The organism is Pseudomonas sp. GM102 (assembly GCF_000282555.1).
GTDB lineage: Bacteria > Pseudomonadota > Gammaproteobacteria > Pseudomonadales > Pseudomonadaceae > Aquipseudomonas.
Window position 1 is genome coordinate 57,672 of the sequence record NZ_AKJB01000020.1, and the last position, 45,715, is coordinate 103,386.

The 45,715-nt window shown below is 60.0% G+C and carries 42 protein-coding genes and 2 pseudogenes (1 of these 44 running past the window's edge); 23 read left to right on the top strand and 21 right to left on the bottom strand.

All coding sequences use genetic code 11. The annotated features are described in order from the left end of the window. Window positions 1-591 carry the 5' end (the start) of an EAL domain-containing protein gene (locus PMI18_RS23755; protein WP_007896528.1) on the bottom strand. The gene continues 2,283 nt to the left of window position 1, outside the view, so 591 of the gene's 2,874 nt are visible here — the first part of the coding sequence; its start codon is at window positions 589-591; the stop codon falls past the left edge of the window. 259 nt (window positions 592-850) lie between these two features. Here PMI18_RS23755 and uvrD point away from each other — a divergent pair, with 259 nt between their 5' ends. The 3 genes from uvrD to PMI18_RS23740 all read left to right on the top strand — a co-directional run bounded on the left by uvrD (window position 851) and on the right by PMI18_RS23740 (window position 4,731). After that, entirely contained in the window at window positions 851-3,034 is a 2,184-nt protein-coding gene (uvrD, locus tag PMI18_RS23750; RefSeq protein WP_007896529.1) for a DNA helicase II, read from the top strand. Between the two features lie 277 nt (window positions 3,035-3,311). Next, window positions 3,312-4,187 (top strand): Tim44 domain-containing protein, encoded by an 876-nt coding sequence (locus tag PMI18_RS23745; protein WP_007896530.1) that lies wholly within the window; start codon window positions 3,312-3,314, stop codon window positions 4,185-4,187. 136 nt (window positions 4,188-4,323) lie between these two features. After that, complete coding sequence (locus PMI18_RS23740; RefSeq protein WP_007896531.1) at window positions 4,324-4,731, top strand: SMI1/KNR4 family protein; 408 nt, start codon at window positions 4,324-4,326, stop codon at window positions 4,729-4,731. Between the two features lie 22 nt (window positions 4,732-4,753). Here the strand turns inward: PMI18_RS23740 and PMI18_RS23735 are convergent, their stop codons facing one another. After that, window positions 4,754-6,517: a cation:proton antiporter gene (locus tag PMI18_RS23735; protein WP_007896532.1), complete on the bottom strand. Its 1,764-nt coding sequence runs from the start codon at window positions 6,515-6,517 to the stop codon at window positions 4,754-4,756. Window positions 6,518-6,713: 196 nt separating this feature from the next. Between PMI18_RS23735 and PMI18_RS23730 the strand changes: the two genes are divergently transcribed. Next, window positions 6,714-7,196: an acyl-CoA thioesterase gene (locus PMI18_RS23730; RefSeq protein WP_007896533.1), complete on the top strand. Its 483-nt coding sequence runs from the start codon at window positions 6,714-6,716 to the stop codon at window positions 7,194-7,196. Window positions 7,197-7,290: 94 nt separating this feature from the next. Here the strand turns inward: PMI18_RS23730 and pdxY are convergent, their stop codons facing one another. Next, entirely contained in the window at window positions 7,291-8,163 is an 873-nt protein-coding gene (gene pdxY, locus PMI18_RS23725; RefSeq protein WP_007896534.1) for a pyridoxal kinase PdxY, read from the bottom strand. A 120-nt stretch (window positions 8,164-8,283) separates the two neighbouring features. On the opposite strand from pdxY, the gene PMI18_RS23720 reads away from it, so the two are divergent. Further along, window positions 8,284-8,697: a DUF3301 domain-containing protein gene (locus PMI18_RS23720; RefSeq protein WP_007896535.1), complete on the top strand. Its 414-nt coding sequence runs from the start codon at window positions 8,284-8,286 to the stop codon at window positions 8,695-8,697. Between the two features lie 111 nt (window positions 8,698-8,808). Here PMI18_RS23720 and PMI18_RS23715 read toward each other — a convergent pair whose 3' ends face one another. After that, window positions 8,809-9,771 (bottom strand): CobW family GTP-binding protein, encoded by a 963-nt coding sequence (locus tag PMI18_RS23715; RefSeq protein ID WP_007896540.1) that lies wholly within the window; start codon window positions 9,769-9,771, stop codon window positions 8,809-8,811. Between the two features lie 27 nt (window positions 9,772-9,798). On the opposite strand from PMI18_RS23715, the gene PMI18_RS23710 reads away from it, so the two are divergent. Continuing rightward, entirely contained in the window at window positions 9,799-10,155 is a 357-nt protein-coding gene (locus PMI18_RS23710) for a hypothetical protein (protein WP_007896541.1), read from the top strand. A gap of 4 nt (window positions 10,156-10,159) precedes the next feature. Here the strand turns inward: PMI18_RS23710 and PMI18_RS23705 are convergent, their stop codons facing one another. The 3 genes from PMI18_RS23705 to dksA are packed head-to-tail and all read right to left on the bottom strand — an operon-like array spanning window position 10,160 to window position 12,451. Next, window positions 10,160-10,810, bottom strand: coding sequence for a DUF1826 domain-containing protein (locus PMI18_RS23705; protein WP_007896542.1), 651 nt, complete (start codon window positions 10,808-10,810; stop codon window positions 10,160-10,162). After that, complete coding sequence (gene zigA, locus PMI18_RS23700) at window positions 10,810-12,018, bottom strand: zinc metallochaperone GTPase ZigA (protein ID WP_007896543.1); 1,209 nt, start codon at window positions 12,016-12,018, stop codon at window positions 10,810-10,812. The genes PMI18_RS23705 and zigA overlap by 1 nt, the downstream gene beginning before the upstream one ends. Before the next feature lie 28 nt (window positions 12,019-12,046). Beyond that, window positions 12,047-12,451 carry an RNA polymerase-binding protein DksA gene (gene dksA, locus PMI18_RS23695; protein WP_007896547.1) on the bottom strand — a complete coding sequence of 135 codons (405 nt, stop codon included), beginning with the start codon at window positions 12,449-12,451 and terminating at the stop codon, window positions 12,047-12,049. Between the two features lie 127 nt (window positions 12,452-12,578). Between dksA and PMI18_RS23690 the strand changes: the two genes are divergently transcribed. Further along, window positions 12,579-12,956 (top strand): hypothetical protein, encoded by a 378-nt coding sequence (locus tag PMI18_RS23690; RefSeq protein ID WP_007896548.1) that lies wholly within the window; start codon window positions 12,579-12,581, stop codon window positions 12,954-12,956. Here PMI18_RS23690 and PMI18_RS23685 read toward each other — a convergent pair. Then, window positions 12,953-14,161: an N-acetylmuramoyl-L-alanine amidase gene (locus PMI18_RS23685; protein WP_007896550.1), complete on the bottom strand. Its 1,209-nt coding sequence runs from the start codon at window positions 14,159-14,161 to the stop codon at window positions 12,953-12,955. The genes PMI18_RS23690 and PMI18_RS23685 overlap by 4 nt on opposite strands. Before the next feature lie 86 nt (window positions 14,162-14,247). On the opposite strand from PMI18_RS23685, the gene folE2 reads away from it, so the two are divergent. The 7 genes from folE2 to PMI18_RS23650 are packed head-to-tail and all read left to right on the top strand — an operon-like array spanning window position 14,248 to window position 20,396. Continuing rightward, window positions 14,248-15,144 (top strand): GTP cyclohydrolase FolE2, encoded by an 897-nt coding sequence (gene folE2, locus PMI18_RS23680; protein ID WP_007896552.1) that lies wholly within the window; start codon window positions 14,248-14,250, stop codon window positions 15,142-15,144. Continuing rightward, window positions 15,141-15,809: a metal ABC transporter ATP-binding protein gene (locus PMI18_RS23675; protein ID WP_007896553.1), complete on the top strand. Its 669-nt coding sequence runs from the start codon at window positions 15,141-15,143 to the stop codon at window positions 15,807-15,809. Before folE2 ends, PMI18_RS23675 begins: the two co-directional genes overlap by 4 nt. Next, entirely contained in the window at window positions 15,809-16,675 is an 867-nt protein-coding gene (locus PMI18_RS23670; RefSeq protein ID WP_007896554.1) for a metal ABC transporter permease, read from the top strand. The genes PMI18_RS23675 and PMI18_RS23670 overlap by 1 nt, the downstream gene beginning before the upstream one ends. 11 nt (window positions 16,676-16,686) lie before the next feature. After that, window positions 16,687-17,562, top strand: a complete 876-nt coding sequence (locus PMI18_RS23665) for a metal ABC transporter substrate-binding protein (RefSeq protein ID WP_007896560.1) — start codon at window positions 16,687-16,689, stop codon at window positions 17,560-17,562. Then, window positions 17,559-18,119, top strand: a complete 561-nt coding sequence (locus PMI18_RS23660; protein WP_007896561.1) for a gamma carbonic anhydrase family protein — start codon at window positions 17,559-17,561, stop codon at window positions 18,117-18,119. Before PMI18_RS23665 ends, PMI18_RS23660 begins: the two co-directional genes overlap by 4 nt. A gap of 2 nt (window positions 18,120-18,121) precedes the next feature. Further along, window positions 18,122-19,459: a dihydroorotase gene (locus PMI18_RS23655; RefSeq protein WP_007896562.1), complete on the top strand. Its 1,338-nt coding sequence runs from the start codon at window positions 18,122-18,124 to the stop codon at window positions 19,457-19,459. Between the two features lie 34 nt (window positions 19,460-19,493). Beyond that, on the top strand, window positions 19,494-20,396 hold the full coding sequence (locus PMI18_RS23650; RefSeq protein WP_007896563.1) for a His/Gly/Thr/Pro-type tRNA ligase C-terminal domain-containing protein: 903 nt from the start codon (window positions 19,494-19,496) through the stop codon (window positions 20,394-20,396). Between the two features lie 106 nt (window positions 20,397-20,502). Here PMI18_RS23650 and PMI18_RS23645 read toward each other — a convergent pair whose 3' ends face one another. Next, window positions 20,503-21,024, bottom strand: a complete 522-nt coding sequence (locus tag PMI18_RS23645; protein ID WP_007896564.1) for a DUF3617 domain-containing protein — start codon at window positions 21,022-21,024, stop codon at window positions 20,503-20,505. Between the two features lie 131 nt (window positions 21,025-21,155). Between PMI18_RS23645 and cls the strand changes: the two genes are divergently transcribed. Continuing rightward, window positions 21,156-22,595 carry a cardiolipin synthase gene (gene cls, locus PMI18_RS23640; RefSeq protein ID WP_007896565.1) on the top strand — a complete coding sequence of 480 codons (1,440 nt, stop codon included), beginning with the start codon at window positions 21,156-21,158 and terminating at the stop codon, window positions 22,593-22,595. On the opposite strand, the gene cfaB is transcribed toward cls, so the two are convergent. The 5 genes from cfaB to hflK (PMI18_RS23615) all read right to left on the bottom strand — a co-directional run bounded on the left by cfaB (window position 22,592) and on the right by hflK (PMI18_RS23615) (window position 29,954). Further along, window positions 22,592-23,779 (bottom strand): C17 cyclopropane fatty acid synthase CfaB, encoded by a 1,188-nt coding sequence (gene cfaB / locus PMI18_RS23635; protein WP_007896566.1) that lies wholly within the window; start codon window positions 23,777-23,779, stop codon window positions 22,592-22,594. The two genes, cls and cfaB, sit on opposite strands and share 4 nt — an antisense overlap. A gap of 199 nt (window positions 23,780-23,978) precedes the next feature. Further along, on the bottom strand, window positions 23,979-25,889 hold the full coding sequence (locus PMI18_RS23630; protein ID WP_007896567.1) for a cation-translocating P-type ATPase: 1,911 nt from the start codon (window positions 25,887-25,889) through the stop codon (window positions 23,979-23,981). Then, on the bottom strand, window positions 25,886-26,947 hold the full coding sequence (gene hflK, locus PMI18_RS23625; RefSeq protein WP_007896568.1) for a protease modulator HflK: 1,062 nt from the start codon (window positions 26,945-26,947) through the stop codon (window positions 25,886-25,888). Before hflK (PMI18_RS23625) ends, PMI18_RS23630 begins: the two co-directional genes overlap by 4 nt. Further along, the gene (gene hflC, locus PMI18_RS23620; RefSeq protein ID WP_081499819.1) at window positions 26,944-27,993 is read right to left on the bottom strand and encodes a protease modulator HflC; all 1,050 of its coding nucleotides are present in this window, start codon (window positions 27,991-27,993) and stop codon (window positions 26,944-26,946) included. Before hflC ends, hflK (PMI18_RS23625) begins: the two co-directional genes overlap by 4 nt. Then, window positions 27,990-29,954, bottom strand: coding sequence for a protease modulator HflK (gene hflK, locus PMI18_RS23615; RefSeq protein WP_033035950.1), 1,965 nt, complete (start codon window positions 29,952-29,954; stop codon window positions 27,990-27,992). The genes hflC and hflK (PMI18_RS23615) overlap by 4 nt, the downstream gene beginning before the upstream one ends. Window positions 29,955-30,162: 208 nt before the next feature. Here hflK (PMI18_RS23615) and lpdA point away from each other — a divergent pair, with 208 nt between their 5' ends. Then, the gene (lpdA, locus tag PMI18_RS23610) at window positions 30,163-31,563 is read left to right on the top strand and encodes a dihydrolipoyl dehydrogenase (protein WP_007896572.1); all 1,401 of its coding nucleotides are present in this window, start codon (window positions 30,163-30,165) and stop codon (window positions 31,561-31,563) included. Window positions 31,564-31,679: 116 nt separating this feature from the next. Here the strand turns inward: lpdA and PMI18_RS23605 are convergent, their stop codons facing one another. Further along, a complete protein-coding gene (locus PMI18_RS23605) occupies window positions 31,680-32,153 on the bottom strand; it encodes an Lrp/AsnC family transcriptional regulator (RefSeq protein WP_007896573.1) in 474 nt (157 codons plus the stop codon). A gap of 145 nt (window positions 32,154-32,298) precedes the next feature. Here PMI18_RS23605 and PMI18_RS23600 point away from each other — a divergent pair, with 145 nt between their 5' ends. Further along, a complete protein-coding gene (locus PMI18_RS23600; protein ID WP_007896574.1) occupies window positions 32,299-32,928 on the top strand; it encodes a LysE family translocator in 630 nt (209 codons plus the stop codon). Here the strand turns inward: PMI18_RS23600 and PMI18_RS23595 are convergent, their stop codons facing one another. From PMI18_RS23595 to PMI18_RS23575, 6 genes and pseudogenes are all read right to left on the bottom strand, one after another. Beyond that, window positions 32,929-35,064, bottom strand: a complete 2,136-nt coding sequence (locus PMI18_RS23595) for a hypothetical protein (protein ID WP_007896575.1) — start codon at window positions 35,062-35,064, stop codon at window positions 32,929-32,931. Beyond that, a complete protein-coding gene (locus PMI18_RS23590; protein WP_007896576.1) occupies window positions 35,051-36,244 on the bottom strand; it encodes a DUF3142 domain-containing protein in 1,194 nt (397 codons plus the stop codon). Before PMI18_RS23590 ends, PMI18_RS23595 begins: the two co-directional genes overlap by 14 nt. Window positions 36,245-36,548: 304 nt before the next feature. Further along, window positions 36,549-36,665: pseudogene (locus PMI18_RS31710) on the bottom strand (DUF6124 family protein); the annotation flags it as partial. A gap of 418 nt (window positions 36,666-37,083) precedes the next feature. Next, window positions 37,084-38,037: pseudogene (locus PMI18_RS23585) on the bottom strand (pyridoxamine 5'-phosphate oxidase family protein); the annotation flags it as partial. A gap of 19 nt (window positions 38,038-38,056) precedes the next feature. Then, complete coding sequence (locus tag PMI18_RS23580; RefSeq protein ID WP_007896580.1) at window positions 38,057-38,728, bottom strand: glutathione S-transferase family protein; 672 nt, start codon at window positions 38,726-38,728, stop codon at window positions 38,057-38,059. A 131-nt stretch (window positions 38,729-38,859) separates the two neighbouring features. Further along, entirely contained in the window at window positions 38,860-39,762 is a 903-nt protein-coding gene (locus PMI18_RS23575) for a LysR family transcriptional regulator (RefSeq protein WP_007896583.1), read from the bottom strand. A 159-nt stretch (window positions 39,763-39,921) separates the two neighbouring features. Between PMI18_RS23575 and PMI18_RS23570 the strand changes: the two genes are divergently transcribed. From PMI18_RS23570 to PMI18_RS23545, 6 genes are read left to right on the top strand one after another with little or no spacing between them, the layout of a single operon-like run. Continuing rightward, window positions 39,922-40,545 carry a CDP-alcohol phosphatidyltransferase family protein gene (locus tag PMI18_RS23570; protein ID WP_007896586.1) on the top strand — a complete coding sequence of 208 codons (624 nt, stop codon included), beginning with the start codon at window positions 39,922-39,924 and terminating at the stop codon, window positions 40,543-40,545. Window positions 40,546-40,585: 40 nt separating this feature from the next. Continuing rightward, complete coding sequence (locus tag PMI18_RS23565) at window positions 40,586-42,343, top strand: bifunctional alpha/beta hydrolase/class I SAM-dependent methyltransferase (protein ID WP_007896588.1); 1,758 nt, start codon at window positions 40,586-40,588, stop codon at window positions 42,341-42,343. After that, entirely contained in the window at window positions 42,340-43,650 is a 1,311-nt protein-coding gene (locus PMI18_RS23560) for a phosphatase PAP2/dual specificity phosphatase family protein (protein ID WP_007896590.1), read from the top strand. Before PMI18_RS23565 ends, PMI18_RS23560 begins: the two co-directional genes overlap by 4 nt. Then, window positions 43,640-44,095, top strand: coding sequence for a hypothetical protein (locus PMI18_RS23555; RefSeq protein WP_007896591.1), 456 nt, complete (start codon window positions 43,640-43,642; stop codon window positions 44,093-44,095). The genes PMI18_RS23560 and PMI18_RS23555 overlap by 11 nt, the downstream gene beginning before the upstream one ends. An 11-nt stretch (window positions 44,096-44,106) precedes the next feature. Next, entirely contained in the window at window positions 44,107-44,727 is a 621-nt protein-coding gene (locus PMI18_RS23550; RefSeq protein WP_007896593.1) for a lysophospholipid acyltransferase family protein, read from the top strand. 1 nt (window position 44,728) lies between these two features. Then, window positions 44,729-45,661: a phosphatidate cytidylyltransferase gene (locus tag PMI18_RS23545; RefSeq protein WP_007896595.1), complete on the top strand. Its 933-nt coding sequence runs from the start codon at window positions 44,729-44,731 to the stop codon at window positions 45,659-45,661. Window positions 45,662-45,715: the final 54 nt, after the last annotated feature.

The window sequence follows — 45,715 nt, forward strand, 5'->3', positions numbered from 1 at the left end:
CTGCCAGGCGACCACGCTCAACGAACCCAGCAAAATCAGCCCAAACCAGCCCCAGCCCTGTTCCTGCTCATCCCCGCCCCAGAACAGATAGCCGATGGCCGGCAACAGACAGGGCAAGGTAAAGGACAGAAAAGCCGGCAGGCTGACCGCATAAGCGACGCTGGCCGAGAGCGCCGCGGCGCCGATCAGGCCGAATACCCAGGCTTGCTGCATGAAATTGTCAGCAGGCACCAACGCGATGCCGGCACCGGCCAAGGTCAGGCCAGTCATCGCAGAGCCGAGCATGAACATGCGACGCCAGACCGGATGGGCCTGACGGTTGGGAATCGCCGAATCGAAGGCCGCGACCTGAATCACCCGCAATGCCACCAGCGACAATAGCCAGATCAGCCAGACGCTGACCACGAAGTAACGCTGCGGGCTCCAGAGTAGCCCGGCGCACACCAGACCGTTGATCAGCATGAACAGCGTAGGCAACAGCGAGCCCTGGTACAGCAGACGCGTGCGTTCGACCGCCATTTCCATGGCGTACTGTTTGCGGATAACCCGGGGCTCCACAGAGGGGCCCGACAGGTCGGAGCTGAGGGTCATAGGCAATGTTCTTGTTCTTATTAGTGAGCATGCGAGCCCGAGTTGTGCACGGAGCATACACAAGCAAATGCCCGGACCAAACTGCCTCAGGTCATAAAACAGACAAAAATATCGGCTACCCGCATAGACTCCAAAAGCAGCCAGACGAGCCCCGCCAACGCTTGCAGCCGGTGACCGACCGGTCGTCATCGGTGCTTCTTTCATCGGCTAATGCAAAGCTCGGTTTGCCCGGTGTGACGGCGCACCCTAGAATGCCCCGATGCGCGATGATCTCTCCCTTCTGCTGAACTCCCTCAACGATGCCCAACGTCAGGCCGTAGCTGCCTCCGTGGGTCGTCAGTTGGTCCTGGCCGGTGCTGGTTCCGGTAAAACCCGAGTGCTGGTGCACCGTATCGCCTGGCTGATCCAGGTCGAAAACGCTTCGCCCCACTCCATTCTGTCGGTGACCTTCACCAACAAGGCCGCTGCCGAGATGCGTCATCGCATTGAGCAGCTGATGGGTATCAACCCGGCCGGTATGTGGGTTGGCACCTTCCACGGCCTGGCGCACCGCTTGCTGCGGGCGCACTGGCAGGAAGCCGGCCTGAGCCAGACTTTCCAGATTCTCGACAGCGACGACCAGCAACGGCTGGTCAAGCGGGTAATCCGCGAGCTGGGTCTGGACGAGCAACGCTGGCCGGTCCGGCAGGCCCAGTGGTTCATCAACGGGCAGAAAGACGAAGGTCTGCGTCCGCAACATATTCAAGCCAGCGGCGATCTGTTCCTGGCGACCATGCGCAGCATTTATGAAGCCTACGAGGCCGCGTGCCTGCGCGCTGGCGTCATCGACTTCTCTGAACTGCTGTTGCGCGCCCTCGATCTGTGGCGCGATCACCCGGGCCTGCTCGCCCATTATCAGAAGCGCTTCCGGCACATTCTGGTGGACGAATTCCAGGACACCAACGCCGTGCAGTACGCCTGGTTGCGTCTGCTGGCCAAGGGTGGCGACAGCCTGATGGTGGTCGGCGATGACGATCAGTCGATCTATGGCTGGCGTGGCGCGAAAATCGAGAACATTTATCAGTATTCCGACGACTTCCCCGATGCCCAGATTATTCGTCTGGAGCAAAACTACCGCTCCACAGCCGGGATCCTCAAAGCCGCGAACGCCCTGATCGCCAACAATACCGGGCGGATGGGCAAAGAGCTGTGGACCGATGGCGGCGAAGGCGAAGCAATCAATCTGTACGCGGCGTTCAACGAACACGATGAAGCACGCTACGTGGTTGAAACCATCGAAGGCGCGCTGAAAACTGGCTTGGCTCGCAGCGATATCGCGATTTTGTACCGCTCCAACGCCCAATCGCGCGTTTTGGAAGAAGCCTTGCTGCGCGAACGCATTCCATACCGCATTTATGGCGGTCAGCGCTTCTTCGAACGGGCTGAAATCAAGAACGCCATGGCATACATGCGTTTGCTGGAAGGCCGTGGCAACGATGCGGCCCTTGAGCGCGTGATCAACGTTCCGGCCCGTGGCATTGGCGAAAAAACCGTCGAAGCGATCCGCGATCATGCGCGCCATAGCGACGTGTCAATGTGGGAAGCCATGCGTCAGCTGGTGGCCAACAAAGGCCTGACCGGTCGCGCTGCCGGTGCCCTTGGGGCATTTATGGAGCTGATCGAGGAGCTCGCCGCCAAGTGCATGGAGATGCCGCTGCACTTGATGACCCAAACCGTGATCGAGCAGTCGGGGCTGATTGCCTACCACCAGGCGGAGAAAGGCGAGAAAGGCCAGGCCCGGGTAGAAAACCTTGAGGAACTGGTCAGCGCCGCGCGCAACTTCGAAAACCCGGAAGAGGATGAAGAGCAGTCGCCATTGGCGGCGTTCCTCGGTCACGCCTCGCTGGAGGCCGGAGATACCCAGGCCGACGAACACGAAGACAGCATTCAGCTGATGACCCTGCACAGCGCCAAGGGCCTGGAATTCCCTTACGTATTCCTGGTGGGCATGGAAGAAGGCCTGTTTCCGCACAAGATGAGCCTGGAAGAACCCGGCCGTCTTGAAGAGGAGCGCCGCCTGGCCTACGTCGGTATCACCCGGGCGATGCAGAATCTGGTGCTGACCTATGCTGAAACCCGACGCCTGTACGGCAGCGAGACCTACAACAAGGTGTCGCGTTTCGTACGTGAAGTGCCGAAAGGCCTGATCCAGGAAGTGCGGCTGTCCAACAGCGTCAGCCGTCCGTTCGGCGGTGGCCAGCAGCAGAGCTCCAGCAGTCTGTTCGGCGGCAGCGAGATCCCGGACACCGGGTTCAGCCTCGGCCAGACTGTGCGGCACTCGGTGTTCGGCGATGGTGTGATCCTGAATTTCGAAGGCGCCGGCGCTCAGGCGCGGGTGCAGGTGAACTTCAGCGAAGGCAGCAAGTGGTTGATGCTGGGTTACGCCAAGCTGGAAGCCGTTTAAAAGCTGAAAAGATCGCAGCCTTCGGCAGCTCCTACATGGGAATGTGCACACCCTGTAGGAGCTGCCGAAGGCTGCGATCTTTTTCCAAGGCCGACCAGACATCCTTCCTACAGAACTTATCCACTCGTCCTACAAACCAAAATTAACAAGTCTTATTGCGTGACCGGAAGCTGAACACTACCTGTCAGGCAAAAGCCCGAAACACTCTGCCGCTAGCCAGCAACACTTCAGCTGTGCAACATGGCGCGCGTGCCTTCCACAAATGGGAATTCCCTTTATGAAACGTTTTCTTAGCATCGCCATGGCGTTGTGCATTGGCCTGACGATGAGCCTCGACGCCAATGCCGCCAAGCGCTTTGGTGGCGGCAAGAGCTCCGGCGCTGCGCCGACTCACCAGACCAGCCAAATGGCTCCTTCTTCTGCTGCAGGCGGCGCTGCTGCCACTGCGGGCGCGGCCGGTGCTGCTGGCGCCGCCGCCAAGGCCGGCGGTGCTTCGCGCTGGCTCGGCCCTCTGGCCGGTATCGCCGCCGGTGGCCTGCTGGCCTCCATGTTCATGGGCGACGGCTTCCAGGGCATGCAGATCTTTGACATCCTGATCATGGCGGTCATCGCCTTCCTGGTCTTCCGCTTCATCGCCGCCCGTCGTCGCAAGCAGCAGGAGCATATGGCTCCAGCCGGCGCGCCGATGCAGCGTGAAGTGTTCGAACAGAAACCAACAGCCATGGGTTCGATCTTCGGCGGCTCGGCAGCACCGGTTGCCGCTCGTCCGGTGATCAACGCACCGGCCTGGTTCAATGAACACAACTTCATTGAAGCGGCCCGCAACCACTTCCAGTCCCTGCAGCAACACTGGGACGCCAACGAAATGGACAAGATCGCCGAGTTCGTGACTCCGCAACTGCTGGAGTTCCTCAAGCGCGAACGTGCCGATCTGGGCGACGGCTTCCAGTCGACCTACATCGATAACCTCCAGGTACAACTGGATGGCGTTGATGACCGTGCGGACAAGACTATCGCCACCCTGACCTTCAGCGGTGTGTCGAAGTCCTCGCGCTTTGATCAGGGCGAAGTGTTCAGCGAAAGCTGGAACATGGAACGTGCGCAGGGCGAAAACCAGCCTTGGCTGGTGGCCGGTATCCGCCAGAACGGCTGATCACTTCCCGCGTTTCACCTGTCGTAATAAAACCCCGGCCTCGGCCGGGGTTTTCTATTTCGCGGTTGCATCTATAGCGAGCTACTGTATAAACCGCCCCAACTAAACCGCGCCATCAAGCAAGAGGATCCCGGACGTGGAAGAAATCATCGAACAACTGCGTGAAGCCAACGAACCGGTACCGGTCCCCTTGGAGTTGCCCGACGAAGATCAGATTGTGGAAATCGAAGAGCAACTGTTCATCGATATCCCATTCGTCTTCAGAGAATTTTTGCTGACCGTCAGCGACGTGGTCTATGGCAGCCTGGAGCCAGTGACCGTCACCGATCCGCAGTCCCACACCTACCTGCCAGATGTTGCCGCCAACGCCTGGGACGCTGGCGTTGATCGCAGCCTGATTCCGATCTGCCAGGACGGCGATAACTACTACTGCGTTGAAGAAGACGGCACCGTGGTGCTGTGGTTGGCCGAAGAAGAGTTGCTCGCCGAAGAAACCTGGGAATCGGTATGGCACTGGGCGCGGGACGTCTGGCTGGAAAGCTGATTTACCCTGATGCATCGCGTGTTCAATGCCCGGACGATTCCTTGTGATTGTCCAGCGTTTCCAGCAAAGCCACCTGCATCCGCGTATGCACGCGGATGAACCAGCGCCAGAGCAGCGCCGCCACCGCGGCCGCGACGATGACGATCAGCACCAGCAACTTGTTGGTCGGCAGAATACTGGCCGACAAGGCTGCCAGCAGCAGGAAAATCACACACAACGAGAGTATCGGGATCACTTCAGCGATCACCCGACGCACTCGTTGTGTGTGGCGACCGGCCATTTCCGGCTTCACACCCATCTCTGCCAGCAGCATCGACAGCGCCTTGAGCTTGCGATAGGCGGCGATCAGGAACGGCAGTGACAACAGCAACGCCCCGCCCCAGATCAACGCTTTCTGCCAGCTCGGGTCGCTGACCCAGGCTTGCAGGTAAACGGACATGCGCTCGGCGAAGAACGCGCCCGAGAGAAAGATCGCAATCACCAACGCCAGATTGACCCCTACCTGCAACAGAATCCGCCGAATCATCGACGCCAACAGTGCGCCCTCACCCTGAGGCTGAATGCTGCGCAGCCATTCACCATACATCCCCAGCACACGGCCCAGACGCTGCGGCATCACCGCAGCAAGCTTGATCGACAGCGGATCGGCTGCGCGAATCAGATACGGCGTCAACAGCGTGGTGATCACCGAAACGGCCACCGCCACCGGGTAGAGAAAGTTGCTGGTGACCTGCAGCGTCATGCCCAACGCTGCGATGATGAAGGAGAATTCGCCAATCTGTGAAAGCCCCATCCCCACTCGCAGGGAGGTGCGTCCGTCATTGCCGGCGATAAAAGCACCGAGGCCGCAGGAAAGCATCTTGCCCAGCACCACAGCCACGGTAATCACCGCGATCGGCCAGGCGTATTGCAGCAGGATCATCGGGTCGAGCATCAGGCCGATGGCGACGAAGAAGATGGCACTAAACAGGTCGCGAACCGGCTCGATCAACTGCTCGATCTTCAGCAGTTGTCGCGATTCAGCCATGATCGCGCCAATCAGGAACGCGCCGAGGACCATGCTGTATTCAAGTTTGACCACCAACAGGCAGAAGCCGAAACACAGGCCCAGTACGGTGATCAGCAGCATCTCGTTGCTGTCGAATTTCGCCACATAGGCCAGCAGTCGGGGCACCAGCAGAATGCCAATAACCAGTGCGACAATCATGAACAGTGAAAGCTTGCCGACCGTGGAAAACACTTCTCCGGAACTGACGGTTCCACTGACCGCGATGCTCGACAGCAACGCGATGATGCCAATGCCGAGGATGTCTTCGACGATCAGCACGCCGAAGATCAGCTGTGCAAAACGCTCGTTCTTCATCTTCAGGTCGTTGAGCGCCTTGACGATGATGGTGGTCGAGGAAATCGCCAGGATCGCGCCGAGGAACAGCGAATCCATGGTATTCCAGTCGAACCAGCGGCCGATTTCATAGCCGATCCAGATCATCAGGACGATTTCCAGGAACGCTGCGATGAACGCCGTGGCACCGACCTTGAACAGCTTGCGCAGGCTGAACTCCAGCCCCAGGCAGAACATCAGGAAAATCACCCCGAGTTCGGCGAGGGTCTTGATGGTTGCTTCATCGTGGATCAGGCTGAACGGCGGCGTGTGCGGGCCGATGATGAAGCCGGCGACGATATAGCCGAGCACCACCGGTTGTTTGAAACGATGAAAGAGCACGGTCACCACACCCGCGATCAACATGATCACTGCCAGATCCTGAATGAAACTGATGGCATGCATGGCGTAGGCTCCTTGGAGTGGCCTTTCGAAGGGTAACACCGCGACTTCTGGCAGAAAGGCGGTGCAATATATGGAAACAGATCGATCCGGGAGTGACGGCGACCATCCGCCCGGCGTCCCGATAACTGTTGGTTTGAAAAACCAAGCACCCGCAGAGGTGTAACCCCGAATCCTGCCTTGAACCCGTGAGTACGTTATGGAACCCGGAAACGCCCAGCTGTCGATGACGGTATTGATGACCCCCGACATGGCCAATTTTTCTGGCAATGTCCACGGTGGCACCCTGCTCAAATACCTCGATGAAGTGGCCTACGCCTGCGCCAGCCGCTATGCCGGCCGCTATGTGGTGACCCTGTCGGTGGATCAGGTGATCTTCCGCGAGCCGATTCACGTCGGCGAACTGGTGACCTTTCTGGCGTCGGTCAACTACACCGGCAACACCTCGATGGAGGTGGGCATCAAGGTCGTAACCGAGAACATCCGCGAGCGCTCGGTGCGTCACACCAACAGCTGTTTCTTCACCATGGTCGCGGTGGATGACCAGCGCAAACCGGCCGCGGTCCCGCCGCTGCAACCGCAGAACAGTGAAGACAAGCGTCGGTACATGCAGGCGCAGCAGCGTCGGCAGATTCGTCAGGAACTGGAAAAGCGTTATCAGGACATCAAGGGCGACGCCTGAGGTGTTTGGTCTTTAGATCGCTTTCGCGGGCAAGCCTCGCTCCTACGGGTAATGCGCCATCCCTGTGTAGGAGCGAGGCTTGCCCGCGAAGCTTTTAAAGGCTGATCGCCGTCGCTTCGAACCGCACCCGCGGATGGGCGATCCGGTCCTGCGCCCGCACCAGTTCCAGCTCGTAGCTGGCGCAAGCCTGGGTTTCCAGCATCACTTCATGCACCGCCGCCGCGGTGAATTCGAAGGCACTCACCAGACTGTCACCCAGCAGCACGCGTGCCAGGAACAGCCCGGCAGTCAGATCGCCAACGCCCACCGGCTGACGCGGAAACGCCAGCAGCGGCCGACGCAGGTGCCAGCTGCCTTCGGCGGTCACCAGCAACATCTCGAAGCCATCCGCCAATTTGCCGGGATAGTCCAGATGCTTGACCAGCACCGCCTTCGGACCGCGCGCCAACAGCGCTCGCGCCATGGCCAGGCAATCGAACAGTGACTGCGCCTTGCGCCCCGAGAAGCTGTTCAGCTCCAACTGGTTCGGGCACATGAAGTCGGCCACCGCTGCCGCCTCTTCCAGCAGAAAATCGCTGACCTCGGCTGGAACGGTGCAGCCCTTCTCCGGATGGCCCATCACCGGGTCGCAGAGGTATACCGCTTTGGGATTGATCGATTTGATTCGTTCCACGCCCGCGAGAATCGCCCGGCCCTGGGCTGCGCTACCGAGGTAACCGGACAACACGGCATCGCAATTGCCCAGCTCGCCAATCGCGGCGATCCCTTCCACCAATTCCGGAATCTGATGCGGGGCCAGCACTTCACCCGCCCACTGGCCATATTGCGTGTGGTTGGAGAACTGCACGGTATTGAGCGGCCAGACGTTCACCCCGACCCGCTGCATCGGGAAAACCGCGGCGCTGTTGCCAGCGTGGCCGAACACCACGTGGGACTGGATGGCGAGCAGATGGGGCGTACGCTTCATTCGGTGAGTTTTCCGTCAAACGATTGAAATTCGAGCCGCGCAGTATGCGACTAAACGCAGCCTGTACGACAGACCGGCGACGCAGTTAAGCTGGCACTATCTTGTTGGAGCACCCTGTTGATGCTGACCCTCGGAAATATCTTCGTGCTGATGCTGCTCGCCACCGGTGGCGCGTGGTTGTGGCACAACCACGGCTTGCGCGAACGTGCGCTGGAGCGGGTGATGCAGCATTGCGCCAAGCTGCGGATCGAGCTGCTGGACGGCAACGTAGCCTTGAAGAAGATCGCTTTCATTAAAGACGCCAACGGCCGTCGGCGCCTGGCCCGTGTGTATAACTTCGAATTCACCGTGACCGGCGAAACCCGCCACACCGGCACCATCACCCAGTTCGGCGCCCACAGCGCACAGATCGAGCTCGCGCCCTACCCGATGCCGTTCGACGACACTCCGCCGGTGGTCGATATCGCGAAGCCCAGAGCCGAGGTGATTGAACTGAGCCAGTGGCGGCAAGAACACACCAAGTGGCGGCCATGAGTCGGATGCCAGTCAGTTAAAACCGCTCCCACAAGGTTCACACTGTACCTGTGGGAGCGGGCTTGCCCGCGATGAGGCCTTCAAAAACGGCACAAAAACTCGCTAATTTGCCTAAGTGCGGCACCCCGCCAAACCTTCCTGCAGTTCTGGGACAGCCTGCTGCTCACTGAAAATCAGCTCAATACGCGAATCCCGACGCCATTCGCTGGACTGCCATTCCAGTAACGAGTTATCCAGCGCATTCGCCGACACCCAACCCTCGGCGCTGTGGATAACCAGCTTCGCCCGCCGCCATTCAAGGCGCTCAAGCCATTTCCCGATCAGTACGGCATCGAATATCTGACTCGGATGCCACCGCCATCCAACACTCCAGCCGCCCTCTTGCGCCTGACTCAAGCAAATCGGCAGCGTGGGGTCGGTCCAGATGGTCGGCATCTGCGCCAATCCCTTGGGCATGACAAAGTTATCCACACCCCCGACAGCCTGAGCCCCGAGCCCCGGTAACTCACTCAATGGCAAGACGGCTTGCTGCGTCCAGTACAAAGGACGCGTCGGCAACTGTGCGGCAATTCGCTGGCGATCACTATCGTCGAGGCCTTCTGCCTTGTTGAGCAACAGCAACCCGGCACTGTCCAAGGCTTGCAGTTGCGCCGCAGGCAGCGGTTTTCCGGCCGCGAGCGCCCGGGCGTCCAGCACCAGCACGCACGGCTGCACCGCCAGGACACCTTGCCACGGCGCCTCACTCAATTGCCGGAGTAACTGCGCCGGATGTCCCAGCCCGGAGGGTTCGATGAACAGTCGATCCGGTCGTGCCTTACGCAGCAACCGCCCGAGGCCGATCTGAAACGGTGCACCATTGACGCAACACAAACAGCCCCCGGCCACTTCCCCCAGTGCGATACCATCGGCATCCTGGGTCAATAGCGCGGCATCCAGACCGATCTGGCCGAACTCGTTGATCAACACCGCCCAGCGCTCACCCACGGGCCGTTGCGCCAGCAGGTGCTTGATCAGGCTGGTCTTGCCGGCACCTAGTGGGCCGGCAATGACGTGGGTGGGAATGTTCTGCAACATGGTCGAGGTTTTCTGAGGAGGTAAAGAATGCGGTTGATGAGATGGTCGTTGCTTCTGGCGCTCACATCGGGCGAAGCGTTGGCTCAGGCCTGCGTGGTGCACAGCACGGCTGAGCGGCTCGACGTGAAGGTCTGCCAGCAAAACCGCAACATCCCGGAAAAACTGTTCGCCGACGGATTCTGCCAGCCGAATCTACCCGGGCAGAAAGTCGAGGTGCAGTACGTCGACCAATGCCCTGCCGGCGCGTTCGGGGTGTGCAGCAACGCTCAAGTCGCCAATATGCCTTACCGGCAGGATATTCACTATTACGGCGTGGCCACCGATGCGGCATATTTGAAGCCGTTTTGCGAAACCCAGAGCCAAGGAACCTGGCTCAAACCTTGAGCCGTTAACTCAGCCAGTCTAGGGTCAGAATCAAACGACGCTCGCCCGGCGCCGGTTGCGGCGAACGGTGGATCAAACCGAAGCCTTCGTTGCCGTGCCACTTCTCCCCTTTAAGCAGCGCCACTTCGCCGCTGGTGATCTGCTGTATCAGCGACTCATCCGGCGGTTCGGCCTCAGGTTTGCCTAATTGCCGGCGATCGATTGCCCCTTCTTTCAGCCACTGGCTGCCGATACCTGCGTAGGTGGTGATCAACCGCACCGGCACATGATCGACGTGGAAACGCGGGCACATGGCTGTATCCAGAACCCGCAGGCGCAGGCCGATACGCTGGGCGCCCAACAAGCAGGCGAAGGCGCTGACCAGCCAGGAAACATCGGCGATAAAGCCTTCGTAGCCTTCCAGATCGCTGAAGCCTGAGGCTAAACCGTGGAGATTGGGTTCAGCGTCATCGCCGGGCATTTCCAGGGACAGCGACTCGGCCAGCGGCTCGTTCAGGGACAATAACAAGCGACCGAAATCGGCAATGTGCGCCGGGAGTTGGCGTTGCCAGAGGGCGAGGTTCACGCCGTCGTCCAGAATTCCGGTCAGCGCTTTTGGCGTATCACCTTGAACCTGGCGAATGACCGGTCGCAGCTTCAGGCTGGGCGCCAACATCAGGCGGCCGCCTCTTCGTGCCAAGGACCGAACGGATCGGGCAGTAACTGCCAGCCCTCGACACCCAAGGCCATTTCATCGTCCGTCAGCAGGCAGTTATCGAGTTCGACGGTGAGTTGCGCGAAGTCGATGTTCTGGCCGATAAACACCAGTTCCTGGCGGCAATCACCGGTGGCCGCCATCCAGTTTTCCATGATCCCGGCGGTGCTTTCTTCGTCTTGCGGCCACTGGTTTTTCGGCACGAAACGCCACCAGCGCCCGGCAAAACCGTGGCGCATCAAACCGCCGGCCTGGGACCAGCTACCAGCGTCCCTGTGTTTGCTGGCCAGCCAAAAAAAGCCTTTGGAACGCAACAGTTTGCCGTTCACCCACGGGCGGTCGATGAAGCTGAAGAAACGCTGTGGATGAAACGGTCGCCGCGCCCGATAGGCCGTGGAGGCGATACCGTATTCCTCGGTTTCCGGCACGTGTTCACCGCGCAATTCCTGCAACCATCCCGGCGCCTGAGCGGCTTTTTCGAAGTCGAAGCGCCCGGTGTTGAGGATTTTCTTGAGCGGCACTTCGCCCATGACCATCGGAATGATTTCCGCCTGGGAATTGAGCCGTTCAAGGATCGCGATCAACTCTTGGCGCTCGTTACTGCCGATCAAATCGATCTTGCTGATCAGGATCACGTCGGCGAATTCGATCTGCTCGATCAACAGGTCAGTGATCGAACGTTCGTCCTCCTCGCCCAGGGTTTCGCCACGGGAAGCGAGGCTTTCGGCGGCTTGATAGTCGAGCAGGAAGTTCATGCCGTCGACCACGGTAACCATGGTGTCTAGCCGCGCGATGTCCGCCAGGCTCTGCCCTTCTTCATCGCGAAACGTGAAGGTTTCCGCTACGGGCAAAGGCTCGGAAATGCCCGTGGACTCGATCAGCAGGTAATCGAAACGACCGTCTCTGGCGAGTTTGCTGACTTCTTCGAGCAAATCTTCCCTCAAGGTGCAGCAGATGCAGCCGTTACTCATTTCCACGAGTTTTTCTTCGGCACGATTCAGGCTGACATCGCGCTGAACTTCGCTGCCATCAATGTTGATCTCACTCATGTCATTGACGATCACCGCGACACGCAAATTTTCGCGATTACGTAGTACGTAATTAAGCAGTGTACTTTTTCCGGCACCGAGAAAGCCCGACAGGACGGTCACGGGGAGACGATTGGGCATCAGGTATTCCTCATCAGGATGTGGCCGGTCAAATCGCCCGTTGATGGCGTTCGCGCAGCTCTTCACGTTCTTTGGCTTCAATACACAGAGTGGCGGTGGGTCGCAGCAGCAGGCGTTTGAGGCCGATCGGCTCACCGGTTTCGCGACACCAGCCGTACTCACCGCGAGCCAGGTGCTCGAGGGCTTCGTCGATCTTGTCCAGGAGCTTCTTTTCCCGCTCCAGCAAGCGCAGTTGCCACTGGCGCTGTTCTTCGGCGCTGCCGATGTCGGCGGGATCGCTGTGGGGTTCCTGCTCGCGCAACGCGTCGAACTCGCCGCTAATGCGCTCCTGCAGCTCGCTGCGCTGAGCCAGCAACAGGTCGCGAAAGAAACCTTGCTGGGCGTCGTTCATGTAATCGGCGGCGGGTTGAGCGAGGAGTTCTTGTTCAGTCATGGCGGTGGATCATCAGAGCGGGTGTATTTTTATGTTATAGCATAACAACGCAAATAAGCCACTCCCCTCTTGTTACTCACGACAAAGGGCACGATGCTTTAAACCGTCCGCCCTTTTGAGAAATGCCATGGGAAACGCCCTGAAACTCTCGCTATTGAGCCTTTCGCTGCTGATTGCGGTCGATGCCTGGGGACAAATCCCGAGCCTGGCCAACTGCACCCGCAGCGCCAATCTGCTGGCCTGCGTAGATGCCGACGGCAATGCCTACAGCGTTAACACCGTCGGTAACACGATCTATCTACGCGGCTTCGAAGTAGCCGGCAAACGCCAATGGGCGCAAACCACCAGCCGCTACGGGCAACTGACATTCTTCACGGGTATCGCGTCCGATGGCGAAGCCTGGGTCGGCTACAACCGCCGGGTGGGCTGGACAACCATCAATCGGTTTTCCAGCTCTGGCGGCAGCAGCGGCAAGTTCACGTGCAGCCGGATGACCGGCTGCTAGGCCTGCGTCTTTTTCTGTTCCTGCTGCCAGGCGATGTAGCTATTCATCGGTGGGTTCTTCTGAAAATAGCGCTGCAAACCTTCGAACAAACCATCCGCCACGGCTTGCTGATGGCGGGCAGTCACCAGTCGCTGACTGTCGCGGGCGTTCGAGATGAAGCCGGTTTCCACCAGAATCGACGGCACATCCGGCGACTTCAATACAGCGAATCCCGCTTGTTCCACGCGCTTCTGATGCAGCGTGGTGATGCCCGCGAGGCTGCCGAGCACCGTGCTGCCCAACTGCAAGCTGGCGGCGATGGTGGCATTCATCGACATGTCGAGAATCACCCCGGCGAGCATCGGGTCCTTATCCTTGAGATTGAGCAGGCTGGTGGCGCCCAGCAGGTCTGCACCGTTCTCCCGTTGCGCCATGAAGCGCGCCGTGGCCGAGGTCGCGCCACCTTCGGACAGGCAGTACACCGACGCACCTGAAGCGGTGAGACGCGGCGCCGCATCCGCATGAACCGAGATGAACATGTCGGCATTGTGCTTGCGGGCGATCTCCACGCGTTTACGCAGCGGGACGAAGAAGTCGTCGTTGCGCACCAGTTTCACATCGAAGCCCTTCTCGCGCTTCAGCCGCTTGGCCAGCAATTGGGCGATCGACAGCACCACGTCTTTTTCCCGCTCACCTTTGGCACCGACCGCGCCCGGGTCTTTGCCGCCGTGACCCGGGTCGACCACTACGATGATGTCGCGCTTGGGGTGGGCCTTGTCGGTGACGGGTTCACGCTTATCCAGCGGCGCCGCCGCGATCTGTAGCGGCGCAACGGGCTTCAGATCGAGCACCAATCGGTGCCCCTGCCCGTCCTGTGGCGCCAGCAGGAAACTGTTGAGCTGCACCGGGCCGCTGAGGTCGAGGACGATCCGCGTATCGCCCTGGCCGAAATGTCCGGAGCGAATTGAGCGGATCACCGTGTTGCTGAGTGCCAACTGACTGAGGTCGCCGCTGAGATTGGCGCCACTCAGATCGATGATCAGCCGTTCCGGTACGCTCAAGGAAAACGTCTTGTATTGCACCGGCCCGCTCAGATCGAACACCAGTCGCAGCTTGTCGTCCGAACGCCACAGTCGTGCATTGCGAATTTGCGTGGCCGACGCACTAAAGGGAAAAGCGAAGGCCGCGCTGGCCAGAATCAGGTTGAGCAAGTGACGTCTGTGCATGGTGAAGGCCCGCTCACGAAAAAGGCATCGTCGATTTGATTGTTATAATATAACATGCCAAATCAACTCCCACGATGGACCTGCTCATGAATGCGCTGACTCTGCCGGATATCGCTGCGCAGGCCTCACGCCAAGCCCTGCCACTTGATTGGGTGGGCATGTGCGGCATTGCTCTTCCTGTTTTATTCGATGGCCAGCGACTGAGCGCAAAGGCCGACGCTGGCGTTAGTCTCGACGATGGAGAGGCGCGTGGCATCCATATGTCGCGGCTGTATCTGGCGTTGGAAATGCTTGAGCAGGAAAACCTTTCGCCGGCGTTATTGCGGCGAGTCTTGCAGAATTTTCTCGAAACCCATGAAGGGCTTTCCCACAACGCTTACCTAAAAATTCACACCGAACTATTGCTCAAAAGACCTGCGCTCGTCAGTCCACTGGCCGGCTGGAAAACTTATCCGGTGAGCATCGAAGCCAATTTGAAAAACGCGATGTTCCACGTGGAACTAAAAATCGATGTGCCTTATTCCTCAACCTGCCCGTGCTCAGCTGCACTTTCGCGGCAGTTGATTCAGCAACAATTCGTTGATGACTTTGCCAACAAGTCGCTGCTACACGCTGACGTTCTGGCTTGGCTCGGTTCCACGAAAGGCATTGTCGCTACGCCGCATAGCCAACGCAGCAATGCGCAATTGCAGCTTCGTCTGGACGACTATCTGGATGACCTGCCGCTGATCGCCGCGATCAACGATGCGGAAGCAGCCCTCGGCACCGCAGTGCAAACCGCCGTGAAACGCGCCGACGAACAAGCTTTCGCCCTCGCCAACGGCCAGAACCTGATGTTCTGCGAAGACGCTGCCCGACGCTTGAATCTGGCCCTCAAACGCTCCCCGGGCATCAACGCCTTTCACGTACGAGTCGTTCACGCCGAAAGTCTTCATGCCCACGATGCTGTCGCTGAAAGTCGCTGGAATTGGGAGGCCGCATGATCCAATGCCAAGCCTTGCGCTGGGGCGCCCCCGGTCAACCGCTCACTCCGTCGATGGATTGCCAGTTACCCAAAGGGAGTCTGACCGCTGTCATCGGTGCCAACGGTTCGGGTAAAAGCAGCCTGCTGAAAATCATCGCCGGTCTGCAAAAGCCACTGGCTGGAAAAGTCATCATTGATGTTCCACGCAAAGGCGGCCTTTCGTTTCTGCCTCAGCAACAACATCTGGATCGACAGTTCCCCATCAGTCTGCAAGAGTTGGTAGCTGCAGGTTTCTGGGGCAGCAAGCAAGCTCCGAAAGTTCGCAGCCAGCGCCTCAAGTCGGCGCTGGAAGACTGGTGTCTGACCGGCCTGGAACATCGCCCATTGATGGCCCTCTCCGGGGGTGAATTGCAACGTGCCCTGCTCGCCCGCTTGAGTCTCGCCGAAGCCCCCTTGTTGTTGCTCGACGAACCCCACGCCGCGCTCGACGAACTCGGCCAGGCGCTGCTCTGGAGACACATCCACGCCTGGCATGCTGAACGCCGAACCCTGGTCGTGGTGTGTCATGACTTGGCCGCCGTGCGCCAACACATTCCCCAAGCCCTATTGATCAAAAGCAGCGGCTGCGTCCTCGGCCCCAGTACCGATCTGATTCACCAACAACCTCAGACGCAGGTGGCTTGATGATCGCGGCCGCTCAGCTTTGGCAACCGTTCCACGAATTCGTATTCATGCGCCGGGCGTTGCTCGGTGGTCTCGTTCTGGCGTGCAGCACCGCTCCGCTTGGGGTGTTTTTGATTCTACGGCGCATGAGCCTGATCGGCGACGCGGTGGCTCATGGCATCTTGCCCGGTGCCGCATTGGGCTTCTGGTTCGCCGGGTTGAGTCTGCCCGCGTTGACCATCGGTGGCCTCGGCGCTGGCCTGAGCATGGCCGGACTGGCCGCCTGGATCACCCGCCGCACCGGCCTGCGGGAAGACGCGAGCCTGGCCGCGATCTACCCGATATCGCTGGCCAGCGGCGTGCTGATCCTCGGCATTGCCGGTAAGCGACTGGACCTGTTGCACCTATTGTTTGGCTCGGCGCTCGCGGTCGACGGGCCGACTTTGACCGGCATGATTTGGGTCTCGGGCTTCAGCCTGATCGCCATGGCCCTCATCTACAAACCCCTGTTGCTGGACACCCTCGACCCGCTCTTTCTGCAAACCGTCAGCCGTCTCGGGCCTCTGGCTCATGGGGTATTTCTGACCCTGGTGGTGCTGAACCTGGTGATCGGTTTCCAGGCCATCGGCGCCCTGATGGTGGTCGGTTTGATGATGTTGCCAGCCGCGGCTTCTCGCTTCTGGAGTCGTCGCTTGCCGGTACTGATGGTCATCGCCGCGCTGCTCGGCTGCCTCTCGGTCTGGCTCGGCTTGTTGCTGTCGTTTTACTACTCACTACCCAGCGGCCCGGCGATCGTGCTGGTGGCTGGCGCTTTGTATCTGCTGTCCGTGGTGTTCGGTCCGGTGCACGGTTTGCTGCGCCGCCCGCCTTTGCTCACATCCCAATGAGGTGTTACCCGATGCGCGCTTTACTCGTGCTGTTCAGTTTGATGCTGTCGATGTCGCTGTCTGCCGCGGAAAAACTCCAGGTAGTCACCAGCTTCAGCATCCTCGCCGACATGACCCATCAGGTCGGCGGCGACCATATCCAGATCAACAACATGGTCGGGCCGGACGCCGATGCCCATACCTACGAGCCGACTCCGGACGATGCCAAGGCATTGCTCAAGGCCAGATTGATCATCAAGAACGGGCTAGGTTTCGAGCCATGGCTGGACCGTCTGGTGACCAGCACCGAGACCAAAGCGGCGGTCATCAGCGCCAGCCACGGTGTCATTCCACGCTCGCTGGATGAAGACGGCGAAACCATTCCCGACCCACACGCCTGGCACAACCTGGCTAACACCGAGTTGTACATCAGCAACATCACCAAAGCGCTGATCGCCGCCGACCCTGCCAATAAAGCCGACTACGAACACAACAGCCAGGCCTACCTGAAAAAGATCTACGCCTTGCTCGCCGAGGCCAAAGCCAAGCTCGGTTCGCTGCCGCCGGGTAATCGCAAAATCGTGACTTCCCATGACGCCTTCGGCTATCTCGGTCAGGCGTACGGCATCGACTTCATGGCACCACAAGGTCTGTCCACCGAACGTGAACCGTCGGCCGCCGAAGTCGCTGCGCTGATCACGCAGATCCGTCAGGCCAAGGTCAAAGCTGTGTTCATGGAAAACATCAAGGACGCACGCCTGCTCAAACAAATCGCCGATGAAAGCGGCGCGCATATCGGCGGGACGCTGTACTCCGATGCCCTCGCGGCGACCGGCCCGGCCAGCACGTTCGCCGGGTTGTTCGAATACAACCTCAACACCTTGTATGAGGCGTTGAGCAAACCATGATCCGCAAGAATCCTTCGGGTGATCTTCCGTTGATTGCCGAGTCGGCGTACGTGGATAAAACCGCCATCATCTGCGGCAAAGTGGTGATCGGCGAGAATGTGTTCGTCGGTCCCTATGCCGTGATTCGCGCCGACGAAGTGGACGACTCGGGCGAGATGGAAGCGATCACCATCGGCGCCAATTCGAACATTCAGGACGGAGTAGTGATCCACTCCAAGTCCGGTGCCGCGGTGATCATTGGCGAGTTCAGCTCTATCGCCCACCGCTCCATCGTGCATGGCCCCTGCACCGTCGGTAATCGCGTATTCATCGGGTTCAACAGCGTGCTGTTCAACTGCGCGGTGGGCGACGGTTGCGTGGTGCGGCACAACTCGGTGGTCGATGGTCGTGACTTGCCTGAAGACTTCTATGTGCCCTCCACCACGCGCATCGGCCCCAACACTGACCTGTCGCAGTTCCCACCGGTGAGCGTTAGCGCCTCGGAGTTTTCCGAAGACGTGGCGCGCACCAACGTTGATTTGGTGCGGGGCTACAAAGCCCTGCAAAACGAGTTCTGACCATGAGCAGCGTGTTGATTCGCAACGCCCGGCTAGTGAATGAGGGTCGTGAATTCGACGGTGATTTGCTGATAAGCCACGGTCGCATCGTCAAGATCGCCAGCAGCATAGAAGGTGAAACGGCCGTCGTGGAAATCGACGCCAACGGCCAATGGCTGCTGCCGGGCATGATCGATGACCAGGTGCATTTCCGCGATCCCGGAGCACCGGACAAGGGCAGCTTCCATACCGAATCCAGGGCGGCAGTTGCCGGCGGCATCACCAGCTTCATGGACATGCCCAATACTTCCCCCGCCACCCTGACCCTCGCTGCGCTGGCCGACAAGAAGCGTCGAGCGGCGACGAGTTCAGTGGCCAATTACGGTTTTCATTTCGGCGGGAGCAACGACAATCTCGATACCGTCGCCGCGCTCAATCCTTGCGAGGTGGCCGGAGTCAAAGTGTTCATGGGCGCCTCCACCGGCAACATGCTGGTGGACGATCCCCGGATTCTCGAGCGGCTCTTCGCCGAGGTGCCGACCATTTTGTTGGCTCACTGCGAACACACACCCAGCATCCAAGCCAATGCCGCAAACCTGCGAGAACTGTTCGGCGAGCAACTTCCGCCCGCCGCTCACCCGCTGATCCGCAACGCCGAAGCGTGCTTTCGTTCCTCCTCAATGGCCGTTGATCTGGCCAGGCAACACGGCACCCGACTTCACGTTTTACACTTGAGCACGGCCCGCGAACTGGCGCTGTTCGAAGACCAGCCGCTGGCACAGAAACGCATCACCGCCGAAGTCTGTCTGCATCACTTGCTGTTCGATGATCGCGACTACCCGAGCCTTGGCAACCTGATCAAGTGCAACCCGGCGATCAAGACTCAGACCGACCGCGATGCCTTGCGCAAAGCATTGTTGAGCAATCGACTGGATGTGATCGGCAGTGATCACGCGCCTCATACCTGGGCCGAAAAGCAGCGGCCCTACAGCCAGGCGCCGTCCGGTTTGCCGTTGGTGCAACACGCCCTGCCCGCGTTGCTGGAGCTGGTGGCCGATGAGATATTGCCGATCACCACCCTCGTGACCAAGACCAGTCACCGGGTCGCCGATTTGTTTGCCATCCCCGACCGCGGCTACCTGCGCGAAGGCTACTGGGCCGACTTGGTATTGATCAAACCCGAGCCCGATGGCCTTGCCGTTTCCCGGCAACCGATCCTCTCGCAATGTGGCTGGACGCCCTTCATCCACCATCGTTTTCGCCACAGCGTCAGAACCACGGTGGTGTCGGGGCAAATTGCCTGGCACGACCAACGTCTTAATGACAGCTGCCAGGGTTTACCCCTACGGTTTATGCGCTAGCGCGCGTTATCGAAAACATTCGAGAACACCGATCATGATCCACATCACCCTGCCCGATGGTTCATTGCGTGAGTACGATCAGCCGCTGACTGTGTATGAAGTTGCCGCAAGTATCAGTCTCGGGTTGGCCAACGCGGCGGTAGCCGGTCGCGTCGACGGCGTGTTGGTGGACTGTGGGTTCCTGATCGAGGGCGATGCCCGGGTCAGTATCGTCACGCCCCAGGAACCCGATGGCCTGGAGATCCTTCGCCGTTCCTGCGCGCTGATGCTGGCCATGGCCGTCAAACAGCTCCATCCGAATGCACAGTTGCGAGCCGGATCGTCGCTGGGTGATGGTTTCTTTTATGAGTTTGCTTTCCAGCGCTCTTTAACTCTGGCCGAGCTGCCTCTGATTGAAGCGCGCATGCGTGCACTGGCGGCGACCAACCATTCGATCCGCCGGGAACCAGCTCCCCAGGCGACGTCAACCGAACGGTTATCGCTGTATCGCTTGGGTGATTTTGAAAGTTTCGCGGCAGGCCCGCATGTTCCCACCACCAAGGTGTTGCAAGCATTCACCCTGGACCATATCAGCGGCACGATGCAGCAACGGATCTACGGCACGTGCTGGTCCAGCCAACAGGAGCTGAACACCTGGCGAGCGCCGCCGCAGGTGATGGTCGTGAACATCGATGAACGTCAGACCGCTTATGCGCACTCAGTAACCCAGGCACTGCGCCGCCGCGAACTTCGGGCCAACTCGGACCTGCGTAACGAGAAAATCAGCCACAAGATTCGCCAGCACAGCCAGAAAGTGCCGTATCTGTTGGTAGTGGGAGAGAAGGAAAAGGAAGGCGGGTTTGTCAGTATGCGTAGCGGCAGCGGAGAGGACTTCGGGGAGAAAGGGATTGAGGCGGTGTGTGAATTGTTGAATCCGCCCAAGGCTGGAGGTGCCTGAGCGGATGCTTTCGCGGGCAAGCCTCGCTCCTACAGGATTTGTGGCGTTCGCAGGATCACGAAACGACATTGATGTCCTGTAGGAGCGAGGCTTGCCCGCGAAGCTTTTAGGCCCGTGGTTTAACGGTCCCGCAATCTTGGCCCAACCACACAGCGCGAGTATCGAGGCTACCCTTCTGCTGAATGCCGGTGGCGTTGAAAGTGCCATTGACCTTGGTGGTGAACTCACGATCGCTGAGGAATGTGGCGACACCCGCACCTTGCGCTTTCGGGCAGCTGAAACGGAATTTCCACTGGTTGCCGGTGCGTTCGGTGATTTGCTGCTTGCAGCCCGATTGTGGGTCCGTCAGTGGAATGTTGTCGGTCTTCACCTGCTCAGGCGTCAGGCAAGCCCGAATCCCTTTACCGCCCATGGTGATGCCCTGCTTCTCCAGCTGCGCGCGCTGTTCAGGGGTCATCTGACTCTGTATCTGGCCGAGGATCAATTGCAGATCGGGCAGGTTCTGGTCATCGACCTTCATGTTGCTTGAAGTCATTTCCCACAAGCCCGGCTGCAACATCTGCGCCTGAGCAGCCACAGGAACTGTCAAACCAAACGCAATGGCCAAACCCAGCAGACGAACGTTCATCGAGTAACTCCTGATCATTAGTGGCCGTTAGACGTCAGCCACGGGCTTCGGTTCATGGGCCAATTAAATAGCGACATTCTGCCCGGAACATGGTCTGTTAAGCATTGAATCTTCAGGAGCAAGGCTGCCCCATGGATTACTTTGGACCGCATGTTTTCGGTTATCTGATCGCAATCCTGCACACGCTGGGTTCGATTGCCGCCATCCATGCCGTATTGACCGTTCGGACCGCTCAGGGCTCGATCGCCTGGGCTCTGTCACTGCTGTTCATTCCCTACCTCACGCTTATCCCTTATCTGGTTTTCGGCCGCAGCACCTTCGACGGCTATATCAAGGCCCGGCGGCAAGCCAACGAGGAAATGCGCAAGGCCATCTCCGAGCTGAACTGGCGCCCCTGGGTAGAAGAGGCACTGGCTGCTCGTGCCTCCAGCGCCTACGCGTCTTTGAGGGCCATGCCGAAACTGGGACGCATGCCGTGCCTGGCAAATAACGAAGTGCGTTTGCTGATCGATGGCCAAGCCACCTTCGATGCGATTTTCGACGCCATCAGCAACGCGCGGCAAGCGGTGCTGATCCAGTTCTTCATAATCCACGATGACCGTCTCGGCCAACGCCTGCACACCTTGCTGACCAAGAAAGCTGCCGAAGGCGTGGCGATTTACTTGCTCTACGACCGCATCGGTAGCCACTCCCTGCCCCACAGTTACGTGCAGCCATTGCGCGATGCCGGTATCGAGGTCAAGGCCTTCGCGACCCGCAGCGGCTGGCTCAACCGCTTTCAGGTCAATTTCCGTAACCACCGCAAGATCGTCGTGGTCGACGGGATTGTCGGTTTTGTCGGCGGGCTCAACGTCGGCGACGAATACATGGGCGAGAAACCACCCCTGGCACCCTGGCGCGACACCCACGTGCAAGTGCGCGGGCCGGTGGTGGCCTGCATGCAGGAATCCTTTGCCGAAGACTGGTTCTGGGCGGCCCGTTCGCTACCGCCGCTGATCCTGCCAGAGGTTTATCCAGACAACGGCGTGCTCTGCCAATTGCTGGCCAGCGGCCCGGCGGATTCCTACGAAACCTGTTCGCTATTCTTCGTCGAAGCCATCCATGCGGCGACAGAACGGGTGTGGATCACCACCCCTTACTTCATCCCCGACGAAGCGGTGTTCGCCGCGTTACGACTGGCAATATTGCGTGGTGTGGATGTACGGATTTTGTTGCCGTCACGAGCGGATCACCGGATCGTCTACGCCGCTTCCAGCCTTTATGCCTTCGAAGCAGTACGTGCCGGGGTACGCGTGTTCCGTTACAAGCCGGGGTTCATGCATCAGAAAGTGGTGCTGATCGACAGCGAAATCAGCGCCATTGGCAGCGCCAACATGGACAACCGTTCGTTCCGGCTGAATTTCGAAGTGATGTTGCTGACGGTCGACAGTGCGTTTGCTGCCGAAGTGGAACAGATGCTCAACGATGACTTCGCCCAGGCTCACGAAATCGCCAAAGAAGAAAGCCGGGAAACCCACCGCCTGCAACAGGTCGGCATGCGGATCGCCCGGCTTATTTCACCGATTCTCTAAGGGTTGTAAATGTCGTCGCGGGTCCAGGGCAGTTCATGGCTGCCATCGGGATGGGTTTTCACCGCGAGAATTTGATGCAGATTGATCCAGCCTCTGGCAAAGGCATAGGCGCACCCTGCCAGGTACAACCGCCAGATCCGTAAAGCCTGTTCTGGCACCAGTTTGCCGGCGGCTTCCAGATTGTCTTCCAGGCGTTCGCTCCAGTGGTCCAGGGTTCGCGCGTAATGCAGGCGCAGGCTCTCGACATCAACGATTTCCAGCCCCGCTTCGCTGATCTCGGCGGAGATCATCGACAGATGCGGCAGCTCGCCGTTGGGGAACACGTACTTCTCAATGAACTCACCGGCGCCGCGCCCAACCGGACGACCATCGGTGTGCTTGGCGGTGATCCCGTGGTTCATCACCAGGCCACCCTCTTTCACCGCGCCGAACAAGGTTTTGCAGTACTCGGCCAGGTTCGCATGGCCAACGTGTTCGAACATGCCGACGCTGACCACCTTGTCGAAGCGCCCGTCCTGAGGCAAATCGCGGTAGTCGAGCAGTTGCAATTCAATCTGATCCTCCAGGCCTTCGGCTTTCACCCGTTCACGGGCCAGCGCCAACTGCTCCTTACTGAGCGTGATCCCGAACACCTTCGCGCCGAACTCACGAGCGGCATACCGCGCCAACCCGCCCCAGCCGCAACCGACATCCAGCAGATACTCGCCTGGTTGCAACCGTAGCTTGCGGCACAGGTGACGAAACTTGGCTTGTTGAGCTTGTTCGAGGGTTTCACTGCCGGTTTCGAAATAGGCGCAGGAATACGCCATGTCACTGTCGAGCCACAATTGATAAAACGCGTTGGAAAGGTCGTAATGGTAGGAGATGGCTTTGGCATCGGTTTCCTTGTCGTGAACCGAGCGCACCGGTTGCTCATCTTCGTCCTCGTTGATCAGCGCCTGACTCCATTCATCGCAGACACGAATCACGTCGCTGATGGAGCCTTCCAGCTCTAGCTTGCCTTCGACAAACGCCGCCCCCAACGCGTCGAGGCTGGGATGGGTGAACTGGGTAACCATGTGGGGGTCCTTGACCACAATGGTGACGCTGGGCGTCGGCCCCAGATTGAACTCATGGCCGTCCCAGAGTCGTAAGCGAAGCGGTAATTGCAGATTCTGTAAGGCCGGTGGAAGTTGCGCGAGCATGAAAAGTCCCCCTTGTTTCAGACGTCAAATCTGAGGGTAGACCATCCTTGAAAAATAGCAGGCTATCGAATTAATAGCCTTTTTCTATTCCCGGTGTTGCCTGCAACACTGAAACCATCCAACGGGCGATCGTTGAAAATGACCGCCTTACCCTAGATGACTACAAATCCGGCACACAGTTCTGAAAAGTTGTAGACGCTCACACCTCATCCTTAAGCTTGAGTAGGGGTTCCTGAAAGCGTAGCAAACGCCCGGCATTACCGAGCACTAATAACGTGCTCAAGTTGTGCAACAACGCGGCAATCATCGCCCCTGCCGCGCCGAGCCAGCCGAATGCGGCGAACGCAACGATGGCCAAGGTCCAGCCCAACCCGATAATCACGTTGACCTGCAAGGTCTGCCGACATTGGCGACTCAAGCGCACACAGGTTCCGAGCCGGCGCAGGTCGCTGCCGATCAGTACGATATCGGCCGAAGCCAACGCGATGTCCGCACCGCCTGCGCCCATGGCCACACCGACCACACCGGCCTTGAGCGCCAGGGAATCGTTGATACCGTCTCCCACCACCATTGGCCGGAAACCGCTGCCGATTTCATTCAGCACACGATTGAGTTTGTCCTCGGGCAAGGCCTGAGCTTCGACATCACTGATGCCCACATCCCGGGCCAGCGTGTGCGCAACGCTCTGCCGATCCCCGGTGAGCAACAACTGACGACCCAAACCCAATTCACGCAATTCGCTCAGGGCAAACCGCGCCTCGGGTTTGACACTGTCAGCGAGCAACAGCCAGGCGAGAAATTCACCGTTGAGTGCCAGCCCGGCAATCGGGCCGTCGTGTTCAGGCACCGCTGATGTGGCGATGCCCAATTGCGCGAACAGCTCCGGACGACCGAGGGCCGCTTCCCCCTGTTCGGTCATCGCCACGACACCCAGCCCCTGACGCTCATGAATGTCAGAGAGCAGCAGAAAGTGTTCCTGAGTGACCAATCCGGCCAAGGCGCGGCTGACCGGGTGACTGCTGGCGGAACCGAGGCTGGCGGCGAGCTTCAGTACGTGACTGCGATCCTCCAGTGGACTGTCGATGGATTGCAGGCGCAAGGTGCCGAACGTCAGGGTTCCGGTCTTGTCGACCACCAAGGACGTCAGGTCAGCCAACTCTTCGAGGAACGCCGAGCTGCGAATCAGAATCCCGTGCCGAGCCGCCACCGCCACCCCGGCAATGGCCGTGGCTGGTGCCGACAATACCAGCGCGCAAGGGCAAGCCGCGACCAACACCGCGAGCATCGCTTGCGCATCGTTGGTCACAAACCAGGTCACGGCGGCCAGCAGCAACACCAGCACCATGTAGCTGCCGGCATAGCGTTCGAGCAAACGGGTGATTGGAGGCTTGGAACGTTCGGCACTTTGCATCAGCGCAATGACTTTACCCAAGGTCGATTCGTTACCGGTACGGGTCACTTCAATGCGCAGCAGGCCATCGAGGTTGATCGCCCCGCCGAACACCGGCATGCCCACGCCGGCTTCTATTGGCACCGACTCACCGGTGATCGAGGCGGTGTCGAGGCTTGCCTGACCGGACAACACCCGGCCATCCGCCGGCACTCGATCACCGGCACGCACCTCTACGAGATCACCGGCCTTGAGGGTGCCGTTGTCGACTTCAACGACTGAACCGTCAGCCTGAATCTTGCGTGCATGGCTGCGGGTCAGTTTGCCCAGAGCATGAATCGCTTCCTGGGAGCCAATTACGCTGCGCTCTTCCAGCACGTGGCCGAAGATCATGATGATCGGCAATAGCGCAGCGGTCAGCAGATCGCCCGTGGCCCAGGCGCCGAGCATGGCCAGGGCGATCAGTTGATCGGTGATCCCGTGCAGGCTCGGATAACGCAGGCTGTACCACGCCGAACGCATGACCGGCACGGCCACCAGCAAGGAAGCAAAACCCAATAGTAATTGGCTGACACCGGTCTGCTCCGGCGACAACCAGCGCCAGATCAGCCCCAGCGCAAGCAACCCAAGTGCAAGCATGGCCAGGGTCAACTGGCGCGCGGCGCTACGTTGTTCAGCCGAGGACAACATGCTCGGCGCGGCGGCGGTTTGGGCAGTCATTGCGCAGCTCCCTGAATGATCAGGCGGGAATCGTCTTTCGGATCAACCGTGGTCACCGAGCCAGCCTGCCCGAGAATCTTCGGCATCCGTTCACGGTAAATACGCAGCAGCATTTGCGGGTCGGTGCCCTGCTGTTGCGCCTTGGCCAAACTCAGTACCGTGGCGGTGTCGGCGGAGGCTTTTGCCAGGCGCTCGCTGGCTTGGGCGTGAGCCACTTGCAGCGTGCGGTCAGCTTGTTCGTTGGCGGACTGAGTCAACTTTTCGGCTTCAGTGCGCGCGTTGGCCACGGCTTTGTCGGCCTGCTGGCTGGCAGTTAACACCGCGTTGAACGCGTTCACCGCCGGCCCGGGCAGACTCGATTGCACATCGACCCGTGCCACTTCAATGCCCAACCCCTGCCCGGTCGCCGTCAGTTCGGCCAAGCGTTGATTTATGCCCCGTACCAGATCACCGCGTAGACGTTCGCGACGTTCGGCGGCCTGATTGTCGGCGCCGATCAGTTCCGGTCGAGCCACCAGAATGGTGTCCAGGTCGCGCGCGGCGGTGAGCGCCACGGCACTGCGCGTCACCAGCCGATCCAGCGCTGGCAGCACATGTTCACCCTGAAGGACGAAGGCATAGGGCTCGATGACTTTGTAGAACACTCGCACATCCAGTTGCACGACGCCCGCATCACCGGTCAACAAATAACCAGAGCCGGCAAGCGCATCGCTGATCGGCGTGGCGAAACTCGCGACTCGATCGGCCTGCAATGCGGCATCCGAGCGCAGCAGACTTTCCACCCGACGTTCGATCACCCGATCCGCTGCCGGCAACAAGATGACCTGCTCGAACGGGCGCGGCCATGCCAACAGCAAACCGGCATTTTGAATGCGATCCAGTGCGCCGAAGTGCAGCACCACGGCACGGTTTTGCGGGTCGATTTGCCGCACATTGGAAAATGCCCACGCCAACGCAGCCAGCACGGTCACGGCGTACAGCGCCAGAAAAGCCAAGCGCCCGGCCTGAATCCACGGGCTGCGTAACTCATGTGTTCCACGTGGAACTTTTAAATTCATGGCTGCAACCCGGACTTGTTATCGAGCGTCGGCGGCCCGTCAACCAATACGCGGAACGGCGCCGCATCGGTACGCAAAATCAGTTTGGTACCCGGCATGACGATAGTGCCCAAGGTGTCGAGAGAGCGCAGCAAATTGTAGAGCTGCGGCGAACCGGCGTAGGCACGGCCGTAAATCTGCGCAGCTTCGACGCGGGATTGGGCTTCGATGTCCGCGGCTTTCACCGTCGCATCGGCTTGCACAATTCGCGCATCACGCTCGGCCGCAGAGCGAATTTGTGCAGCTTCCCGCTTGCCGATGGCCGTGCGTTCAGTGGCGATGGTTTCACGCTCGGCGCGCATGCGATCGACCGTCGCGGTGAGCGTCACCGACGGCAACGTCAGACGTTCGATACCCACTTGCAGCACTCGCACGCCATAGGTGGTGAGCAACTGTTGGTCGATCTGCTGACGCAGCTGCGCTTCGAAATCGGCGATGTGCACCTGGTTGGCGTCGGTGTTCACCAGGTTGGCCAGATCGAAACTGCTGGCGGTGGTTTCCAGCGCCGAGCCGACAAAGGTACGGATCTGCCGCGCGGCTTCGTCCGGCTGGTTCTGTACAGCGCGCATAAAGCGTTGCACGTTGTCCGGATCACCCTGCACCTGCCAGGCCACGTAGGCTTGCACGATGATGCGCAGGCCATCGCGCGTGCCCACATCCTGCAAACCGCTGGAGGTGGTACGCAGCCGCAGATCCACCGGGATCGCCGCCTCGAACGGTGCCGGCCAGCGCCAGCCAAGACCGGGTTCCAGCAACACCCGCGATGGATTGCCGAAGCGAGTGATGACCGTGGCCTCTCCCGAACGCACTTGCACCAGGCTCGCCGCCGCAATGGCAAACGCCACCAGCAGCGCCGCCCATCCCATTCGCCGCCACGGGAAAGGGCCAGCTTCGTGTGGATCACCGTGGTGATGATGGTGATGGCCGTGGTGATGCCCGCCATGGCCATGATCGTGACCAGCGTGGTCATCGTGATCGCGATTGTGTGTAGACGTCGGCTGGCTCAATGGACGGCTCCTGGCTGAACGGTATTACGCGGCGGCGCAGGGTCAGCCGGCAGCGTGAAGGTACGTAGGTCGATGGTCGGCGCATTGCTGTTGCCGCCCAGACGATGATCGAGAATCAGCAGCCTGGCATTGGCCAAACCTTGGGTCAGTTGACTGAGGTATTGCTCCAGCACGAAGGCCTGGCCGGCGCTGGAATAAGCCTTTTGCTCGGCGGCAAATTTCAGGTCGGCGGCCTGAGCAGTCGAGTTGATTTCATGAGCACTGGCCGTGGCTTGATCGTGAGCGATGCTGGCTTGCAGTTGTGCCTGATTGGTCGCCTCCGCCGCGGCACCGCGCTCGCGGGAGATCAGCGCCTGAGCAGCAATCTGCGCCGCTTGCACGCCGTGATAAGCATTGGCTGCCCCCGCTGGCGGGTGGATGGCCTCGACCACCGTGGCGAGAATTTCCACACCGCTATCGAGTTTTTGCAGGTCAGCCTGCACGGCACGGCCGATCTCTTCGGCCAGCCCTACCCTGTCCTCGCCGAGCAAACCATCGAGGGTTCGTGAGGCGAAATCGTGAACCAGAATCCGGCTGGCGGTGCTGCGGATCAACGTTGGCACATCGGCGCTGTTGTACGTTGCTGCCAGGGCCGCCTGATCGCTCAGGCCGATGCGATAGACGAAGCGCACGTCCATGTTGACGATCTGGAAGCTCTGTTTGTCAGCGCGGCTGCTGGCGATGACCTGGGATTTATCGTTCACATGGCTGGCGTCCCACAATCGATTGGCAATCGCCGGTGCCGGGCCTTCGGCTGGTTCGGCCTCGAGCGGTGCCGACATTTCGCCCACGCTGGTGGCCAACTCGTGAACCACGCCGTTCTCGACGCTCAGCACGCGGCCCAACGGCCACGGCAAACCGGCGTGCAAACCGGGACCGAATACCTGAACCGGTTTGCCGAAACGCTCGTAGATACCGCGCCCTTGCAGGGGAATTTCGTGAATGCCGGTGAGCGACCAACCGACGATAGCTACCACTGCCAGCACCGGCAAAAACGCCCGGCGCATGTAGGTGAAGGCCCAAATTTGCCGCAGGTCGATACCGAAGCGGTTGTGCAACTCGTGCTGCAATGCGAGCAAAGGTTGCGGCGGCCAACGCAGCATGTCGGCGACGAAGCTTCGCGCCAGCAAGGCCGGTTCCAGCTGTTCACGACGGGGACTGAACAGCGACAACACGGCCCGCAGCAGCAACTCGATGGCGACCAGCCCCGGCAGCAAGCCGATCAGCACCGCTAGACGCACTGGCCAGACCGATGTTTCGCTGCCGAACAACAAACACAGGGCGCTGAGCACCAGGCAAATAATCGCGACCCGCGTCAGCTGCGCCAACGGTCCTGCTTCGGGCCACTGGGCGACATTTTCCTGCGCCAGTTGCCGCTCCAGCACCAGCAAACCGAAAGCCAGCAGCAACGACAGCGTGGCGCCGACACTGGCCGACAACCCCAGCGCGGCGAGCGGCAAGGTCAGATTCCAGACTTGCTCGATGCTGTACAACGTCAATAACGCCCAACCAGCCAACCATAGCGTCGGCGCACCGATCTGCCCCAGAAAGCGCAACCAACGTTGGCTGATTCGGTCCAGCAACCGCTCGTACCAGCCTTCAGCGGCAACGACTTCCTCAGCGACAACCACCGGCACCGACAATGCTGGATTCATCGCCCGTGCGCGCCACTGCGTTACCCACCAGGCCGATTGCAGGCCGGCGACCAGCACCAGCAAACCGGCGCTCTGATTGACCAACAACACCGGCCAGAGCGACTGCGGTGCAAATAGCCCGACAAAAAACGCCAGTACCAACCCTGCGCCAGCCAAGACCGCCAAACCGATCGCGAATTGCCGCAATCGACGTCCTTGAACGACCGCCTGCTGGAAGCGCGGCAGCCCTGCTATTTGTGCCCCATCGCCATCGAGATCGACTTGCATACCACCCCAACCATCGCTCACATCACAGTTCGTTACGATATAACGAAAGTGGTGAAATATTCGTCGTAAATCGCTCTATCTAAAAGCGCCGGACCTGTCGCCAAGCTGAAGCCTTGACCGAAATGGCTCGAAACGCACATATTACGTTCGTAATTTTTATCCGAGACTACGTTTATCGATCCCGCCCTCTTTCAACAGGAGTACCACCATGAGCACCTATGACGTCGTGATTCTGGGCGCAGGCCCCGGCGGTTATAACGCAGCGATCCGCGCCGGCCAGCTGGGTCTGAAAGCAGCCTGCGTGGAAGGCCGCGCCACTCTTGGCGGGACGTGCCTGAATGTCGGCTGCATGCCGTCCAAGGCGCTGCTGCATGCCTCCGAACTCTACGACGCGGCCATAGGAACGGAATTTGCCAACCTGGGGATTGAGGTCAAACCTGTCCTCAACCTTGCTCAAATGATGAAACAGAAAGATGAAAGCGTTACCGGGCTGACCAAAGGCATCGAGTTTCTGTTTCGCAAAAACAAAGTCGACTGGATCAAGGGCTGGGGCCACATCGACGGGCCGGGCAAAGTCACGGTGACCGACAGCCAGGGAACCAAGACCGAGCTGAGCGCCAAGGACATCATTATCGCCACCGGTTCCGAACCCACTCCCCTGCCCGGCGTGGACATCGATAACAAACGCATTCTCGACTCCACCGGCGCACTGTCGCTGGCCGAAGTGCCAAAGCACTTGGTGGTGATCGGCGCCGGGGTGATCGGTCTGGAGTTGGGCTCGGTATGGCGGCGCCTGGGCGCCCAAGTGACGGTGGTCGAGTTTCTCGACCGGATCTGCCCCGGCGTGGATGGCGAGGCAGGCAAGACCCTTCAGCGTTCATTGAGCAAGCAAGGCATCAATTTCAAGTTGAGTTCGAAAGTTACCCGCGCCACCCCCTCGGCGAGCGGTGTTCAGCTCAGCGTCGAACCGGCAGCAGGTGGTACCGCCGAGTTGCTTGAAGCCGACTACGTGCTGGTGGCTATTGGTCGTCGGCCATACACCCAAGGCCTGGGATTGGAGAATGTCGGGCTCGCCACGGACAAACGCGGCCAGCTCGCCAACAAGGGCCATCGCACCGAAGCCCCTGGCGTCTGGGTGATCGGTGATGTCACGTCTGGGCCGATGCTCGCCCACAAGGCCGAAGACGAAGCCATGGCCTGCATCGAGCAAATCGTCGGCAAGGCTGGCGAGGTCAATTACGACCTGATCCCCAACGTGATCTACACCAAACCGGAGCTGGCCAGCGTCGGCAAGACCGAAGAACAGCTGAAAGCCGAAGGTCGCGCCTATAAGGTCGGAAAATTCCCCTTCACCGCCAACAGCCGGGCGAAGATCAACCACGAAACCGAAGGCTTCGCCAAAGTACTGGCCGATGAGCGCACCGACGAAGTCCTCGGCGTACACCTTGTGGGCCCGAGCGTCAGTGAAATGATTGGCGAATATTGCGTGGCCATGGAGTTCAGCGCCTCGGCCGAAGACATCGCCCTGACTTGTCACCCACACCCGACCCGCTCCGAGGCATTGCGTCAGGCGGCAATGGATGTGGAGGGGATGGCGACGCAGATGTAAGCCTGGAGGTTGATGGAGACTAACTACCGCCATCGCGAGCAGGCTCGCTCCCACATTTGATCTGTGGCGTTCACAAAACCAATGTGCGAGCCTGCTCGCGATGCAGTCGACGCGATCTAAAGCGGTAAATGCCCCAACGGCAACGCCCCCGGGGTCTTCACCGTGTGAATCGCAAAGTTGCTGCGAATGTCGCTCACACCCGGCAATTTCAGCAGTCGCCCGGTGAGAAAACGGTCATAGGCGCGTAAATCCGGCACCACCACTTGCAGCAGAAAATCCGATTCCCCTGACACCAGAAACGCCGAAATCACCTCGGGCAATGCCGTCACGGCCAGGCGAAACGCTTCGGCCTGTTCATCGTTGTGCCGTTCGACTTTGACCCCGACAAACACCGTCAGCCCAAGGCCCACTTCATCTCGATCCAGATTGGCCTGATAGCCGCGAATCACGCCCGCCTCTTCCAGCATCCGTACCCGACGCAAACAAGGCGAGGCAGACAAACCGATTTCGTCAGCCAATTGCACGTTGCTCAGGCGACCGTCCCGTTGCAGCGCCGCGAGAATCTTGCGGTCGTAGGCGTCCAGTTTCATGGTTTGGCAGATCCCGATGGTTCGATCATCACAAAATGGCAGGTTATGCCAAATATGGAAGCTTTAGAAGCTGACTACGCAACCACCTGCCCTGCTCTTCAGCCATAGACTGACCTCACCAAATCGACAACGAATGGGGTGCAACATGGCAGGACTCTGGCTGTTTTTCATGGCTCTGGCGGTGGTGTACTTGTTGCCCGGCCCGGACATGATTCTGCTGTTGCAGACCGGCGCGCGTCATGGCAAAGGCGCGGCGCTGGCCACGGCGTTGGGGCTGGGCATAGCGCGTGGTTGTCACGTGGCCTTGGCGGCGTTGGGTTTGGCGGCGCTGTTCAAGACGGCACCCTGGACCTTCGACGTGGTACGCCTGATCGGGGCTGCGTACCTGCTGTGGATCGGCATTCAGTGCCTGCGCACCACGATGCTGCCGAGCTTGAACAGTGCAGGTTCCACGACTGAAAAATCGCATTGGCGCGAGGCGATCCAACGCGGTTTGCTGACCAACCTGCTCAACCCCAAGGCGCTGCTGTTCTGCTCGGTGCTGTTGCCGCAGTTCATTGAGCCGCACGCCGGGCCGGTGCTCGCGCAATTTGCGACGCTGGGCGTAATGCTGGTCGGTGTGGGGTTGTTGTTCGACAGCGCCTACGCGCTGGCCGGCGCCGCTCTGGGCCGCTGGCTGCAACGCAGTCCATCGGCCCAACGGGTACAGCAGTGGTTGTTCGGCAGCCTGCTGATCGGCTTCGCGGTGCGGCTGACCTTTGTGCAGCAGGGGTGATTACTGCCGCACCTTGCGCTGGCGTCGATTGATCAGCACCAGAGCTACCGCTGTAAACACCACCACACCGCCCATTTGCAGCCATTTTTTATAAGGTCGCAATACCGAGCGGACCGGACTCAATGCCTGGCTTACGTAACGTTTGTCCGCATTCTGGAAGTCTGGATAAGGACAATGGTGGCCGAAGTTCACCGCCCAATCCACGTACGGGCCTTCTTTTACATAGCGTTGATAGAAGGCGCTTGCTTCTTCCGGACTAGTGTTCCAACCCGCCGCCTCACATAGCACCGCTGCAAATGCGTGGCTAGTGTGGGGCAAGTTGTCAGCCGCCCGACGGGCTAAAGCTGTGGCGACATAACGATAGTGGTAGCGCTGATCGGGCTTGGCGACGCTGGATTGCTGGCGTTCGACTTCACCTTCAGCCACTAGAGGACCAACCTTGAGCTCGCTGCTCTCGAGGCTGTAATTGCCGCCGAAAGTCGCGTAATCCGGGGACATCTCATAGCCCAACAACTCCATCCCATCGTAGCGGGCCAGTGTCGCGGCATGGTAGTAAGCAAATGCCCGTTTGGTCGGCCACCACTTTGATTCGGCGTCGTTGCGCAGCTCCCCATACCACTTGGCTTTGGCCTGCAAGACAGCATTATCGAAATACCCTGATGCTTCGTCATAACGCCCTTCACGCAACAAGCGCCGCCCGAGCAAATTGCGCAGGTTCGCAGCCACCGGCAACGGCACATAATTATCGCGATCCTGCTGACTGAGCGGCGGCGGTGCGGGCACTTGAGTGTCGACGTACTGCTTGAGTTCATCAAGGGTCAGCACCCGCTCGGCAACGGTGGCCGCGTCGTACCAGTAAATGTTCTGGCTGCGATAGAGCTGATCAAAGGCTTGCAGATAATCCCCGCGTTGCAGGGCCAGAATCGCGCTTTCGCCGTCAACCCGGCACTTGGGCTGCACCGTTTCGTAATCCCAGTCCGGGGTCCGTCGTTCACCCCAAGACTCGTTCTGCGGGAAGGCCTGAGCTGCCTTGGCATAGGCCGCCGCGGCAGCGATTTTGTCGCCATCACGCAACGCCAGTTTCGCCCGCAGCCACCACGCTAGGCCGCCGTCACCGGCGTGTTCGAGGAAAGCTTTGGCACTGGTGTAATCGCCCTGTTGATAATTCATTGCCGCCAAGCGATCCGCATTATCCAAGCTACCGCGAGTGCTGTTTTGCAGCAGCTTGATCAATTTCTGTTCGTTCGGTGGTTGATCACCGAATGACCAGCCCAGTCGACTGATCAACGACGCCGTCACCAGTTGCTGCACCGCTTTGCTCTTGAGCAACACGGCCAGTTGATCGTCGGGCATTGTCATCAGATCGGCCATCAACAGCTTCAGCGAGGTGTAGCCCACCGCCGAACCGTGGAGGTTCTGCGTCGCATAAAGTTCGATGGCGCTGTCCCAATCACCAGCGGTGCGGGCCACTCGCGCTTCTTCGCCGAGGCTGGCGACCCCCAACTCCAACGGGTCGCTGAAGCCGTCGATGCTCAATTGACGAGTCTGCTCGAAGGCCTTTCGAGATTGAGCCAACAGGTCGGGCCCCGCGCCTGCCTCTGAACTCATGGCAAACAGTGTCCGCCCCAACGAGTAAGCCGCCCAGGTACTGCGCAACGCGCGTTGATCCGCCGGCAGCGCCAGCACTTTCTGAAAATATTCAGCGGCCAAACCATGGTCACCCGCGTTGAACGCCACCGCGCCCGCCAGATAGAACATGTGTTCGGCCGGCAGGCTCGCGCCTTGCTCTTCAACCTGACGGGCATCGGTCAGATTGCGCAGCTGTTGCACCAGCGCTTGCTGCTCAGGCGTCAGACCGGCCTGTTCGGCGGTGTTGCGCTGACCCGCGTAATCCGGCGCATCGCCGTAACCGTCCCCCGGAATGTTGGTGGCAGCGGTGACATTTTTCAGTCCCGCGATGGCATGCCCGAGGCGGTTGATCTCAACGTTGAAGTTGCCTTCAGGCAGTTCCGCCAGCGACTGGCCACGGTTGTCCAACAGGCGCATGGGGAAGTCTGGCCCGCAGGCAAGCGCCGAACCCAACGGCAGGCTGAGGCTCAGGCAAAGCACATGGCGGGGCCAGTTACGGGTGAACATTCGAACCTCCTTGATCAATAGTTGCGCAGCGTGCCCAACCGATGGCGCGCTGCCCGCCGGCCGGGATTCGACCCTCGCGCAGGCGGGTGAAGGTAAGCAGATCCGGGCGCTGTTGCAATGCATAACCGGCCAATGCATCGGCGCCATCGCAGCCCTGCACCGCCAGTGTCAGGCGTTCGGGCCAGGCGCTGTCGAGGTTGCCTTGGTTGCTGACGCTGATGTCGTAGAGGCCGTCCTGCGCCGAGAGCTTCAGCCCCACGCGGCTGTCGAGCATATCGCCACGCGCCACAGCGATTAGCGTCGTCAGGCTCCAGGCCCTGCGATCATTGGCCAGCGGCAGGCGAAACCAGATCAGTCCGGCCAAATGAGCCGGTGGATCGGCGCGCAACTCGGTGCCGAGTTTGCTCAGTTGCAGCGGATCCGCCAGTAACTCCCGGCGTTTGCCGCCCCGCTCGATGGGCACTTCGCTTTCCACGACCGGCGCGCCACTGGCCCCTGGCAACAACGCCACGCCATAAGCCGGCAGCGCCAGATAAAATGGTTTCGAGGTGATACGGCTCCAGGCCTTGGCCCATTGTCTAGCCTGATCCGGCTCGAACAGCCCACGCCGTGGATCGCTCACCGCGTGCACCTGCAAGACGCTGCTATCGACGGTCGCCAGCAGCACCGGCAATTCGGGGCTGTCGAGCCAGGCCGGCAACGCGGTGATGCTCAGTGGCAAGGAAGCGGGCAGAACGGCGCGCAAATGCGTGAGGAATTCGCGATAGGCCGGTAGCCGAACGTTACCCGCATCGTGGTCGATTTCCACGCCGGAGAGGATCACCCCCTGCCCTTGCCAATCGCTGAGCACCTGCTGGATGCGCGCCGTGACCTCGTCCTGATCCAGCCCCTTGAGCTGGCCGTCCAGACGAATAACCGCTATCAGCGGTCGACCATCACGCTTGAGCAGCGCCGGATCGATCCGCGCCCGGCTCCAGCCGGCCTGCGGAAACGCCTGCAAGGCCAGTACACGCAAGGTCGAGAAATCGGCACGGCTGTCGCGCAGCGCGGCGTCATGGGCCGGCGTCCATTGCCGTTGCCAGACATAGAGTTGCTGATCGAGCGGCGGCGCGTCCTGTTGCTCGCAACCGTTGAGCAACACCGCTGCCAGCAAAACGATCAAGCGTGTGAAAAAAGCCATGAAAAACCTTATCCCTGAAATACAAAAAGGGCCGCTCAAGGCCCTTTGTCGCTCTGCTCGTTACCCTACTCAGCCATTGGCTTGCGGGCAATGATCACTGAATTTTCGGTACCAGGAGCTACTGGAATAGAAATCCCTGTCCTACGCCTAAACCTGCGGGACCGGACTTTTGTGGCGAGCGAGCTTGCTCGCGCTGGGCTGCGTAGCGGCCCCAAGATTCTGGCAATCTATTGCAGAATTTGTGAGTGCTGCGCACTCAAGCGCGAGCAAGCTCCCTCGCCACAAAAGCCATTCCCACATTGGGTCAACTATGTGGCGCAGGTTTTGGTATGGCCACGTTATCCAGCATCCGGTTCACCGCCAGTTCAGCCAGCATGACGATCTGTTGAATCGCCATCGCCGTGTGCCGATGCGGCCCTTTGAACATGGTGAAACTCCATTCGGGGACTGGAGTTCGCCAACACTGCGACCAAGCAGAAGGGTGGCGAACCGTACGCGGGTTGGTCGACCAGGGAATGGAACCCGGCAGAGCCTAAGCCCTCCCACGCACAGCTCGCCATGAAGCAAGCACAAAAGTGCGCCAACCAAACCCGATCACTGAATTTGCAGCAACCCCCAAAGCCTATCCACCCCATTTCCGACCGACAACCGTCAAAACTTGTCGGAAACATTCCCAAAAATCACTCGGTCTGTAGGACGACAACGATCAAAAGTGGGAGCGAGCCTGCTCGCGATGGCGGCGTGTCAGGCGACCTCAATGTTGAATGTGAGAAAGCCTTCACGGGCAAGCCTCGCTCCTACAGTGGATTTTCTGTGTTTCCCACACGGGTTACAGGTCCGGCTTGGGCTTGCAGGCGCGCATTCGCCTGGGCCCAGGTGCCGGTCAGCAAACTTTTGGGTGACACACCGTCAAAGCGCCAACGCAAGGCCAGCGCCGCGGGCCGCCGCACCACGCGCTCCACCTCGAATGTCCACAGCCGCTCGGCCCCTTGAAAGGCTTCGACCTGGGGACCTTCGAGGATGACTTGCGTGCGACCGGTGAGCTGCAGCAGGTCGCCCGAATCGAAATCGATGAACAGCAAACCGGCTCGAGGATTGATCAGCAGGTTGCCCAGGGTGTTGAAGAACAGGTTGCCAGCGAAGTCCGGGATGGTCAGGCGATTGCCTTCTACCTGGACGAAACCGGCCTGGCCACCCCGGTGAGAAACGTCCACCGAGCGTTGGCCATCGACGTCCACATAACTGGCGACAAAGAAGGTATCGGCGCCGGCGATCATGGCTTTTGCCGCGTCATCCAGCCCATTGAGGTGCTGCGCAATACGCGTCGCCGGATCCGCCAATGGCACCGAGCGAAACTGGCGCAATTGAATGTACTGCGGGCAATTGCCGAAAGATTGCTCCACCTTCACCTCGAAGCTGCTCGCCGTCACAGCGCCAACTCGACCATTGAGACGGTTGCGACGGCGGGTGTGCAGCTCGATACCGAGCAGACCGATCGCCGCTCCCTCTTGCAATTGCGCTGGGTCGTCACTACCAGGCAGGCTGCCGAACTGCAGCAGCGTAGGCTCTGGAGAATGGGCAAAACCCGGCGCCCCTTCAAGAATACTTGCCCAAGGGTTGCCGTCAGCATCCACCGCGCCGTACAGCATGAACGGCAGTTGCTGATAGAAGGTGCGGTGCTGATCCGGCATCTCGCTGCGAATCACCCTACGACCTAACTCCTCCATTCGCTCGGCGACACCCACGTGAGCCTGCAACCGTGTCTCGCCTGCGTGCCAAGGTGAACGTTCCATAACGACTTCTCCCCTGCGCTCATCGCGCAACAAGAACAGCCCGACTGAGGCGGGCCGTGAGCATCAGGCAGTTTTTTTGCAAACCGGCGACGGTGCGTGGCATGCCGACAAACCCTGGCAAGGCTTCAATCCGCGCCAGCCAGGCGCGGATATTGGCGTAGTCGTCCAGCGACACATTGCCTTCCGGTGCATGGGCGATGTAGCTGTACGCGGCGATGTCAGCGATGGTCGGCTCGCTACCGACCAGATAGGGCGTTGCGCCCAGTTCCTGATCGATCACTTTGAGCCAGGTGTGGGCATAAGCGATCACCTCTTGCGCGTTGTAAGGCGCACCAAACACAGTGATCAGCCTTGCCCTGCCAGGGCCAAAGGCAATCGGCCCGGCGGCGACCGACAACCAGCGCTGAACCTTGGCCGCACCGACCGGGTCGGTTGGCAGCCAGCGACCGTTGCCGTATTTCAGCGCAAGGTAGACCAGGATCGCGTTGGAATCGGCCAGCACCACGCCTTGATCATCAATCACCGGCACCTGCCCAAACGGGTTGAGCGCCAGAAAATCCGCTTGCTTGTGCGCGCCTTTGGCCAAATCGACGAAGATCAGCTCGGTCGGCAGTTGCAGCAGCGACAGCATCAGCTCCACACGGTGAGCGTGGCCAGAGCGGGGGAAGTTGTAGAGTTTGATGGCTTGCATAGTCGACTCCGCTGGGTGGTGGCGCCGTCCAGGAAAGATCAGCGCCGATAGGGGGCTATCTTCCATCCGCAACCAAAACAACAGAATAACCAGCAAACGCAATCCATTATTTCAGCTCGTGCAATAACCCTTCAGCTAAGCAGGGCTGGGTGTTCGCGCAGGACGTTCACCGCGAAGTCCACGAAACTACGGACCCGCACCGGGGCCTTGCGCCCACCCTGGTAGACCACGTGAATGGGCAATGGCGGCAGTTCGAAGTCAGCCAGAACAATTTCCAGCTCACCGGCCGCGACTTTGCTCGCCACTTGATACGACAGCACTCGGGTCAGGCCCAGCCCCATGGCGGCGGCAGTGATAGCCGCCTGATTGGCGGTGACCACCAGACGCGGTTCCGGACGAACGCTGATCGGTTCTCCCCCGTCAAGAAACGGCCAGCTTCTGTGCTGACCGATGGACGAGGTGGCGATGATCGGGGCTGTGCTCAAATCTGCAGGATGGCGGGGCCGACCATGGTCAGTCAGGAATCCTGGGGACGCGCAGATCACCCGCCGCACTTCGCCCACGCGAATTGCATGTTGATTGCTGTCAGGCAACTCACCGATGCGCACAGCCACATCGATGCCCTCCTCGACCATGCTCACCACCCGGTCGACCAGTAGAGCGTTGATGCTGACTTCAGGAAATTGAGACAAGTAACCGACCATGACCGGCGTAACGAACAAATCACCGAACAACACCGGCGCCGTGATCGTCAGTTGCCCACGGGGTTGGGCGTGGCTCCCGGCCGCCGAATCCTCCGCTTCCTGCACCTCGGTGAGAATTCTCCGACAGTCCTCCAGATAACGCTGACCCGCCTCGCTCAAATGCACGCTGCGGGTGGTACGTGTCAGCAATTGGGTGCCAATGCGCTTCTCCAGTGCTGCCACGGCGCGGGTGACACTGGCCGCCGACATCCCCAAACGCCGCGCCGCCGCCGAGAAGCCTTGTTCCTGGGCGACGGTGGCGAAGACTTGCATTTCCTGGAAGCGGTCCATGGATTAACTCCTGAGCACTGAAAAACGCGAGGCCGACAGTTCCCGATTGGACCTGGATATCGCTGGAAGAGGATGAGCCATGCAGTTTTACTGGCATTCTGATTATTGTGACGTATAACCCTGAACGTTCACGCTTTCAATTGCTGAGACCGTATCCAGATGCCCTCCATCTACCAACTTAAACCCGCCTTCCAGAATTTGTTGCGACCGCTGGTTCAGCGATTGTTCGATAACGGCACCACCGCCAATCAAATCACCGTGCTGGCCGGCGTCATTTCGGTCGTGACGGGCGTCGCGATTGCCTGTTTCGCCAATCACCTGTGGGTTTTTCTGCTGATTCCCGTATGGATGATTCTGCGGATGGCGCTGAACGCCATCGACGGCATGCTGGCCCGGGAATTCGGCCAGCAGTCGCGCCTCGGCGCCTACCTGAATGAACTGTGCGATATCGTTGCCGACAGCGCGCTGATCCTGCCTTTTGCCCTGATTCCCGACGTGAGTGTGTTGATTGTGCTGTTGGTCACGCTGCTGGCATTGTTCAGCGAGTACAGTGGCGTCCTCGGGCCAATGATAGGCGCGTCGCGGCGTTATGACGGCCCGATGGGCAAGAGCGATCGCGCGTTTGTACTGGGCGTCTTGGCCACCGGCATTGCCATCGGCTGGATCAACGCGTTGTGGATTAACGTTGTGTTTGCGGTGGTCGCCGTCCTGCTGGCTTACACCTTGGTCAACCGGGTCCGTCTGGGCCTGAAAGAAGTGCAGGAAAACGCTCCCTCGGCATAAGGCCCTCAGCGTAAGGCTCCCCAAGCATAAGGAAAGTGCAATGCGTGAAACTCAGAATCAGACCTTCACTACCCACGACGGCGTTGAACTGTTCTACCGCCATTGGCCGGCCACGGCGGGTAATTCGGGCGAACCGCGCAAGGCAGTGCTGCTGTTTCATCGCGGCCATGAACACTCGGGGCGCATCGCCCATCTGGTGGATGAACTGGACCTGCCAGCGTTCGACTTCTTTGCCTGGGACGCCCGCGGCCATGGTCAGTCGCCGGGCGCTCGCGGCGACAGCCCGAGTTTCGCCACCAGCGTGCGGGACGTGCAGACCTTTTGCGATCACCTGAACGCGACCCATCAGATCGACGAAGAGAACATGGCCGTGATCGCCCAGAGCGTCGGCGCGGTGATTGCCTCGACCTGGGTCCACGACTATGCACCGCGCATCCGTTCGTTGGTGCTCGCGTCGCCCGCATTCAAGGTCAAGCTCTACGTCCCTTTCGCCCGTCCGGGCCTGGCACTGATGCGCAAGTTTCGCGGCAACTTTTTCGTCAACAGCTACGTAAAGGCCAAGTTCCTCAGTCACGACCCGGAGCGCGTCGCCTCCTACGACAGCGATCCGCTGATCACCAAGGCGATTTCGGTGAATGTGCTGCTCGGCTTGTATGAAGCCGCTGACCGTGTGGTGGCCGATGCGCAGGCGATTCAAGTGCCGACCCAGCTGCTGATTTCCGGCTCGGATTTTGTGGTCCATCGCAAACCCCAGGAGCAGTTTTTCGAACGCCTGGGCAGCCTGAAAAAGGAAAAACACATCCTCCCGGGCTTCTTCCACGACACGCTTGGGGAACGTGATCGCGCCGTGGCCGTAGCCAGTGCCAAACGCTTTATCCTGCAAAACTTTGAATACCCGCTGGACCGGGCCTCGCTGCTCGATGCCGACAAGATCGGCCTGACCTGCGCCGAATCCGAATCCCTCGCCGCTCCGCTGCCGCACAACTCGTTGCGTGACCTGTACTGGCGCATGACCCGCGCCAGCATGCGCTTGGGCAGCCGACTGTCAGATGGAGTGAAACTGGGCTTCGACACCGGTTTCGACTCCGGCAGCACCCTGGACTACGTGTACCGCAACCAGCCCACCGGCAAGGGTGGGCTTGGGCGGATGATTGATCAGAACTACCTGAATTCCATCGGCTGGCGCGGCATTCGCCAGCGCAAACTCAACGTCGAAGAGTTGCTGCGCCTGACCATGGCCAAGCTGCGCGAAGAAGGCCGACCGGTGCGTATCGTCGACATCGCCGCCGGTCACGGCCGCTACATTCTTGAAGCCTTGCAAGGCGTCAGCCCGCTACCAGAATCGATACTGTTGCGCGATTACAGCGACATCAATGTACGTGACGGTGGTGCGCTGATTCGCGATAAGGGCCTTGGAGACATCGCGCAGTTCGTGAAAGGCGACGCGTTCGACCGCGCCGACCTGGCGGCACTGGACCCAAAGCCGACACTGGCGGTGGTGTCCGGGTTGTATGAACTGTTTGCCGACAATGCACTGGTCGGCGGCTCTCTGGCAGGCCTGGCCGAGGCCGTTGAGCCCGGTGGCTATCTGGTCTACACCGGTCAGCCCTGGCACCCGCAGCTGGAATTGATCGCCCGCGCCCTCACCAGCCACCGCCAAGGCCAGGCGTGGGTGATGCGTCGGCGCAGCCAGGCGGAAATGGATCAACTGGTGGAAGCGGCGGGTTTTCGTAAAATCACCCAGCGAGTGGATGAATGGGGGATCTTCACCGTGTCCCTCGCGCAACGGGTGCAATGATGGGGGCTGCCCCGAGAGAGCCGGGTTTGCTCAAACCCGCCGTGCTCTGGTTGCTGGTGCTGGCACCGCTGTTTTTCGCCAGCTACGGCTTTGCCACATGGGTCACGGCCCAGCGCAGCGATGTCGCCACCTTCGTTTTCGATTGGGAAAGCGCCATGCCCTTCTGGGCCTGGACCATCGTCCCCTACTGGACGATTGATCTGCTGTACGGTTTTTCGCTGCTGCTGCCCGATAGTCGCCATGAGCTCAAGCGCCACGCCTTGCGTCTGCTGAGTGCTCAAGTGATCTCAGTCAGTTGTTTCCTGTTATGGCCGCTGCGCTTCACCTTCGAACGGCCTGAACTGGATGGAGTGTTCGGCTGGCTGTTCGCGGTGCTGGCCGGGTTCGACAAGCCGTTCAATCAGGCACCATCGCTGCACATCGCCCTGCTGGTGATTTTGTGGGTGATGTACCAACGGCACTCTCAAGGGCTGTGGCGCTGGCTGGTGCACGGTTGGTTCGCATTGATCGGGATTTCGGTGCTGACCACTTATCAACATCACTTTATCGACTTACCCACAGGCGCCCTCGCCGGCTGGCTGTGCGTGTGGTTGTGGCCACTGGATCGGCCCAGCCCCTTGAGTAGCCTGCGGTTGGCCAAGGACCCGAAACGCTGGCGCCTGGCCCTGCGTTATGGCGTCGGCGCGGCGATATTCGCCCTTCCAGCCTTTGGCCTGAGCGGCGGATGGCTGTGGCTGATCTGGCCCGCCGTGGCATTGCTGTTGGTGGCGCTCAACTACACGCTGCTGGACGCCGCCGGGTTTCAGAAACGCGCTGACGGCCGCCTTAGCCCGGCCGCCCGTTGGTTATTTGCGCCTTACGTGGCAGCGGCGTGGATCAACTCACGGCTTTGGACCCGCAAACATCCACAGCCCAATGAGGTTGTGGATAACGTTTGGCTCGGCAGGCTTCCCGACGCTGATCAGTTGGCGCCGTTCAAAGCTGTGGTTGATCTATGCGCTGAGCTGCCGCTCAACCCGAGAGGCCGCGCCTATCAAAACGTTCCGATACTCGACCTGACCACACCCAGCGCTGAGCAATGCCTCGCCGCCGCTCAGGCCATTGAACATCTGCGCCAGCAAGGTCCCTTGCTGGTCTGCTGCGCTTTGGGTTATTCACGCAGCGCCACCGCTATCGCGGCCTGGTTGCTGCACAGTGGTCGAGCGGCCACTGTCGATGCCGCCGTGGCGATGATCCAGGCCGCACGCCCGCAAGTGGTGCTGCATCCAGCCCATCGCCAAGCCCTGGAGAACGCCTATGCCGGTTGATATGGAACTGCACGTGGTCGCCAGCCTGCTGCGCCGGGGCCGCACCCTCGACCAGTTATCCACAGGGCTGACCTTGCTGGGTGTGTTGTTTGGCCTGCTGCAACTGCTGCTGATCACCCCGACTGCGCCGTTCTTGATCCTCAGCGCCTGGCTGATCATCCTCGGGCTATGGCAAAAATACTGGGCGCTGCGGGTAGCCTTCGACGCTGACCTGTTTACCCTGATAGCCCGCGACGCTGACGCTTTGTCAGACCGCACTCAAGCCCTCGACCAGGCCCTGCAAAACCTCGGCCTGCAACCGGCCAACCGTGCTGGCCGGCCCTGGACCGAACGTCAGCGCGGGGGGCTTAAACTGCTGCGCAAACAGGCTGTCCTGCTGGCCGCCCAAGTGCTGCCACCCTTGGCTGTCATTCTGGCCAGCCCTTGGCTGCCCTTCGCTGGATAAGGAAATCGTTCATGTTCGAACCTGTGGTCGCCACCCTCATCACCTCCATGGCCCGAACCGTTACTGGCGCCCGCAGCCTGTGGATGGGTTGCGCGCCGGAACCCGTGCAGCGCATTTATTTTGCCAACCACAGCAGCCACGGCGATTTCGTGCTGCTCTGGGCCTCGCTCCCTTCCACCCTGCGCAAACTTACGCGACCGGTGGCCGGCAGCGACTACTGGAACAAGAGCGCCTTACGCCGTTACATCATCAGCCGGGTGTTCAACGGCGTGCTGATCGATCGCGAGCGCAAGGACCCTGTGGATAACCCGTTGCAGCCCATGCTCGACGCCCTGGAGAACGGTGATTCGTTGATCATCTTTCCTGAAGGCACGCGCAATCTGGAAGAGGGTTTGCTGCCATTCAAAAGCGGCCTGTATCACTTGGCAAAACGTTACCCACAGGCCCAAGTGATTCCAGTGTGGATCGCCAACCTCAACCGGGTCATGCCCAAGGGTCGAGTGCTGCCACTGCCGCTGTTGTGTACCACCAGTTTCGGCGCGCCCCTGCAACTGACCGAAGGCGAGAGCAAAGAGCAGTTCCTTTCACGCAGCCGCGACGCACTGCTGGCCCTCGCCCCGGAGCATTCCTGACATGGATAGACAAACCCTGATGCTGTTCGGCGGGATCGGCATGATCCTGGTGCTGGCTTCACTGATTGGCCTGATCCTCAAACTGCGCACCCGGGGCACGCCCAATGCAGTCATCGAGAACCTCAACGCCCGCATCAACGCCTGGTGGGTGATGGTGGTGGTGATCGGCATCGCTTTTTGGCTGGGCACCGGCGCGGTGATCCTGCTGTTTTACGCGGTATCGTTCTATGCGCTACGCGAATTCCTCACCCTCATGCCCACCCGACGCAGCGACTACCCGGCGCTGGTGGCAGCGTTTTACCTGGCATTGCCGCTGCAATATCTGCTGATCTATTCCGATTGGTACGGACTGTTCTCGATCTTTATTCCGGTGTACGTGTTTTTGCTGCTGCCGATTCTTGCGTCTCTCGGCGGCGACAGCACGCACTTCCTCGAGCGGGCGTCGAAAGTGCAATGGGGCTTGATGATCGCGGTGTTCTGCGTGTCGTTCGTGCCCGCCCTGCTGACACTGGACATCGTCGGTTATGAAGGCCGCAACCTGCTGCTGATCGCGTATCTGGTGATTGTGGTACAGCTGTCGGACGTGCTGCAGTACGTTTGCGGCAAGTTGTTCGGCAAACACAAAATCGCGCCCACTCTGTCGCCGTCGAAAACCGTTGAAGGCTTTGTCGGCGGCGTTCTGTTGTCCTCGCTGATTGGCGCAGCCTTGTGGTGGACCACACCATTCAATCCGTGGCAGTCGTTCTTGATTGCGCTGCTGATCAACCTGCTGGGGTTTGCCGGAGGCATCGTGATGTCGGCGATCAAGCGGGATCGCGGCGTGAAGGATTGGGGGCACATGATCGAAGGCCACGGCGGAATGCTGGATCGACTGGATTCAGTGTGTTTCGCGGCCCCGATCTTCTTTCATCTTGTGCGGTATTGGTGGACTTGAAATAGCTGGCCCTCAAAAAAAGACCGCAGCCAAACAGACTGTGTGAAAACCTAG

Bases quoted from the DNA above. Each gene is read 5' to 3' on its own strand.
- PMI18_RS23575 (WP_007896583.1), bottom strand. From the start codon at position 39,762: ATGGACCGCTTCCAGGAAATGCAAGTCTTCGCCACCGTCGCCCAGGAA.
- folE2 (WP_007896552.1), top strand. From the start codon at position 14,248: ATGAATGCGCTGACTCTGCCGGATATCGCTGCGCAGGCCTCACGCCAA.
- PMI18_RS23690 (WP_007896548.1), top strand. From the start codon at position 12,579: ATGGGAAACGCCCTGAAACTCTCGCTATTGAGCCTTTCGCTGCTGATT.
- PMI18_RS23675 (WP_007896553.1), top strand. From the start codon at position 15,141: ATGATCCAATGCCAAGCCTTGCGCTGGGGCGCCCCCGGTCAACCGCTC.
- PMI18_RS23565 (WP_007896588.1), top strand. From the start codon at position 40,586: ATGCGTGAAACTCAGAATCAGACCTTCACTACCCACGACGGCGTTGAA.
- PMI18_RS23720 (WP_007896535.1), top strand. From the start codon at position 8,284: ATGCTGACCCTCGGAAATATCTTCGTGCTGATGCTGCTCGCCACCGGT.
- PMI18_RS23685 (WP_007896550.1), bottom strand. From the start codon at position 14,161: ATGCACAGACGTCACTTGCTCAACCTGATTCTGGCCAGCGCGGCCTTC.
- dksA (WP_007896547.1), bottom strand. From the start codon at position 12,451: ATGACTGAACAAGAACTCCTCGCTCAACCCGCCGCCGATTACATGAAC.
- zigA (WP_007896543.1), bottom strand. From the start codon at position 12,018: ATGCCCAATCGTCTCCCCGTGACCGTCCTGTCGGGCTTTCTCGGTGCC.
- pdxY (WP_007896534.1), bottom strand. From the start codon at position 8,163: ATGAAGCGTACGCCCCATCTGCTCGCCATCCAGTCCCACGTGGTGTTC.
- PMI18_RS23670 (WP_007896554.1), top strand. From the start codon at position 15,809: ATGATCGCGGCCGCTCAGCTTTGGCAACCGTTCCACGAATTCGTATTC.
- PMI18_RS23645 (WP_007896564.1), bottom strand. From the start codon at position 21,024: ATGAACGTTCGTCTGCTGGGTTTGGCCATTGCGTTTGGTTTGACAGTT.
- PMI18_RS23710 (WP_007896541.1), top strand. From the start codon at position 9,799: ATGCGGTTGATGAGATGGTCGTTGCTTCTGGCGCTCACATCGGGCGAA.
- cls (WP_007896565.1), top strand. From the start codon at position 21,156: ATGGATTACTTTGGACCGCATGTTTTCGGTTATCTGATCGCAATCCTG.
- PMI18_RS23605 (WP_007896573.1), bottom strand. From the start codon at position 32,153: ATGAAACTGGACGCCTACGACCGCAAGATTCTCGCGGCGCTGCAACGG.
- PMI18_RS23705 (WP_007896542.1), bottom strand. From the start codon at position 10,810: ATGTTGGCGCCCAGCCTGAAGCTGCGACCGGTCATTCGCCAGGTTCAA.
- PMI18_RS23630 (WP_007896567.1), bottom strand. From the start codon at position 25,889: ATGACTGCCCAAACCGCCGCCGCGCCGAGCATGTTGTCCTCGGCTGAA.
- PMI18_RS23595 (WP_007896575.1), bottom strand. From the start codon at position 35,064: ATGTTCACCCGTAACTGGCCCCGCCATGTGCTTTGCCTGAGCCTCAGC.
- hflK (WP_007896568.1), bottom strand. From the start codon at position 26,947: ATGAATTTAAAAGTTCCACGTGGAACACATGAGTTACGCAGCCCGTGG.
- PMI18_RS23560 (WP_007896590.1), top strand. From the start codon at position 42,340: ATGATGGGGGCTGCCCCGAGAGAGCCGGGTTTGCTCAAACCCGCCGTG.
- PMI18_RS23655 (WP_007896562.1), top strand. From the start codon at position 18,122: ATGAGCAGCGTGTTGATTCGCAACGCCCGGCTAGTGAATGAGGGTCGT.
- PMI18_RS23555 (WP_007896591.1), top strand. From the start codon at position 43,640: ATGCCGGTTGATATGGAACTGCACGTGGTCGCCAGCCTGCTGCGCCGG.
- PMI18_RS23730 (WP_007896533.1), top strand. From the start codon at position 6,714: ATGGAACCCGGAAACGCCCAGCTGTCGATGACGGTATTGATGACCCCC.
- lpdA (WP_007896572.1), top strand. From the start codon at position 30,163: ATGAGCACCTATGACGTCGTGATTCTGGGCGCAGGCCCCGGCGGTTAT.
- PMI18_RS23650 (WP_007896563.1), top strand. From the start codon at position 19,494: ATGATCCACATCACCCTGCCCGATGGTTCATTGCGTGAGTACGATCAG.
- cfaB (WP_007896566.1), bottom strand. From the start codon at position 23,779: ATGCTCGCGCAACTTCCACCGGCCTTACAGAATCTGCAATTACCGCTT.
- uvrD (WP_007896529.1), top strand. From the start codon at position 851: ATGCGCGATGATCTCTCCCTTCTGCTGAACTCCCTCAACGATGCCCAA.
- PMI18_RS23570 (WP_007896586.1), top strand. From the start codon at position 39,922: ATGCCCTCCATCTACCAACTTAAACCCGCCTTCCAGAATTTGTTGCGA.
- PMI18_RS23580 (WP_007896580.1), bottom strand. From the start codon at position 38,728: ATGCAAGCCATCAAACTCTACAACTTCCCCCGCTCTGGCCACGCTCAC.
- PMI18_RS23665 (WP_007896560.1), top strand. From the start codon at position 16,687: ATGCGCGCTTTACTCGTGCTGTTCAGTTTGATGCTGTCGATGTCGCTG.
- PMI18_RS23660 (WP_007896561.1), top strand. From the start codon at position 17,559: ATGATCCGCAAGAATCCTTCGGGTGATCTTCCGTTGATTGCCGAGTCG.
- PMI18_RS23715 (WP_007896540.1), bottom strand. From the start codon at position 9,771: ATGTTGCAGAACATTCCCACCCACGTCATTGCCGGCCCACTAGGTGCC.
- PMI18_RS23745 (WP_007896530.1), top strand. From the start codon at position 3,312: ATGAAACGTTTTCTTAGCATCGCCATGGCGTTGTGCATTGGCCTGACG.
- PMI18_RS23550 (WP_007896593.1), top strand. From the start codon at position 44,107: ATGTTCGAACCTGTGGTCGCCACCCTCATCACCTCCATGGCCCGAACC.
- hflK (WP_033035950.1), bottom strand. From the start codon at position 29,954: ATGCAAGTCGATCTCGATGGCGATGGGGCACAAATAGCAGGGCTGCCG.
- PMI18_RS23590 (WP_007896576.1), bottom strand. From the start codon at position 36,244: ATGGCTTTTTTCACACGCTTGATCGTTTTGCTGGCAGCGGTGTTGCTC.
- PMI18_RS23545 (WP_007896595.1), top strand. From the start codon at position 44,729: ATGGATAGACAAACCCTGATGCTGTTCGGCGGGATCGGCATGATCCTG.
- PMI18_RS23735 (WP_007896532.1), bottom strand. From the start codon at position 6,517: ATGCATGCCATCAGTTTCATTCAGGATCTGGCAGTGATCATGTTGATC.
- PMI18_RS23600 (WP_007896574.1), top strand. From the start codon at position 32,299: ATGGCAGGACTCTGGCTGTTTTTCATGGCTCTGGCGGTGGTGTACTTG.